The sequence below is a fragment of the Rhodococcus sp. RS1C4 genome (assembly GCF_002258225.1).
Classification (GTDB): Bacteria; Actinomycetota; Actinomycetes; order Mycobacteriales; family Mycobacteriaceae; genus Rhodococcoides; species Rhodococcoides fascians_E.
Map to the genome: position 1 here is coordinate 115,343 of NZ_NOXZ01000022.1, position 57,671 is coordinate 173,013.

At 65.2% G+C, this 57,671-nt stretch carries 54 protein-coding genes (2 of these 54 running past the window's edge); 27 read left to right on the forward strand and 27 right to left on the reverse strand.

Annotated elements, in window-relative coordinates; genetic code table 11:
* The 4 genes in view from CH289_RS10415 to CH289_RS10430 are tightly spaced (at most 18 nt apart) and all read right to left on the reverse strand, a layout consistent with a single transcriptional unit that may run on beyond the window.
* Window positions 1-426: the 5' portion of an MCE family protein gene (locus tag CH289_RS10415; RefSeq protein ID WP_020111843.1), read on the reverse strand. It extends 780 nt beyond the left edge of the window; only the first 426 of its 1,206 coding nucleotides appear in the window; its start codon is at window positions 424-426; its stop codon lies off the left edge, out of view.
* A 1-nt stretch (window position 427) separates the two neighbouring features.
* Complete coding sequence (locus CH289_RS10420; RefSeq protein WP_094727869.1) at window positions 428-1,258, reverse strand: MlaE family ABC transporter permease; 831 nt, start codon at window positions 1,256-1,258, stop codon at window positions 428-430.
* Between the two features lie 18 nt (window positions 1,259-1,276).
* Entirely contained in the window at window positions 1,277-2,062 is a 786-nt protein-coding gene (locus CH289_RS10425) for an MlaE family ABC transporter permease (protein WP_020111845.1), read from the reverse strand.
* A complete protein-coding gene (locus CH289_RS10430; RefSeq protein WP_020111846.1) occupies window positions 2,059-3,909 on the reverse strand; it encodes a multicopper oxidase domain-containing protein in 1,851 nt (616 codons plus the stop codon). The genes CH289_RS10425 and CH289_RS10430 overlap by 4 nt, the downstream gene beginning before the upstream one ends.
* A gap of 139 nt (window positions 3,910-4,048) precedes the next feature.
* Between CH289_RS10430 and CH289_RS10435 the strand changes: the two genes are divergently transcribed.
* Window positions 4,049-4,840 (forward strand): esterase/lipase family protein, encoded by a 792-nt coding sequence (locus CH289_RS10435; protein WP_020111847.1) that lies wholly within the window; start codon window positions 4,049-4,051, stop codon window positions 4,838-4,840.
* Window positions 4,841-4,900: 60 nt separating this feature from the next.
* Complete coding sequence (locus CH289_RS10440; RefSeq protein WP_020111848.1) at window positions 4,901-5,530, forward strand: TetR/AcrR family transcriptional regulator; 630 nt, start codon at window positions 4,901-4,903, stop codon at window positions 5,528-5,530.
* Window positions 5,531-5,724: 194 nt separating this feature from the next.
* Here the strand turns inward: CH289_RS10440 and CH289_RS10445 are convergent, their stop codons facing one another.
* Both CH289_RS10445 and CH289_RS10450 read right to left on the reverse strand, forming a co-directional pair.
* Window positions 5,725-6,429 carry a helix-turn-helix domain-containing protein gene (locus CH289_RS10445; protein ID WP_020111849.1) on the reverse strand — a complete coding sequence of 235 codons (705 nt, stop codon included), beginning with the start codon at window positions 6,427-6,429 and terminating at the stop codon, window positions 5,725-5,727.
* A gap of 11 nt (window positions 6,430-6,440) precedes the next feature.
* Window positions 6,441-8,015: an alpha/beta hydrolase gene (locus CH289_RS10450; RefSeq protein ID WP_020111850.1), complete on the reverse strand. Its 1,575-nt coding sequence runs from the start codon at window positions 8,013-8,015 to the stop codon at window positions 6,441-6,443.
* Window positions 8,016-8,277: 262 nt separating this feature from the next.
* Between CH289_RS10450 and CH289_RS10455 the strand changes: the two genes are divergently transcribed.
* Window positions 8,278-8,520: a hypothetical protein gene (locus CH289_RS10455; RefSeq protein WP_230620979.1), complete on the forward strand. Its 243-nt coding sequence runs from the start codon at window positions 8,278-8,280 to the stop codon at window positions 8,518-8,520.
* Between the two features lie 817 nt (window positions 8,521-9,337).
* Here the strand turns inward: CH289_RS10455 and CH289_RS10465 are convergent.
* Window positions 9,338-11,170, reverse strand: coding sequence for an HNH endonuclease signature motif containing protein (locus tag CH289_RS10465; protein WP_094727870.1), 1,833 nt, complete (start codon window positions 11,168-11,170; stop codon window positions 9,338-9,340).
* Window positions 11,171-11,295: 125 nt separating this feature from the next.
* On the opposite strand from CH289_RS10465, the gene CH289_RS10470 reads away from it, so the two are divergent.
* Entirely contained in the window at window positions 11,296-11,652 is a 357-nt protein-coding gene (locus CH289_RS10470; protein WP_230594276.1) for a DUF1801 domain-containing protein, read from the forward strand.
* A 4-nt stretch (window positions 11,653-11,656) separates the two neighbouring features.
* On the opposite strand, the gene CH289_RS10475 is transcribed toward CH289_RS10470, so the two are convergent.
* On the reverse strand, window positions 11,657-12,319 hold the full coding sequence (locus tag CH289_RS10475; RefSeq protein ID WP_026347531.1) for a response regulator: 663 nt from the start codon (window positions 12,317-12,319) through the stop codon (window positions 11,657-11,659).
* A 2-nt stretch (window positions 12,320-12,321) separates the two neighbouring features.
* Entirely contained in the window at window positions 12,322-13,866 is a 1,545-nt protein-coding gene (locus tag CH289_RS10480; protein WP_094727871.1) for a sensor histidine kinase, read from the reverse strand.
* Window positions 13,867-13,985: 119 nt separating this feature from the next.
* Between CH289_RS10480 and CH289_RS10485 the strand changes: the two genes are divergently transcribed.
* The 5 genes from CH289_RS10485 (at window position 13,986) to CH289_RS10505 (ending at window position 19,313) form a co-directional block, all read left to right on the forward strand.
* The gene (locus CH289_RS10485) at window positions 13,986-14,981 is read left to right on the forward strand and encodes a Bug family tripartite tricarboxylate transporter substrate binding protein (RefSeq protein WP_230594274.1); all 996 of its coding nucleotides are present in this window, start codon (window positions 13,986-13,988) and stop codon (window positions 14,979-14,981) included.
* 55 nt (window positions 14,982-15,036) lie between these two features.
* Window positions 15,037-16,434, forward strand: coding sequence for a CitMHS family transporter (locus CH289_RS10490; protein WP_019663669.1), 1,398 nt, complete (start codon window positions 15,037-15,039; stop codon window positions 16,432-16,434).
* A 26-nt stretch (window positions 16,435-16,460) separates the two neighbouring features.
* Window positions 16,461-16,844, forward strand: a complete 384-nt coding sequence (locus CH289_RS10495; RefSeq protein ID WP_019663670.1) for a universal stress protein — start codon at window positions 16,461-16,463, stop codon at window positions 16,842-16,844.
* 188 nt (window positions 16,845-17,032) lie between these two features.
* On the forward strand, window positions 17,033-17,665 hold the full coding sequence (locus tag CH289_RS10500; RefSeq protein ID WP_019663671.1) for an ANTAR domain-containing protein: 633 nt from the start codon (window positions 17,033-17,035) through the stop codon (window positions 17,663-17,665).
* Window positions 17,666-17,726: 61 nt separating this feature from the next.
* Entirely contained in the window at window positions 17,727-19,313 is a 1,587-nt protein-coding gene (locus CH289_RS10505; RefSeq protein WP_179276786.1) for a phytoene desaturase family protein, read from the forward strand.
* A gap of 33 nt (window positions 19,314-19,346) precedes the next feature.
* Here CH289_RS10505 and CH289_RS10510 read toward each other — a convergent pair whose 3' ends face one another.
* Window positions 19,347-19,748, reverse strand: coding sequence for an STAS domain-containing protein (locus tag CH289_RS10510; protein ID WP_256977120.1), 402 nt, complete (start codon window positions 19,746-19,748; stop codon window positions 19,347-19,349).
* Window positions 19,749-19,991: 243 nt separating this feature from the next.
* Here CH289_RS10510 and CH289_RS10515 point away from each other — a divergent pair, with 243 nt between their 5' ends.
* Window positions 19,992-21,173, forward strand: coding sequence for a zinc-dependent alcohol dehydrogenase (locus CH289_RS10515; protein WP_026347533.1), 1,182 nt, complete (start codon window positions 19,992-19,994; stop codon window positions 21,171-21,173).
* Here the strand turns inward: CH289_RS10515 and CH289_RS10520 are convergent.
* Window positions 21,170-21,688 (reverse strand): MarR family winged helix-turn-helix transcriptional regulator, encoded by a 519-nt coding sequence (locus CH289_RS10520; RefSeq protein ID WP_170945164.1) that lies wholly within the window; start codon window positions 21,686-21,688, stop codon window positions 21,170-21,172. The two genes, CH289_RS10515 and CH289_RS10520, sit on opposite strands and share 4 nt — an antisense overlap.
* A 169-nt stretch (window positions 21,689-21,857) precedes the next feature.
* Between CH289_RS10520 and CH289_RS10525 the strand changes: the two genes are divergently transcribed.
* Window positions 21,858-23,852: an MMPL family transporter gene (locus CH289_RS10525; RefSeq protein WP_019663676.1), complete on the forward strand. Its 1,995-nt coding sequence runs from the start codon at window positions 21,858-21,860 to the stop codon at window positions 23,850-23,852.
* 5 nt (window positions 23,853-23,857) lie between these two features.
* On the forward strand, window positions 23,858-24,469 hold the full coding sequence (locus tag CH289_RS10530; protein WP_026347535.1) for a lipocalin family protein: 612 nt from the start codon (window positions 23,858-23,860) through the stop codon (window positions 24,467-24,469).
* Between the two features lie 91 nt (window positions 24,470-24,560).
* Here the strand turns inward: CH289_RS10530 and CH289_RS10535 are convergent, their stop codons facing one another.
* Complete coding sequence (locus tag CH289_RS10535) at window positions 24,561-25,070, reverse strand: MarR family winged helix-turn-helix transcriptional regulator (RefSeq protein WP_019663678.1); 510 nt, start codon at window positions 25,068-25,070, stop codon at window positions 24,561-24,563.
* 74 nt (window positions 25,071-25,144) lie between these two features.
* Between CH289_RS10535 and CH289_RS10540 the strand changes: the two genes are divergently transcribed.
* Entirely contained in the window at window positions 25,145-26,515 is a 1,371-nt protein-coding gene (locus CH289_RS10540) for an FUSC family protein (RefSeq protein ID WP_037184718.1), read from the forward strand.
* 31 nt (window positions 26,516-26,546) lie between these two features.
* Here CH289_RS10540 and CH289_RS10545 read toward each other — a convergent pair whose 3' ends face one another.
* Window positions 26,547-27,392, reverse strand: a complete 846-nt coding sequence (locus tag CH289_RS10545; protein ID WP_026347536.1) for an SDR family oxidoreductase — start codon at window positions 27,390-27,392, stop codon at window positions 26,547-26,549.
* 110 nt (window positions 27,393-27,502) lie between these two features.
* Here CH289_RS10545 and CH289_RS10550 point away from each other — a divergent pair, with 110 nt between their 5' ends.
* The 3 genes from CH289_RS10550 to CH289_RS10560 all read left to right on the forward strand — a co-directional run bounded on the left by CH289_RS10550 (window position 27,503) and on the right by CH289_RS10560 (window position 30,951).
* Window positions 27,503-27,877: a winged helix-turn-helix transcriptional regulator gene (locus CH289_RS10550; RefSeq protein ID WP_019663681.1), complete on the forward strand. Its 375-nt coding sequence runs from the start codon at window positions 27,503-27,505 to the stop codon at window positions 27,875-27,877.
* A gap of 45 nt (window positions 27,878-27,922) precedes the next feature.
* Window positions 27,923-29,941 carry a neutral/alkaline non-lysosomal ceramidase N-terminal domain-containing protein gene (locus CH289_RS10555; protein ID WP_306427520.1) on the forward strand — a complete coding sequence of 673 codons (2,019 nt, stop codon included), beginning with the start codon at window positions 27,923-27,925 and terminating at the stop codon, window positions 29,939-29,941.
* A gap of 74 nt (window positions 29,942-30,015) precedes the next feature.
* Window positions 30,016-30,951, forward strand: a complete 936-nt coding sequence (locus tag CH289_RS10560) for an ABC transporter substrate-binding protein (protein WP_051104815.1) — start codon at window positions 30,016-30,018, stop codon at window positions 30,949-30,951.
* 18 nt (window positions 30,952-30,969) lie between these two features.
* Here CH289_RS10560 and CH289_RS10565 read toward each other — a convergent pair whose 3' ends face one another.
* The 3 genes from CH289_RS10565 to CH289_RS10575 are packed head-to-tail and all read right to left on the reverse strand — an operon-like array spanning window position 30,970 to window position 34,152.
* Complete coding sequence (locus CH289_RS10565; RefSeq protein WP_026347538.1) at window positions 30,970-31,530, reverse strand: TetR/AcrR family transcriptional regulator; 561 nt, start codon at window positions 31,528-31,530, stop codon at window positions 30,970-30,972.
* Window positions 31,520-32,989: an MFS transporter gene (locus CH289_RS10570; protein ID WP_255182838.1), complete on the reverse strand. Its 1,470-nt coding sequence runs from the start codon at window positions 32,987-32,989 to the stop codon at window positions 31,520-31,522. The genes CH289_RS10565 and CH289_RS10570 overlap by 11 nt, the downstream gene beginning before the upstream one ends.
* A 53-nt stretch (window positions 32,990-33,042) precedes the next feature.
* Entirely contained in the window at window positions 33,043-34,152 is a 1,110-nt protein-coding gene (locus CH289_RS10575; RefSeq protein WP_026347539.1) for an AbrB family transcriptional regulator, read from the reverse strand.
* Between the two features lie 93 nt (window positions 34,153-34,245).
* Between CH289_RS10575 and CH289_RS10580 the strand changes: the two genes are divergently transcribed.
* Complete coding sequence (locus tag CH289_RS10580) at window positions 34,246-34,734, forward strand: MarR family winged helix-turn-helix transcriptional regulator (protein WP_019663687.1); 489 nt, start codon at window positions 34,246-34,248, stop codon at window positions 34,732-34,734.
* Window positions 34,735-35,063: 329 nt separating this feature from the next.
* On the opposite strand, the gene CH289_RS10585 is transcribed toward CH289_RS10580, so the two are convergent.
* From CH289_RS10585 to CH289_RS10595, 3 genes are all read right to left on the reverse strand, one after another.
* Window positions 35,064-36,086, reverse strand: coding sequence for a hemolysin family protein (locus CH289_RS10585; protein WP_026347541.1), 1,023 nt, complete (start codon window positions 36,084-36,086; stop codon window positions 35,064-35,066).
* Entirely contained in the window at window positions 36,083-37,486 is a 1,404-nt protein-coding gene (locus CH289_RS10590; protein WP_019663690.1) for a hemolysin family protein, read from the reverse strand. The genes CH289_RS10585 and CH289_RS10590 overlap by 4 nt, the downstream gene beginning before the upstream one ends.
* A gap of 188 nt (window positions 37,487-37,674) precedes the next feature.
* Window positions 37,675-38,094 carry a universal stress protein gene (locus tag CH289_RS10595; protein ID WP_019663691.1) on the reverse strand — a complete coding sequence of 140 codons (420 nt, stop codon included), beginning with the start codon at window positions 38,092-38,094 and terminating at the stop codon, window positions 37,675-37,677.
* A 106-nt stretch (window positions 38,095-38,200) separates the two neighbouring features.
* Here CH289_RS10595 and CH289_RS10600 point away from each other — a divergent pair, with 106 nt between their 5' ends.
* The 3 genes from CH289_RS10600 to CH289_RS10610 are packed head-to-tail and all read left to right on the forward strand — an operon-like array spanning window position 38,201 to window position 41,239.
* A complete protein-coding gene (locus CH289_RS10600; RefSeq protein ID WP_019663692.1) occupies window positions 38,201-39,190 on the forward strand; it encodes a Bug family tripartite tricarboxylate transporter substrate binding protein in 990 nt (329 codons plus the stop codon).
* Window positions 39,187-39,717: a tripartite tricarboxylate transporter TctB family protein gene (locus CH289_RS10605; protein ID WP_019663693.1), complete on the forward strand. Its 531-nt coding sequence runs from the start codon at window positions 39,187-39,189 to the stop codon at window positions 39,715-39,717. The genes CH289_RS10600 and CH289_RS10605 overlap by 4 nt, the downstream gene beginning before the upstream one ends.
* Window positions 39,718-39,733: 16 nt before the next feature.
* Window positions 39,734-41,239, forward strand: coding sequence for a tripartite tricarboxylate transporter permease (locus CH289_RS10610; RefSeq protein WP_019663694.1), 1,506 nt, complete (start codon window positions 39,734-39,736; stop codon window positions 41,237-41,239).
* A 97-nt stretch (window positions 41,240-41,336) separates the two neighbouring features.
* Here CH289_RS10610 and CH289_RS10615 read toward each other — a convergent pair whose 3' ends face one another.
* On the reverse strand, window positions 41,337-43,514 hold the full coding sequence (locus tag CH289_RS10615; protein ID WP_020111869.1) for a glutamine synthetase III family protein: 2,178 nt from the start codon (window positions 43,512-43,514) through the stop codon (window positions 41,337-41,339).
* A gap of 301 nt (window positions 43,515-43,815) precedes the next feature.
* Between CH289_RS10615 and CH289_RS10620 the strand changes: the two genes are divergently transcribed.
* The 5 genes from CH289_RS10620 to CH289_RS10640 are packed head-to-tail and all read left to right on the forward strand — an operon-like array spanning window position 43,816 to window position 46,560.
* Window positions 43,816-45,084, forward strand: a complete 1,269-nt coding sequence (locus tag CH289_RS10620; protein WP_019663696.1) for an alkane 1-monooxygenase — start codon at window positions 43,816-43,818, stop codon at window positions 45,082-45,084.
* Window positions 45,084-45,251 (forward strand): rubredoxin, encoded by a 168-nt coding sequence (locus tag CH289_RS10625; protein ID WP_019663697.1) that lies wholly within the window; start codon window positions 45,084-45,086, stop codon window positions 45,249-45,251. Before CH289_RS10620 ends, CH289_RS10625 begins: the two co-directional genes overlap by 1 nt.
* Window positions 45,252-45,254: 3 nt before the next feature.
* A complete protein-coding gene (locus CH289_RS10630; RefSeq protein ID WP_019663698.1) occupies window positions 45,255-45,440 on the forward strand; it encodes a rubredoxin in 186 nt (61 codons plus the stop codon).
* A gap of 20 nt (window positions 45,441-45,460) precedes the next feature.
* Window positions 45,461-46,129 (forward strand): TetR/AcrR family transcriptional regulator, encoded by a 669-nt coding sequence (locus tag CH289_RS10635; RefSeq protein WP_094727875.1) that lies wholly within the window; start codon window positions 45,461-45,463, stop codon window positions 46,127-46,129.
* Window positions 46,126-46,560 (forward strand): GNAT family N-acetyltransferase, encoded by a 435-nt coding sequence (locus CH289_RS10640; RefSeq protein ID WP_094727876.1) that lies wholly within the window; start codon window positions 46,126-46,128, stop codon window positions 46,558-46,560. The genes CH289_RS10635 and CH289_RS10640 overlap by 4 nt, the downstream gene beginning before the upstream one ends.
* Here CH289_RS10640 and CH289_RS10645 read toward each other — a convergent pair.
* From CH289_RS10645 to CH289_RS10655, 3 genes are all read right to left on the reverse strand, one after another.
* Window positions 46,557-48,689, reverse strand: a complete 2,133-nt coding sequence (locus tag CH289_RS10645; RefSeq protein ID WP_094628356.1) for a thiamine pyrophosphate-dependent enzyme — start codon at window positions 48,687-48,689, stop codon at window positions 46,557-46,559. The genes CH289_RS10640 and CH289_RS10645 overlap by 4 nt on opposite strands.
* Window positions 48,690-48,730: 41 nt before the next feature.
* The gene (locus CH289_RS10650; protein ID WP_033189247.1) at window positions 48,731-50,302 is read right to left on the reverse strand and encodes an MFS transporter; all 1,572 of its coding nucleotides are present in this window, start codon (window positions 50,300-50,302) and stop codon (window positions 48,731-48,733) included.
* Window positions 50,303-50,466: 164 nt separating this feature from the next.
* Window positions 50,467-51,042, reverse strand: coding sequence for a TetR/AcrR family transcriptional regulator (locus tag CH289_RS10655; RefSeq protein ID WP_249277112.1), 576 nt, complete (start codon window positions 51,040-51,042; stop codon window positions 50,467-50,469).
* A gap of 90 nt (window positions 51,043-51,132) precedes the next feature.
* On the opposite strand from CH289_RS10655, the gene CH289_RS10660 reads away from it, so the two are divergent.
* Both CH289_RS10660 and CH289_RS10665 read left to right on the forward strand, forming a co-directional pair.
* On the forward strand, window positions 51,133-52,392 hold the full coding sequence (locus CH289_RS10660) for an NADH:flavin oxidoreductase/NADH oxidase family protein (protein ID WP_033189246.1): 1,260 nt from the start codon (window positions 51,133-51,135) through the stop codon (window positions 52,390-52,392).
* A 69-nt stretch (window positions 52,393-52,461) separates the two neighbouring features.
* A complete protein-coding gene (locus CH289_RS10665) occupies window positions 52,462-53,346 on the forward strand; it encodes a DUF5996 family protein (protein WP_033189547.1) in 885 nt (294 codons plus the stop codon).
* Here CH289_RS10665 and CH289_RS10670 read toward each other — a convergent pair.
* The 4 genes in view from CH289_RS10670 to CH289_RS10685 are tightly spaced (at most 53 nt apart) and all read right to left on the reverse strand, a layout consistent with a single transcriptional unit that may run on beyond the window.
* Window positions 53,313-54,929, reverse strand: coding sequence for an MFS transporter (locus CH289_RS10670; protein ID WP_254924981.1), 1,617 nt, complete (start codon window positions 54,927-54,929; stop codon window positions 53,313-53,315). The two genes, CH289_RS10665 and CH289_RS10670, sit on opposite strands and share 34 nt — an antisense overlap.
* 41 nt (window positions 54,930-54,970) lie before the next feature.
* The gene (locus CH289_RS10675) at window positions 54,971-55,804 is read right to left on the reverse strand and encodes an NmrA/HSCARG family protein (protein WP_033189545.1); all 834 of its coding nucleotides are present in this window, start codon (window positions 55,802-55,804) and stop codon (window positions 54,971-54,973) included.
* A 53-nt stretch (window positions 55,805-55,857) separates the two neighbouring features.
* Window positions 55,858-57,396, reverse strand: coding sequence for a MadC family VWA domain-containing protein (gene madC / locus CH289_RS10680; RefSeq protein ID WP_019663707.1), 1,539 nt, complete (start codon window positions 57,394-57,396; stop codon window positions 55,858-55,860).
* Window positions 57,393-57,671 carry the end of a MadB family AAA-type ATPase gene (locus CH289_RS10685; RefSeq protein WP_019663708.1) on the reverse strand. It continues 789 nt past the right edge of the window, so only the last 279 of its 1,068 coding nucleotides appear in the window; the start codon falls outside the window, past its right edge; it ends in the stop codon at window positions 57,393-57,395. The genes madC and CH289_RS10685 overlap by 4 nt, the downstream gene beginning before the upstream one ends.

The window sequence follows — 57,671 nt, forward strand, 5'->3', positions numbered from 1 at the left end:
CACCGAGGATGAGTCGATGACAGCGCCGGAGGCAATCGGCGTCGTCGACGGATCGGCCGGTTCGGTGAGTGTGACGAACTTCGAACCGAAGATCGTGGTTGCGGCGATATTCGCTTCCACGTTCTCGGGTATCGATTGTGCTGCATCGCTGTTCAATCGCAGTTGGACGACGGCACCGTCTGCGTCCCGATCGACGACGTCGACGGTCCCCACTTCCACCCCGTGCATCTTCACCAGGGCACCTGCTTGCATGACGAGACCGCTACGGTCGGATCTCAGTGTCACCCGCGTCGGTGGATCGACGGCGTCCTGCGCGGCACCGGTGAAGGCGAGGTAGGTGGCGGCGACTGCGACGGCGATCGTGGTCGCCAGAACCACAGCCGCCAGGCGGGGTGCGCCGGATCCGGTGCTGTTCACGTCGGACATCTCATCCCGCCAGGTGCACTGATCGGGAATTGCCGTAGAGGGCAAGTGAAATCATCAACGTGACCATGACGACGGTGATGAGCGAGAGTCGAACAGCGCGACCGGTTGCGGTCCCGACTCCCGCCGGCCCACCGGATGCGGTGTAGCCGTAGGAGGTGTGAATCAGCATCACCGCGGTGGCCATCACGAACACTTGAAGGAAGGACCACAGCACGTCCGAGGGGACGAGGAACGTGGAGAAGTAGTGATCGTAGACGCCACCCGATTGGCCGAGAACGACCACGGTGGCTATGCGGCTCGCCAGAAAGGAGGTGATGAGAGACAGGGAGTACAGGGGCAGGACTGCGATCATGCCGGCGAGCACACGAGTTCCGACCAGGTACGGAACCGATTTGATAGCCATCACTTCGAGCGCGTCGATCTCTTCGCTGATACGCATCGCGCCCAACTGGGCGGTGGTACCCGCGCCGATCGTTGCGGCAAGGCCGACGCCTGCCGTGATCGGAGCCACGACTCGCACGTTGACGTATGCGGCGAGGAATCCGGTGAGCGCGTCGACTCCGATGTTTCCCAGTGAATCGAATCCCTGGACGGCAACGGTGGCACCGGCGAAGAGAGTGAGGAATCCCAGTACGACGATGCTTCCGCCGACTGCCGCGAGAGCCCCTGTGCCGAGACTGATCTCGGCAAGTACACGGAGTGTCTCGGCGCGGTAGTCGCGCGCGGCCTTGCCCGTCGACGCGAGGGCGCGTCCGAAGAACAGTGCCAACTCGCCGACGTCGTCGATCCCGCGAACGACACTGCGCACACGGTTACTCACTCGGATCGACATATCGAAGCCCATCGCTTGTCACCGGTCACTCAGAGCGAGGCCGACGGATGTCAGTGCGAGATTGACGAGAAACAGTGCGACGAAGGAGAACACGACGGTTTCGTTGACCGCCTCGCCGACACTCCTCGGCCCACCGACGACCGACAATCCGCGGTAGCAAGCGATCAGCGCGGCCAACAAGCCGAACAGGGCTGCCTTGATCTCGGACAGGACCAGTTCCGGGAGACCGACGAGCAGGGTGATGCCGGATACGTACGCACCGGGCGTGACGTCCTGTAGGTACACCGAGAAGAAGAAGCCCCCGACGAGGCCGATGGTGCAGACGGCACCGTTCAGCAATGTTGCGATCAGAGTGCAGGCAACGACGCGGGGGACCACGAGCCGATGAACGGGGTCGATACCGAGAACTTCCATCGCCGCGACTTCCTCGCGGATGGTGCGTGAACCGAGGTCGGCGGCGATCGCGGTCGCCGCAGCGCCCGCGACGACCAGGACGGTCACCAGGGGTCCGATCTGGGTCACCGCGCCCAGGCCCGCTCCCGCACCGCTGAGGTCGCTTGCCCCGAGTTCGGAGAGCAACGAGTTGAGGGTGAACACGACCAGGACTGTGAACGGAATGGACATCAGGATCGTGGGCAGTAGTGACACCCGAGCGATGAACCAGCTCTGGTCCACGAATTCTCGCCACTGAAAGTCTCTGCGGCCCAGAGCTACTGCGGTGTCCAGGGCCAAGCCGTAGAACTCGCCGACCGAGGACGTCGCAGCGACGGTAGCGCGGGCAGCGCTCCGAAGAGCCTGCGTCACGGCACTATCCGGTACTTGAGCATCATGTCGTGGTCCTCGTGGTCGAGGAGATGACAGTGCCAGACGTAGCCTTGAAGGTCACCGGCGGATTCCCCGGAATGGTCGATTCCGTTGTGGACCTCGTGCATGGGGTCGTGATGGTTGTCGTGATCGGTGCTCGGCTGTGCGGCAGCGGCCGGTCGGAGGAAGGTGGCGTCGGGGTCGAAACCCAGTTCCTCGGCCGTCGGGAAACGTACGACGATGCGCGTGACCGTCCCGCCGTCGACTCTCACCGTGTCCTTCCAACCGGCCTCCCACGGTGCAGGCGGGGTCATCGGTCCGCCGAGGAAGCCTTCCGGATCAGGGGTCCACTTGATTCCGATGGCAGGCTGCGGATTCGCGATCTGGTAATCGACGGTGCGCAGTGGGGTGCGACCCACGATCCGGAAGGTGACGAGGTGGATGTGAATCGGGTGCGGATCGGGCGTGATGTTGACGATGTTCCACTGCTCGACGGTGCCGGGTCGCGGCATTTCGATGTCCGGGTCGCTGTAGCGAAGATTGTTCAGCGACATGATGGCCGGTGGATTGCGTAGTGCGTAGGGCTGGCTGACGGTGACGGTACGAATCTTCGTCGGCTGCTGGATGGGTCCGATCGGTGCAGGCCCTCGACCGCCGCGCAGCGACGTCGGTATCCCACCGGTGAATCCGCGTGCAGTACCGACACGGAAACGACAGAACAGCGGCATGGTGACTGCCCCGATGACGGCCGCCTGGAAGGGCGGAGCCTCGTCGTTTCTCAATTCGACCGTCTGGCCCGCGTCGTAATCGGAGAAGTCGACGAGCACGTCGTATCTCTCGCCTGGAGCGACCCTGATCGACGTCACGGGCACGGGAGCGTCGAGCAATCCGCCGTCGTTGCCGATGACCCAGAACTTCATGTGGTTCTCGAAGTGGAGGTTCCACACGCTGTACGAGGCGGCGTTGATCATCCGAAAGCGGTACAGCCCTCGGGCAACGGTGAGTTCCGGCCAGATCATGCCGTTGACGAGCCCGACGTCTCCGACGGCTCCACCTTCCCACGAACCCTCCGGCACGATGCGAGTCGATCGGATGCTCAGGTGGCTGTCTTCGCGAAAGATCTTCTCCTGCATGACGAGTGGCATCTCGAACTCACCGGCGGGGAGTCCGAGGGCATTGTCGGTACGACCGGTGTCGAACCGATCTCGGAGCAAGTACATCCCGGCCAGGCCCGCGTAGACGTTGACACGGGTGATTGCCATCGCGTGATCGTGATACCAGAGTGTTGCCGCTTCCTGCCTGTTGGGGAAGTGATGAACGATGCTTCCTCCGGGGACCGTGAGCTGCTCCGGATTGCCGTCGCTGTCCGGTGGCGTCACGCCGCCGTGAAGGTGCAGCGACATCGGGGTCGAGGTACGGAAACTCTCGGTCACACCGTGCAGCGAGGTGTCCATGTCCTGAGCCATGGGGTGCAGGGTCATGGTGTTGGAGAATCGAAGGGTCAGCGGATCGTCGGCGTGCGCTTCGATGATGGGCCCGAGGTAGCCGGGTCGCGCGTTCGGTCCGCAGTGATATGCCAGCGCGGGGACCTCGGGCATGTCGGCATGAAATCTGTGCATGGCAGACACCGCGTCGACCGAGAGAGTGGATCCCGACACCGTAGGCAGCGTCGGTAGCGTATCTCGGAACGGAGTCACGTCGGGCGAGTGGAACAGCAGCGGACTCTCGAACGTGTCGCCGGCGGGTGAGGTGAACGCGCGGGAGGCGCTGACGCCGCCGAGAGCCACTGCTGCGGTGCCCACACCCAGCGCTCGGAACAGGGTGCGGCGGGTCATGTCCTGCGCCATGTGTGAGGAGCCTTTCGCACGGTCCGATGATGTGACACGCACCATACCGCACTGTATGGTGTGGTCAGTCGATTTCGACGAATCCGCAGATCGGAGGCCAATGAGGCTGCGTGAGAACGCCTGTCGAGCACTACGTGGAATGGTTGCGATCTCGATCGCTGTCGCCGCAGTCCTGAACGTCGAGGCTGCGACGGCATCCGCCTCTCCGGCGGCGTGCGAGACGCCCACCGTCCTCGTGCACGATCTCGCGTCCTCGGAGCGCGAGTGGGACGGGTGGCTCGACGACCTGGACAGGCGTGGGTTGTGTGCGTTCTCGTTCACCTACGGCAGTTCGGATGCATCGGTTCTGTTGCAGCAGGCTGGGCTCGCGGTGGCCGGTCTGACCAGCATCGAGGACTCGGCACTCGAGTTCGGCGCATTCGTCGCCTCCATCCGTGAAAGAACCGGGGCCGACCGAGTGCAGGTTCTCGCCCGCGGTGCCGGCGGGTTGGTGGCTCAGCAGTGGATTGCGCACTCCGGTGCGCAGGACGTGCGCGCACTGGTAACGGTGGGGCCGCTGTGGAACGGGACCGATCTCGCCGGGCTCGGCAGTCTGGCTGCGTTCAATCGGAGCATCGGGATCTACGACGCTCTCGCCGCCCTGGAGAAGCCTCTGCTCGAACCGATCTGCGCCGCATGCGGTCAGATCGTCGCCGATTCCGGCTACATGCACGACGCTGCTCGTACTGGATGGGTGTCGCCGGGAGTGCGGTACGTCAACGTGATCTCGCTGTCGGACGGGCTCATGACCGATCCGCTCGTGGCCGCAGTGCCCGGCAGCGAGAATCTCGTCGTCCAGGATGTGGACCCGGCGGACCGGACCGATCACCTGCACATGACGAACGGTCCACTCGTACGTCGGTTGGCCCTCGGCGGCCTCACCGCCGGATGACGGCGCCGGATCGTACGATCGAAGGGCGTACGCCGCCCCGACAGCGAGGAGTTCACTCTGATGGCAGGCACACCCAGGTCGGCTTCAGCGCGCCGAGCACCCGCAAAGAAGGCAGCGGGTGCAAAGACCGGGACCAAGCCGACGCGTCGGACAACACGCCTGTCGGTCGACGACTGGATCGACGCCTCGTTCGAACTGATGGCGACCGACGGCGTGTCCGGTGTGAAGATCACCAAGCTGTGCGAACGCCTCGAGGTCACCAAAGGGAGCTTCTACTGGCATTTCGCCGACATAGACAAGCTGATGGAAGCGATCGCGGACAAGTGGTGCGACACCCAGAACGACACGGTGCGCGGATTGAAGGGGCTCGAGACCGTCGAGGTCGAACAGCGCTTGCAGATCATGGCCGAACTGTTGATCGACCAACGCACGTGGGCAGTGGAGTCGGCCGTCCGGGATTGGGCTCGCAACTACGGCAAGATCGCCGACGCCGTGCGCGAACTGGACAATCGAATCTTCGAGGTCGTACAGCGCTCCTTGCTCGATCTCGAATTCGACCCGGACGAAGCGCGGTTACGGGCAGGCATTCTCGTGTACTCGGGCATCGGCTTCGTTCACGCTCGGGGCTCCCTGCCCACCCCGACAGCTGCCGAAGTACATGCAATGTTCGAGCTGCTCACACGGCACTGAAACCGGCTCATCCCACTCGACGGAGGCACCTCTGCTCGGAGAATATTCGCCTGACGACTCGAATACGCTGCCAATGGATGGTTTTCGAGTTCTGGAGCTGGGTAACTACATCGCCGGGCCCACAGCCGCGCATGCTCGCGGATTTCGGTGCCCAAGTGATCAAGGTGGAGCGCGTCGTCGACCGGGGCATGGGCTCACCGGTCATGCGTGAGGTGGACGACCCGCACGAGCACGTCGAGTTGTGCGGGACGGTAGAGATCTGCAACCGATGGATAAACGGCGCTGTCCACTACGTCCGGTGCAGCGGTGATGTGTGACTCTCGGTTGAGGAGCCAGGGGTAGTCCTCCAGGTGCCGACTGAGTAGCACCGCCATTCTCTCGGCGAGATCCTGGCGGACGCTGTCGCTCGAGCTTTCCGGTAGTTGCTCGTATTCGCGGTCCACATCGGTCTGTGCGACTTCGATCATTGCGCGAATGTCGTCCAACGCATCGTCGTCGAAGTACTGCGCCACTATCGTCAGCAGGGCTCGGTCCGGAGCAGGCAATCGGTCGGCGACAGAACCGAATCCGGCGGGAACGTCGGACTTAGCACCCTCACTCAGGGTGGCCGCCAGTCGTTCGCGAGCGCGCTGTAATTGCTCGATGGCGGCCACCAATTCTTCGTCGAGAGTCTGGAGCGCGCTGTCGGGCCCATCGATCGAATCGATCTGTGTGAGGGGAACACCGAGCTCGCGGTAGCGTCGGATCCGAAGAACACGCACGAGGTGCCCAGCGCGGTATTGCTTGTATCCGTTGCTCGACCGCTGGGGTTCCGAGAGCAAACCCAGGCGGTGGTAGTGACGGATGGTGTTGACGGTCGTGCTTGCGAGCTCCGCGAGTTCACGTGTACTCCAAGCCATATCGACCCTCCTCACGTGATGCAGCGCGCATCCTCGTCGGGTACCTGCAGGTTGATCAGGTAATCGGACACTATGCCATCGACACACGCATTCGTGCCCTGCCCGACGATGCCATGCGCGCCACCCTCGACGGTGAGCAGAGAACTTCCCAGTGAATCGGCGAGGCTGACGCCACCGGAGTGCGGGGTCGAGGGGTCGCGCGTCGTGGATACGACCAGGGTGGGAGGTAGTCCGTCGACGTCCTGCGCGTAGGGAAAGCCGAGCGTCGGCTCCGCGGGCCAGTGCTCACACGCATCGCGGGCACCGTCGGCGACATCGACACCGGGATCCATGAACGGCGCCAGGTCGTACGTCCGGCGTCGTAGTTCGGCGCTTCGAGTTGGCGTCAGACGATCGAGATCCATGCAGTTGATCGCGTAGTTCGCTTCCGTGAAGTTGGTCCACTGGCCCGCTGCGCTGCGACCCCCGAAGGTGTAGAGCAGCTGCATCAGACCGTCGCCCCGCCCTCGGGCGAGTTCTGCGAGACCGTCGACGATAAGCGGCCACGTATCCGGCGCGTAGAGCCCCGAGATGACGCTTCCGATTGCATCGTCGAAGCTCAACGTCGTGTCCAGAGCAGGAACAGGCTCGGTACGCAGTGGCCTTACCAGCTGCTGAAACCTCAGGGTCGCCCGTGCTGGATCGTTACCCAGGGGGCACTCGAAACGGGCCGCGCATTCGGTGGCCAAGCCGTCGAACGCTTGTTGAAACCCTCCGTAACTACTGAGCACTGCTTCGTGGCCGTCAAGGCGAGGATCGACAGCTGCGTCGAACAGCAGTGCGCGCACGCGGTCGGGAAATTGTTCGGCGTAGACCGCTCCCAATCTCGAGCCATAACTCTGACCGAAGTAGGTCAACTTGTCCTGGCCGAGTGCTGCTCGCAGAACATCCATGTCCCGCGCCGTGTCTCGGGTCCCGACGTGCGCGAGGGCATCGACACCGCCCGACCTCTCGGCGCATTTGTTCATGATCGCTTGCGTGTCATCGCTGGTGAATTCTACTGTCGTACCCAGCGATCCGAGCGGAACAGAACCTGCATCCGCTTCTTCGTCGCTGTAGCAATCCACGGCCGGTTGTGAGGCACCGACACCGCGCGGATCGAATCCGACGATATCGAAATTCTCGGTGATCGGGCTTTCGACAAGCCCTAAGGCGGTCAAGATCGCCCCGACGACGCCTGACCCGCCCGGCCCGCCTGGATTGATCACCAGCGGCGTACTGGGTCCGTCACCTCGGGACGGCACGCGCGATACCGCGATCTCGGCGATATCGTTCTCTGGATCGTCGTAGTCGAGTGGCACCTCGAGACGCGCACACTCGAGCCCGGGAACGATGTCCATGGCTTTGGTCTCCTCGTCGGTGCTCGCGTAGTCGGTTCCGCAGGCGCCCCAGGCCAACTGCTGCTGGTAGAAGCGATCCAGCGCAGCGTCGTCTACGACCTGCTCCCCTTCGGGTCTCGTGTTCGATGTGCATGCCACGAGCACTGCCACTGCCAGAGCCGCCGATCCCGCAGCTTTCACTGCACGTTGTTGTTTCGTTCCGAGCATCAATGGTCCTTATCGTCGACGGCGGTGCGAAAGCGACACCGCGGTCCATCCGACACTGTGTTCTCGGAACAGGCTCAAGTGATCGGTTTCGAAGAGTAGGCAAACAAATGGTCCGGCACCTAGCATTCAACGTCGTACGGGTTGCTGCTCGCCTTCTCCTCTAGTGAATCGGACAATGCCCAACCACACGAATGAACGACGATTCGCTCTCGACTTCGGACAACTAGTGCTCCGGGACCTTGTGTCCGGGAACGATCCCGTCGTGACGGCTTGGACTGTCCTTCAGGTGCCGGAGGGGTGGCAGATCGATGTGTTCCTGCATTCACCGCTTCGCCACCATGGGTTGATCGTTGCACTGTCCGCAACAGTCCCGGCGTTCGATGCCGATCTCGGAATGGACATCGAGACCTACGCGATCATTACCAGCGCGGGGATTCTCGAGTCATTCGACTGCGATACCCCTCGGACGAATCCTCGAATGCAGTACCGCGCCCCGGCGGGTTGAATAATCAACGCGTCATTGCTTCGCCGAAGCGTGCGCAGTCAACTACCGAACGTGCGCGCAGGCGTCGGAGAGGGAATGGGTTTTCATGCGGTTGAGATGGCGGATGTGCGTCGTGCTGTCTCTTGCATGCATAGCGCTGGCTTCCTGTGCTTCTCCTGAGCCCGGTGAGCAGCTGGCGGTCGATGAGGATCAAATTAGAAACTATCTGGAAGCAGATGGATTCACTGTTCCGAGGGGATTCGAATTCGCAGAGGCATTCGTGTTCTGGGAGTTCGTCGGTGCGCCCGCGTGGTCTGCTCGATACGAGGCGGACGCGGCGTTCGGTGATGCATCGACCGTAACGGCGGCGAATCCGAATTTTCCCCCGATGGAGCCGGTCGGGTGCGGGATTCGTATGCCGGTCTGGAGCTCTGTCCACACGGTATCCCGCCTCCGGCGGCATGGATTCGATGACCATTGTGCTGACGCAGGACGATGAAAGTGCGCAGCTCTACATGTACAGCGCGGGCCACTGACTGCTGGACTACGAGTTCACCGCCGAGCCAGGATGGACACCCACGCAACGATGGTCAACGACAAGCACGCCAACACAATTGCAGCCCAGAGTAAATCGATGCCGAGGGGCAATGTGGGGTTGATGTCTGCGCTCCTCACATCCCGACACTTTAGTCGCACGAGCCCCGTTCGCACACAGTGTCGGCAACGTCGGCCGGCGGTCCATCGCGTCCCGTGCTCGCAGCCCCCGACGGTTGATGTCCTCCTGCGACGTCAATTGCATGTGGCGGCCTTCCGCAGGTCACCCTAACGTCCTCGGACGTCAGAAGGGTGGTGGTTTCTTTCGTTCGCGGAGGTGTTGGATGGTTTTGTGTTGTCGTAGTTTTCGGCGGAGGAGTCGGATTCGGGTGCGGGCGGTGTCGGTGGGTGCGTGTCGGAGGTCTGCGGTGGTGGGTTCGGGTGTGGCGGGGGACATGTGTTGTTCCCACCAGGTGGGTGTGGTGGTGTCGGGTTCGGGGACGGGTCGCCCGCGTCGGTGTCGGCGGGTGCGTGCGGTGGTGGGGCATCCGAGTTCGGGGAAGGTGAGGGTGCGGGTGCCGGTGGTGTGGGTCCAGAGGATGATGCCGCCGGCGAGGTAGGCGACGGTGGCTGCGTTGGCGGTTTTGTGTTTGTGGTGGGCGGTGCAGACGGGGTGGAGGTTGGTCTCGATGGTCCATCCGCCGCGGTGGGTGGCGTGGTGGTCGTAGGGGACGATGTGGTCGAGTTCGCAGTCGGCGGAGGGGACGTCGCATCCGGGGTGGGTGCAGGTGCGGTATGTCATGCGTACGCGGGCGGCGAGGTCGGTGGTGGGTCGGTAGGTCAGGGCGCCGGGTGGTGGTTCGGTGTCGCCTCCGTGGCCGTCGGGGTGGGGTCCTGCAGCGAGGGTGGGGTCGGCGGTGATCGCTGCCAAGAGCGTCGCAGTGATCTGCGCGCGAACGGTGTCACTGAGCAGACCAGTGTTATTGGGCAGACCGGTGTGGTTGGGCATGCCTCTGCCGTTGGTGGGTGTGCTGGTGGGTGTGGGTACGGTTCCTGCTCGGCGGATCCGGCCGCGGTGGATCAGGCGCGGCACCCGAATCCGTAGGGACGAGAGCATTTTTCTCGGTACTTGTCGTTGATTCGTCGCGGCAGCGGTCTTGTCCGCGTCCTGTGTCTGTGTTTCGGTTGGGCTGGGTTGGTGGGTGTGTGGTGTTCGGGCGGTGAGGACGTCGTGGAGTTCGGTGAGCAGGCCTTGCCAGTGGGCGTCGGTGGCGATGAGCCGGGCCAGTTCCGGGTCGAGTGGGGTTCCGTCGGCCAGTACGGCGGGGTTCTGGCGTAAGCCGAGCAGTGTTTCGGCGTCGAGGAGGATCTGCACCAGCGGACCCCGCCGAGGATCGGGTCGGTCTGCTGCACCGTCCAGCGGGCATCGTTCACCGCGGCCGCAGTGGCATTCGAGGGCGTGTTCGCCGTGGATCAACGCCATCAACCCATCGACGCGTAGCGCTGTGCTCGATCTGGGGTCTTGCTGGCAGACCGTTGCGGCGATCTCGGTCACCAATGCGTCGACTTCGGCGCCTTCGAGGTCGGTGACGATCGCTTCGAGCACCGATGCCCCGCCGCAGTCGCGGCGCACCCGCATCCCCCGGCTACTGCGCACCGTGCTCTCCTGCGCGGCCGCGGCTTCGTCCCGGTCGTGGGCGAACCACAGTCGCCACAACCACAGTCGCAGTGACCGCGGCGTCAACCGTTCCGCCGCAGCGACAGCCTCGAATTCCAGAGCCGCGATGGTGGCATCGGATGCCTTCCCCAACACGGCAGTCAACACCTGGATCCGCGGCCAGTCGACGCCGCCGAAGACGAACCGCAGCGCCGTGAGCGGCATCCGCGACAGCTCTTGCCCGACGGTCAGCAACGGTCTCGTGGCGCTCTGCGACAGGCCCAGCGTCACCGCCACCTCGGTGACCACCTGCGCCAGAACGGTCAACGGATCACCACCAGTGTTGTCGGCGGCGGTGGTGGTGGTGTCGGCGTCGGTGAGGCGGATGTCGGCGATCTCGCACACCGCTTCCACCGTTCTGGCGCGGGCGATGTTCTCCCGTACCCGGCACACTGCGGCGTAGCCTGCCAATCCGGCCACGCACGCCGTACTCGACCCCGCAGTACTCGATCCCGCCGAAACCCCCGAATCGAACATACTTTCGAATATACCGAGAGGGTCCGACACGGACGAAAAAACTACCGAAGTGGGGAATGATGACGTGCATGCCGGCCAAGAAATCGACACAGGACCCCACCGCTGCAGTACTGGAGAAGATTGCCTCGTACCCCGCGCCGTACGACTCCGTGGGGCGCAGGCTGCACGAGGTGATTCTGGCTGCGGCACCGGAGCTGCAACCTCGATTGTTCTACGGAATGCCGGGATACGCGAAGGGAAAGGGCCCGATTCTGTGCCACTTCATCGCAGAGAAGTACATTGCATTCGGGTTGTCGGAGAAGGCGAACGTGTCCGCGCCGGACGATGCAGACGACCTGTTGATGCCGTCGGGATGGTTTCTGACGGAGCTCGACGACGCGACGGAGAAGAAGATCGCAGCCATTGTCCGACGGGCAGTCGAGTGATGGACTACTTACGCAGATAGAGCCTTTCGGGCCGCCCGACGTTCCCGTAGTCCAGGGATACCTCGACGCGTCCGATGCCCGCGAGGTACTCGAGGTATCGCCGGGCGCTGGATCGGGAGATCCCCGACCGCTCGGACATCTCGGTGGCCGACACCGGCCGTTCGACGTCACGAAGTCTGAGTTCGACCAGATCCAGCGTGACGCGGCTCAGACCCTTGGGAAGGTCCTGGCCGGAACCGGTTATGCCGAACGCTTTGTCGACGGCGGCCTGTTCCGCCTCCGCCGAGGACCCGAGGGTTTGCCGCGTGGTTCGGTACTGCTCCAGCCGCGCCTGCAGCACGGAGAACTTGAACGGCTTGATCAGGTAATGCACGACGCCGCTCCGGAGCGCTTTCTGCACGGACGCGACTTCTCGTTCGCTGGTGATGACGAGAATGTCGAGGTCCGGCACCAACTCTCGGAACGTCCCGATGAGGTCCAGACCGCTGGCACCGGGCAGGTGCACGTCGAGCAGCACGAGGTCCGGCCGGAGAGCGGACACTGCGTCGATCGCGGACTCGGACGTGTGGGCGACGCCGCAGACCTCGAAGCCGTCGACCTTCCCGACGAACCCCGAATGCACCTTGGCGACCATGAAGTCGTCGTCGACGACAAGAACCCGAATCACACTCACTCCTTCATCATCGCGCGGAACACCGTCCACTCGCCGTCCTTTCCGACGGTCACGTCGCCGCCCCGACGCCTGCACGCGAGCCGGACCAGCGCGAGACCGAAGCCATGACCGGTCGATGCCGCCCCTTTGGTGCTCCAGCCCTGTTCGAAGATATTCGTGGTGTCCGACGCGTCGACGCCCGGTCCGTCGTCGAATACCTCGGCGACGATGTCACCGTTGTTCTCGTGCAACGCGATCCGTACCCGTCCACTCGATGCCGCCACGGCATTGTCGACGAGATTGCCGAGGACAGTGCAGAGATCTCGGGACAACGCTCCCCCGTGCGATCGAAGAGCGGACCCCTCGACGATGTCGACGGTCACCGAACGATGCGCGGCAGCACCGATTTTCGCGATCAGGAGCGCAGCGACACTGACGTCGGCGACGGAATCGGTGACCACCGACGTCGCATCCTCGCGGCGCGCGGTGAGGCCGTCCACGTAGCGCACCACCTCGTCGTATTCGTGCAGTTGAACCAGTCCGGAAATGGTGTGCAGCTGGTTGTCGAATTCGTGGATGTGTTCACGCAGCGCCGTCGAACTGGTCTTGGTGACTCCGAGTTCCTCCTCGACGTCGGTCAGTTCGGTGCGGTCACGGAAGGTCGTGACCGTTCCCACCGCTTTGCCGTCGGCGACGACGGGGACTGTGTTCAGGACCAGGACTCGATCGCCGACCAGCACGATCTCGTCGGAGGTCTCCACGGTTCCGAGAAGGACGTCGCGAAGCCGACCGGTGACCCCGAGCTCGTCGACGGTTGCGCCCTTGCTTCCGTATTCGATGTGCAGCAACTCGTGCGCACTTTCGCTCATCAGCACGACGCGGCCGTTCGGGTCGAGGGCGATGACGCCTTCCTTGAGCCCCCGCAGCATCGCCTCACGCTGCCCGACGAGGTCGAGGATCTCGCTGGCCTCCATGCCGAGGGTCTGACGCTTGACTCTCCGCGCGAGCAGTACCGAACCCAGCCCGCCCAGCACCGACGCGACCGCCAGGTAGACGATCAGATTGGGTGCCGATTGCAGGAACCGGTCCACGGCCGAGGGATATCGGTCGCCGACGACGGCCGTTCCCACCAGTGTTCCCGAGTCGTCGAGCACCGGCACCCGCGCTTCGACCGCTTTGCCTGCCGCCGTGTCGGTGAGCCCGACCCTCGATCCGTCCGCACCGGTCTGCACGGTCGTCCCGACTTGCTCGGGAACGGTGGACAGCACCACCACACCGTCGACGCCCGAGAGTGCCGCGTAGTCGAGGCCGGAGACCGCGCGTACGGATTCGACTGCGCTCTGCAGACCGGTTCGGATGCGAGGCTGGGCCGACGGCAACAGCTGACGGACGACGGGGTTCGCCGCGAGAGTTTCCGCCGCCGACTGTGCGCGGCGGCCTGCGTCCCGTTGGAACGCGGCGGACGACTGGGCGAGCGACAACCCGCCGATGGCGACCAGAACGACCACGACGATCAGCAGCTGCAACCTCAGCAACTGGGCCGCCAGCGTGGTTCTGCGCACCAAAAGACCCTACTGCGCGGCCAGGAGCGTGGAGCGCAGTTCGGCGCGACCACAATGGACACAAAAGAAACTGTGATCGCAAGGGTGACCGCAGTCACAAAGTGTTGTTCACTTCCATGGTGCCTACTACGAGAGTTCGATCAGCAACCAGCGCCGTGTGCGTCGCGGTTGCCGTTCTCGTGGGCGCATGCAGTTCCGAGCCTGCGGTGTTCGCCGGCGCAGACGGCACTCCTCGGGTCCAACTGGTCGTGCCGTCCGACGCCGGCGGCGGATACGACCTGACGGCCCGGAACCTCACCCAAGCTCTGGGTAGCGGAACACCCGGCAGCACCGACCCCGATTACGACGTCGTGGTGCTGCCCGGATCGGGTGGGATCGTCGGCCTGGGTCGGTTGGCTCTCGAGCGCGGTAACCCCGATCTCGCGATGGTCATGGGCCTCGGTCTGATCGGCGCGCTGGAGACGACGGAGTCCGACAATTCGTTGTCCGAGGCCACGCCCGTCGCCAAGTTGCTGGAGGAACCGGAAGTAGTTCTGGTTCCGGCGAACTCGCCGCTTCGAACGATGAACGATCTGGTCGACGCGTGGCGCGCCGATCCGTCGGCGCTCAGTTTTGCCGGTGGTTCCGCCGAGGGTGGGCCCGACGGTCTGTTCCGGATCCTTCTTGCTCGGGCCATCGGCGTCGACCCGTCGGCGTCGCAGTATCGACAGTACGAAGGTGGCGGACAACTGCTTCCGGCTCTGCTGACCGGTGACGTCGACGTCGCGACGACCGGCGTCAGCGAGTATCTCGACCAGATTTCCGCCGGAACCGTGCGGGCACTTGCCATCAGCACCGACGAACGGGTGCCAGTGGTGGACGCGCCGACCGCACGTGAGGCCGGCGTCGACGTCGTCTTCGCCAACTGGCGAGGCCTGCTCGCGCCGCCGGGCATCACACCGGACCAGGCGACGACGTGGACCGACCGCATCCGCGATCTCGACACGTCCGGCCGATGGCAGGACATCCTCACCCGAAACGGCTGGCGCAGTTCGATACTGACCGGCTCCGACTTCGCCGAGTTCCTGGGCGAACAAGCTCGATTCGTCCACGAGACGCTGACCGTCACCCCTTGACGTTCGGATTCACCCGACACCACGTTTCACCCTGCTCGCACAAAGGAGTACACCCATGCTCGTGATACTGGGCTTCCTCATGGTTGCCGTCTTCATGTATCTGATCCTGACCAAGCGCGCGACCCCGGTCGTGGCGCTGACGTTGGTGCCGGTTGCGTTCGGCCTCATGGCCGGTGCGGGACTCGGGATCGGCGACATGATCACCGACGGCATCAAGTCGCTCGCCCCGACGGCTGCCCTGCTGTTCTTCGCGATCATCTTCTTCGGGATCATGATCGACGTCGGCCTGTTCGATCCACTGGTGAAGGGCATTCTGAAGCTCGTCAGGAACGACCCGATGAAACTCGTCGTCGGTACTGCCGTTCTGGCGATGGTCGTGTCCCTCGACGGTGACGGGTCGACGACATTCATCATCGTCACCTCCGCGATGCTGCCTCTGTACCTGAAACTCGGTGTGAGCCCGGTGATCCTGACCGTCGTTGCCGGTCTGGCCAACGGAACAATGAACATCATCCCGTGGGGCGGCCCCACGGTCCGGGCAGCGTCTGCGCTCGGCATCTCGCCGTCCGAGGTCTTCGTGCCGATGGTGCCCTCGCTGATCGCCGGATTGGTCATCGTGCTGCTGTTCTCGGTGCACCTCGGGCTGATGGAGCGCAAGCGAATCGGCAAGTTGGTCTACGAATCCGAGCTCGTTCACGCAGGCGGCTCGACCGGCACCGGCTCCACTGGCACCGGTGGCTCCAAGAACACCGGCGGCTCGGCCGGAACGGGCAGTGATCACGACGGCGGAGCCGGTCAGTTCATCGACGGCCTCGATCCCAATCGCGATACTCTGCGTCCGAAGTTGTTGTGGTTCAACGCTGCCCTGACCGTGGCATTGCTGGTTGTCCTGGTCATGGACATCCTCCCCATCCCGGTGCTCTTCATGATCGCAGCGTCGATCGCGCTCGCCGTGAATTTCCCGAAGGTCAAGGAGCAGGGCGAGGCCATCGCGCGGCACTCGTCGTCGATCGTGTCCGTCGTCGCCATGGTTCTCGCTGCAGCGATCCTCACCGGCGTGTTCCAAGGAACGGGCATGGTCGAGGCCATGGCCGAGTGGCTGCTCAACGTCATTCCGGCGGGTATGGGTCCGTACCTCGCCGTCATCACCGGCGTTCTGTCCCTTCCGTTCACGTTCTTCATGACCAACGACGCGTTCTACTTCGGCATTCTGCCGGTTCTCAGTGAAACCGCTGCGCAGTACGGAATCGAGCCCGTCGAGATGGCGCGTGCGTCGATCACCGGTCAGGCATTCCACCTGCAGAGCCCCCTCGTCCCCGCCATCCTGCTACTCGTGACCCTCGCCGGTGTGTCGCTCGCCGACCATCACCGCAAGGTTCTGTGGCGCGCAGCGGTCATCTCCCTGACCATGCTCGTCGTCGGTGTTGCCCTCGGCCAAATCCCGTTCGGCTGATCCCCACGTACCGAAAGGTCAAGCACATGTCCGTCGTAGTAGTTCACAATCAGTCCGACGAGGGAAGAAGCGCACTCGCCGCAGGTGTCCGCGAGTCGCAGTCCAGAGGAACCGAACTCGTTGTGATCCACGCACTGTCGGGTTCACCGGATCCACGCGCCCAAGCGCAGGAGGTTGCCGCGGTCGAAACCGCGGTGCACGCCCTGGCACCGGGTGCACGGGTCGAGGTAGGAGTTCCCGATCCCGATTCGACGTCCACGTTGCTCGCACTGGTCGACAAGGTCGACGCGGAGCTCGTGGTCATCGGGTCACGTCACCGCAGCGCCGTCGGGAAGTTCCTGATGGGGCAGACGGTCCAGCGGTTGCTGCTGGAGATACCGGTGGAGATCCTGTTGGTCAAATCCCGGTAACACGCTCAGCACCGAAGGGGCGGATCCGACACGCGGGTCCGCCCTTTCGCGTGCGATCCGACGGCGCTCCGGTGACCTGGTGCGTGAAGTCGGACAGGTGTTGTCGTAATATTTCCAGTCTCATTCGGTGAAGTCATCGCCGGCAATCCAAGGGCACGGCAAGTGCACTCGAAGAGTGTGGTGATGACATGAAAGAGACGCCGCGAGTCTGCGACCCGCGCGACGGTGAGCTGCGCGCGGACGAGGACGGAGCCCTCGAGCCGGGGCTCGAATCGTTCCGCAACCTTCTGTTGTCGCACGCTCAGGTCGAGACGCTGCTGCACAGTGTGTGCACCCAGGTCGTCGACACCGTGCTGGGTGCCGACATGGCGGGTGTCACGCTCGTGGACGAGTCGACCGGAACTCCGAAGACGGTTGCGTACACGGACCCTCGTGTTCTCGAGTTCGATGCGCCGGGCTGCCTCTCGGCGCCGATTTCTGTCGACACGACGCAGATCGGTGCGCTCGAGGTCTACAGCTTCACCGACCACACGTTCACCGAGACGGACGAGATCCTGATCAAGGTGTTCGTCACCGCGGTCGAGAGCGCCATCTGGAACTCGCGACGTGCGAGCGAGGCGCAGCGCGAACTCACGGGACTTCGTGAGGCGATGCGGACACGAGCGACGATCGAGCAGGCCAAGGGGATCGTGATGGCGATCCGGGGCATCGCTGCGGACGACGCCTTCGAGGTACTGTCGCTGCAATCGCAGAACGAGAACGTCAAGCTGCACACCCTGGCTCACCGGATCGTCGAATCGGTCGGCCGCGACCAGTCCTGATTGACTCTCACCCGTGCGGGGCATGCACCCGGCAGCACACTCGCGAAAGGTCGCCTCCCGCATGAGCACCACCACTGCCGACGCCGTTGTCATCGGCGCAGGCCACAACGGCCTCGTCGCTGCTGCCGCACTTGCCGACGCGGGATGGGACGTGGTGATCGTCGAGGCGGCGCCTGCTCCCGGCGGCGCGGTACGCAGCGCCGAACTGGTTCCCGGGTTCACCAGTGACCTGTTCAGCGCGTTCTATCCCCTCGGCGCGTCGTCTCCGGCGATGACGGCGCTGGGGTTGGAGGACCACGGATTGAGGTGGTCACGGTCCCCGGCGGCGTACGGCCACGCGCGGTCGTCCGCCGACGAGGATGCGCCGACGGTTCTGCGGGACGTCGCAGATACCGCTGCCGCGTTGAGCGAACACGACCGGCGTGACGGCGATGCCTGGCTCGCTCTGTTCGAGCAATGGCAGAAGATCAAGAAACCGCTGCTCGACGCCTTCTTCACGCCGTTTCCGCCCGTCAAGGCCGGTGTGTCGCTGTCCCGAAAGCTCGGTGCCGCGGAGACGCTGCGGTTCGCGCGGTTCATGGCGCTGCCTGCACGTGCGATGGCGCACGAGACGTTCCGCAGCTCCGCGGCCCGATGTCTGCTGCTGGGGAACGCGATGCACGGCGACGCACCCCTGGATGCGTCGGTCAGCGGCGCGATGGGTTATCTGCTGACGATGATGGCTCAGGACGTCGGCTACCCCGTTCCGGTCGGCGGAGCCGGCGAGCTGACAGCCGCCCTGGTTCGTCGGGCCGGGTCCGCCGAGCTCCGGTGCGGCACCCCCGTGGTGTCGGTGATCACGTCGAACGGGCGGGCCACCGGGGTTCGCACCGCGTCGGGCGACGTAGTCCTGGCCCGTAAGGCGATCGTCGCCGACGTCTCGGCGCCGATGCTCTACCAGGACCTGCTTCCACACGACGCCATTCCGCAGCGCATGCACGACGACCTGGCGAAGTTCGAATGGGACACCCCGGTGGTGAAGGTCAACTACGCGCTCGACCGTCCGATTCCGTGGCGATCGAAGAGCCTGTCCGACGCGGGGACCGTCCACTTGGGTGCGGACGAGGACGGGCTGCTGCGGTGGACCACGGACCTGTCGATCAACGTGTTGCCCAAGCGTCCGTTCATGCTGTTCGGCCAGATGACCACCGCGGATCCTTCTCGGTCACCGGCGGGGACCGAGAGCGCATGGGCGTACACGCACCTTCCCCGCGGAGTCACCGACGACGCGTCGGCCGACACCATCGCGGCTCGGGTGCGGACGGTTCTGGAGGAACACGCACCCGGTTTCAGCGGATCGATCGTCGGCGAGGTCGTTCAACGCCCGTCCGATCTGGCGGCCGAGAACACCAACCTGTTCGGCGGTGCGGTCAACGGCGGGACCGCGCAACTGCAACAGCAACTGATCTTCCGGCCGACGCCGGGTCTGGGGCGGGCGGAGACGCCCGTCGAAGGGCTGTTCCTGGGAAGTTCGTCCGCTCATCCCGGTGGCGGGGTGCACGGCGCAGCCGGGATGAACGCAGCTCGCGCTGCCCTTGGACAGACGGGCCTGCTCGGCCCTGTACGCAAAAAAGTGACCAGCTCCCTGTTGGAGCTGGTCACCAGATGAAGTGCGTGCCTACATGAATCTGCTAGCGGGCGGTCAGTGGACCGCGTTCTCGACCGAGTCGAACCTCTGGGCCGTGGGAACGACGGCTGCTGCCTGCAGCAACCTGTGCACCGCGTACCCCTCGACCAGGCACCAGTCCAGGTGTGCCTCGTCCAGTGCTGTGAAGATCGTCAATCCGGCGATTGCGAAGAAGTCCACATCCGACAGATCGAGAATCATCCTGACGTCGGGGGTGACCCGACTGAGAACGAAATCCGTCAGAATCGGTGCGCTACGCATATCGATGTCGCCGTGAACTTTGACGACGAGAGAGTTGGATCCGGCCGCGGAGGCGCTGAAAATGGCACCTGTCGCGGCAACCGAGACCGAAGTTTCGGTGGCAGCATGCGGCCGGGTAGTTCCTTCGTCGTTCAAACCGTGTGGAGTAACAGTCATAGCCATCCCATCGTTGATCGATCGGGAGGAAACTGAGCGAGCTGATGCGGGTGACCGGAGCCGGCCACAAATCCGAACAAGCCGCCGGGCTATCCCGTGGAGTCTCCTCCGACAACGGCTGTTATCTCAACCGCGTCCAACCCTACGGCACCGGGGGCTTCCCGTACACCCGCGTTTCGGCTCGTCCTACCCAGGGCACCCGAGACATGAGCTCGACCGTCTCCGACCCAGCGAGGAACGACCATGAAAGCTGTTACATACCAAGGAAAGCGCAAGGTAAGCGTCGACACCGTGCCTGATCCGAGGATCGAGGAACCCACCGATGCGATCATCAAGGTGACCACCACGAACATCTGCGGATCGGACCTTCACCTGTACGAAGTGCTCGGTGCGTTCATGTCCGAGGGCGACATCCTGGGGCACGAACCCATGGGGATCGTCGAGGAGGTGGGGCCGGATGTCGGCGATCTGAAGGTCGGCGACCGGGTGGTCGTTCCGTTCCAGATCTCGTGCGGTCACTGCTACATGTGCAATTCGAGTCTGTACACCCAGTGCGAGACCACGCAGGTCCGCGACCAGGGAATGGGTGCCGCCTTGTTCGGATACTCGAGCCTGTACGGCCAAGTTCCCGGTGGTCAAGCCGAGTATCTTCGGATTCCGCAAGCGCAGAACACGCACATCAAGGTTCCCGTCGGACCGGACGACTCACGGTTCGTCTACCTCTCCGACGTGCTCCCCACAGCGTGGCAGGCGGTGGAATACGCCGACATTCCCGACGGAGGTTCGGTCACGGTGCTCGGACTCGGCCCCATCGGCGACATGGCAGCCCGCATCGCGCATCACCGAGGCCACCGAGTCATCGGCGTCGACCGAGTCCCTGAGCGACTCCAGCGTGCCGCGGACCGCGGAATCGAGGTATTGAACTTCGACGATCTGGGCGGCGATCTTGCCGACGCCATCCGCGACCTCACCGACGGTCGCGGTACCGACTCCGTCGTCGACGCGGTCGGCATGGAGGCACACGGGTCTCCCGTGGCGAAGTTGGCCCAGAGTGTGACGTCTCTGCTCCCCGACGCGATCGCCGGACCGATGATGCAGAAGGCGGGCGTGGACCGTCTCGGCGCGTTCTACAGTGCCATCGACATCGTCCGACGGGGCGGCACCATCTCGCTGAGCGGCGTGTACGGCGGTATGGCGGACCCGCTGCCGATGCTCACATTGTTCGACAAGCAGATTCGGCTGCACATGGGCCAAGCGAACGTGCTGCGGTGGGTCGACGACATCCTGCCGCTCCTGACCGACGACGATCCCCTGGGCGTCGACGATTTCGCCACCCACACATTGCCCCTCGACCAGGCGCCGCACGCCTACGAGATCTTCCAGAAGAAGCAGGACGGAGCCGTGAAGGTGCTGCTGAAGCCCTAGTTCTGCCCGGCGTGTAGTTCGTCGTGGTGATCGCGCATGGCGTCGATCAGCACGGCGAACACCCGGTGCGCGGCAGCCAGATCTCCGTCGGGAAGGTCGGCCAGGGCTGCCGACGTCTTGATCCCCAGTGGTCCGAAGAATCCGCGCGCGACTTCCATGCCGTGCTCGTCGTACCGGAGGATCACCTTGCGGCGGTCGTGCGCATCTTTTTCCCGCCGGATGTGTCCCGACGAGATCATGCGTTCGACGAGATACGTCATGGCCGCAGAAGACAATCCGAGCCGGCCGCCGAGCTCGCCCGCGGTGAGCGGCTGACCCTCGACATCGGCGACCATGATGAGCAGCAGCGCACGAAAGTCATTGGGCCGCAGCTCGTGTTGCGCCCCGAACGCTCGGCCGATCTCCTCGGACACCGACGACAGGGCGCGAACGTCCGACGAGATCATCGACTCCAGTTCCGCGCGTCGTTCGGATGCACGTCGCTCGGATGTACTGCGGTCGGGCACGGGGTTCACTTTCTTCGGTTTCGTTCCATCGGGTCCTGGGCAACACTATCGCGCTGAAGACGCGCGAGTTCTCTCAGTTGCTTAATTGTTAAGTTAGTGAGATTGTTGCCCGGTGGACTTCTGGACTCGATTTGCCCGAATAGTCAGCTCACGACGCTCGTGGGCCCTGTCGCTTGCCGTGATCGTTCTCTCCGTCGCCTTCATGGGCCTCGTGGGCGAGAACGACTCAGCCGGGCAAGCCCCTTCCTCGGTGCCACCCGAAGCGGATTCCGCGCAGGTCACCGAACTACTCGACCAATTCCCGGGGTCGGAGACCGCGCCGGTCATCCTCGTGGTGAGCCGCATCGACGACGGTGTCCTGACCCCGGCCGACACCGATGCCGCCGCTCAGGCCCTCGCACGCCTGTCGGACACCGCGTCACCGCTGGTACCTGCGCCGGACGGCAAAGCCACCCTCGGCATCGTGCAGGTGGACAGCTCCCTGTCCGGCTTCGACCTGAACGACACCGTCACCTCGCTCCGCGACAAGGCGGTCGACGGCCTCCCCTCGGACCTCGAGGCGCAGCTCACCGGCGGGCCCGCATTCGGCGCGGACATCGCGAACTCCTTCTCCGGCGCGAACTTCACCCTGTTGGCCGTCACCGCACTCGTCGTCGCGATCCTGCTCATCGTGACCTACCGCTCCCCCATCCTGTGGCTCGTTCCACTGCTGGTCATCGGGCTCGGGGACCGCGTCGCCACGTCGGTGGGCACGGCACTGGCGGAACTGACCGGCCTGTCGTTCGACGGGTCGACGTCCGGCATCACCAGCGTGCTCGTCTTCGGCGCGGGTACCAACTATGCGCTCCTTCTCATCTCGCGCTATCGAGAGGAGCTGCGCACCCGCGACGACCACCGCGACGCACTGCGTCATGCCGTTCGCCACGCCGGGCCCGCCATTCTCGCCAGCAACGCCACCGTCGTCCTCGCGCTTCTGACGTTGTTGCTCGCAATCCTGCCCAGTACCCGCAGCCTCGGTGCCCTCGCCGCCGCGGGCCTCGTGGTCGCAGCCGTGTTCGTCCTCGTCGTTCTACCGCCACTGCTCGCACTGTGCGGACCGAAATTGTTCTGGCCGTTCATCCCCAAGGGTGAGGACAAGGACACCGCGACGACGGGTGCCTGGCACTCGGTCGCTGCCGCGGTCTCACGCCACCCGACGCGCACTGCATCCATCACACTCGTCGCGCTGATCGCTTGTGCTGCAGCACTGTTCGGCACCGGAATCGGCCTGTCCCAGACCGAGCAGTTCCGCGTCACCGCCGAATCCGTCGAGGGTTTCGACACACTCTCGGAACACTTCCCGGCCGGACTGGCCGATCCGACGACCGTCGTCGCACCCACCGACTCCGCCGAGCGCATCGAAACCGCGCTGGACGGAGCCACCTCCGTCGACTCGTTCACGCGCGGAGCGGATTCCGGGACCGGCCTGACTCAGTGGTCCGTTGTCACCGACGCCGCCCCTGCCTCGGACGACGCGTTCGCCGCCGTCGAGGAACTGCGTGCCGCGTTCGCGGACATCCCCGACGCCCTGGTGGGCGGCAGCGACGCACAGGCCCTCGACACATCCGACGCCGCCGCACGCGACCGCCTGGTCGTCGTCCCGGCGATCCTGATCGTCGTACTCGTCGTGCTGATCGCACTGCTGCGCTCGTTGATCGCGCCGTTGATACTCGTCGGCACGACGGTGCTCAGCGCCCTGGCCGCGCTCGGCGTCGGAAGCTGGTTCAGCAGCAGCGTGTTCGGATTCCCGGCGCTCGACGACAACGTTCCGCTGTACGCGTTCCTGTTCCTCGTCGCGCTCGGTGTGGACTACACGATCTTCCTCGTCACCCGCACGCGCGAGGAAGTTCCCGGTCACGGCACACGCTCGGCCATCGTTCGAGCCGTCGGCGCGACAGGTGGAGTCATCACCAGCGCCGGCATCGTGTTGGCCGCCGTGTTCTGCGTCCTCGGCGTGCTACCGCTGATCACGCTGACGCAGTTGGGCATCATCGTCGGGTTCGGCATTCTTCTCGACACGTTCGTCGTGCGCACGCTGGTCATACCGGCACTGTTCACCCTTGTCGGCCCGGGGATATGGTGGCCGAACCGAATCGATTCCAGCAGAACCGAACTGGTGGGAACAAAGGAGTGAGATTCATGAAGGTACGTGTTTCGATCGCGGCAGCAGCCTGCGTCGCAGGACTCGCCCTCGTCGGCAGCCCGGCCCAGGCCGCACCCGACACAGGATCGGCGGGATGGCAGCCACTGACCCCGATTCCGTCGCTGGACGTCGAGCGCTATCTCGGAACCTGGAACCAGGTCGCCGCGGTTCCGCAGCCGTTCAACCTCGAGTGCGCGCGCGACACCCAGGCCAACTACCAGTTGATCGATCCGGCCAACATCCGCGTCGAGAACACCTGCACCACGTGGACGGGTGAGCAGAACCGCATCGTCGGTAATGCACGGGTGAACGACACGGTGACCAATGCACAACTGCACGTGAGCTTCCCGGGCGTGCCCACGCAGGAGAACCCGGAAGGGCCGACCAACTACATCGTCGCCTACATCGCGGACGACTACTCGTGGGCGCTCGTCGGCGACCCGCTGCGTACGTCGGGCTTCATCCTCTCGCGTTCTCCCGAGGTCAGTACCGAGAAGTTCCGTGAGATCCGGGCAGTGGTCGAGTCCAAGGGATACAACTCGACGTTCATCCTGACCTCGCCCACCGCGGGCGGAGCGACGGACATCCGCCCCCTCTCCACGGTCTGACCCCCTCGGTCCGACCCCTAGGTGAGTGGAAATAAAGGCCCTGGGCCAGGAGCAGAGCCAGCGGAGCGACCAGAAGACGCTGCATTTCCACTCACACAGGTTTGTCGGCATTCAGAGCGACCTTGCGCAGTAGCGCTGCGAGAGTGCGCAGTTCGTCCTCGTCGAGCCCGTCGAGGAGTTCCTCGTCTCGCTGCAGCCGGACGGGAAATACCCGGTCCACCAGATCGGTTCCCCGGTCGGTCAATTCGAGAAGAACCACTCGGGCATCTCGCTCGAATCGTCGGCGTTCGACCAGGCCCTCCTTGACCAATCGCTCGGAGATCTTCGTCGTCGACGCCCCGCTGAGAAGCGTGACCGATGTGACCTCGCTGGCGCGGAGCGGCCGTCCAGCCCGTCGCAACGCGCTCATCACGTCGAATTCGGCGCGCGAGACCCCGACGGGAGCAAGTGTGGCGTCGAGCAGGTGGCTGGCCCGCGAGGCGATCCGACCCACACGAGCGAGAACCTCGATCGCGGAGGTGTCGACGTCGGGGAAAGTGGCCGTCCACTCTCGCCTGACCTCGTCGACGAAGTCCCCACCTGATCGCTGCGCCGGAATCATGACTTCACCCTACGGCGAGGATCACACCGACACGCGGTTTATTTTACTAGTGAAATATCTGTAGGCTCGACTCCGTGCTTCTCGACCGAATCGACCACACTCGTTCCGCCCTCGCCCATGCCGTGGCGGTCAGCACCTGGCGCCAGGCACTGACCGTCGGGAAGGCCGACGCGACCGTCGCGCCCGCCGTGCGCGTCGGGCTCGCCGTGGCGATCGTCCTGCTGGGAGGCGGCATCCTCGGACGCCACGACCTCGCGGGATTCGCTGCGCTCGGAGCGCTGTGCTCGGCCTTCGGCCGGTACGAGCCGTATCCACGCCGGGCCGGAAAGATCGCGCTCGTCGGGGCGCTCATCGTCGTGTACGCGACGCTGGGCGCCGCACTCGGAGCAGCAACGACGTCGGCGATCATCCAGGTGCTGGCCATCTCCGTCGCGGCCGGTGTGGCGGCTTTGCTGCTCACGGCGTTCGCGATCACCGGTCCCGGTGCGGTCGTTCTCATCTTCGCCGCGACCGCAGCCGTCGGCTTCTCGCACGCGGTCGGTGACCTCGGGACTGTCTTCGTGTCCGTCGCCATCGGCGCTGTCGTCGGGTGGACGCTGTCGATGGCCCCGGCGATCCTGCATCCGACGGGTCCCTCGCAGCTCGCCGTCGCCCGAGCCCTCGCCGCACTCGACCGTCGGGATGCACCCGGCGCGCGAGCCGCGATCGCCCGCGCCCGGACCGTCGTCGCGCTCGATCCCGGAGACCGCGAGCATCGGCACGGTCTGACCACACTTCTCGACGACGCCGACGCGGTGCTCGACGCGTGGAGCCGCGGTGAGGATCCGTCGCACGCCGCCGAGGTTCTGGCCCACGAACGGCACCTGCGCAGAATGCGTCGCTACCGCGTTCCGACGGCAGGCGAGTTCTCCGCCGAGTCGCCGACGCACCCGACACCACGGAATTTTTTCGCCGAGGGCGTGACCCAGGCGGCGTCGACACCGATCGTGCGGAGCGCCGTGCGCATCACCGTCGCCGCCGCGCTGGCTGCCCTGTGCGCGACTGCGCTCGGGTTCGAGCACCCACTGTGGGCCACCATGGGTGCGATGGCCGCCATGCACGGGATCGATTACCGCACCACGGTTCAGCGCGGGATCCAGCGGTTGTTGGGGAACGTCGGCGGTGCCGTGATCGCCGCGGTGCTCATCGCGTCGTCACTCGGGTACTGGGAGACCGTGGTGGTGATCGTCGTGATGCAGGTCGCCGCCGAACTTCTGGTGATGAAGAACTACGCGCTGACCTCGCTGGCGATCACTCCGATGGCGTTGCTCATGACCGGTCTGGCCGGGCACCTGAGCCCCTCGGTGTCCGTGAGCCGGATCGGGGACACGCTCGTCGGGGTGGTCATCGGGATCTGCGTTGCAGCCCTGACGGTGGAACGGGCGGACCGCCACCACCTGGTCTGACGGTCCGCCCGGCTTCCCTTCCGTCCTACCGTCAGCCGAGAACGGACGCGACGGGAGTCGACGCACGGCCGATCAGCTTCTGGAGGTCGCCCGAGTCCGTGTCGAGCTCGCCGCGCGCGATTCCCGCGTCGGCACTCGACAGCATCTCGGCGACGAAGCCGGGCAGGCCCGCTCCTTCGAGGACGCCCTTGTACTCGTCCTCCGACACGTTCTTGTACTCGACCGGCTTGCCGGACACCTGCGTGAACACGGCGGCGAGCTCGGCGTAGGTGAGCCGCTCGTCTCCGCCCAGTTCGTAGACCTTGCCGCCCTGATCCGCGGCGAGGAGCACCTCCACCGCAGCGGCTGCGAAGTCCGCGCGCGACGCGGCCGCGAGCTTGCCCTCGCCCGCTGCGCCCAGCAGTACACCGCTGTCGGCTGCCTGCTGCAGTGCGCCGAGGTAGTTCTCCCAGTACCAGCCGTTGCGCAGCACGACGGTGGGGATCGAGGACTCGGCCAGGCGGTTCTCGGTCGCGAGGTGTTCGGGTGCGAGGCTCAGTCCGGACGTGTCCGCCTTCAGCAACGAGGTGTACGCGATGAGCGACACGCCTGCAGCCTCGGCTGCGCCGATGACGTTCTCGTGCTGCGCGATGCGCCGGCCGACGTCCGACCCCGAAACCAGCAGAAGCTTGTCGACGCCCGCGAGCGCTGCCTTCAGCGCGTCGGTGTCGGCGTAATCGGCGACGCGCACCTGGACTCCCCGGTCTGCGAGCGACTGCGCCTTGGCTGCATCGCGGACGACGGCGACGATGTCGCCCGCGGCCGTGCCACGTTCGATCAGGCCGTCGACGACGAGTGCGCCGAGGTGTCCGGTTGCGCCGGTAACTGCTGTGGTCATGATTTGTTCCTCCGGTTGTCGGTGTTCGTCGACCACTATGCACTTACTTTTTCGACAGTGCAACATTTTTATGCAGCGCTAATCCATCTGCATGCGCTACCCTGGACTACATGAGCGAACAGGACCCGACCCTCGAGGCCGATGTCTTCGCGCGGGGCTGCCACTCACGTGAAGCACTGCAGAACGTCACCAGCCGCTGGGGCATCCTCGCGCTCGCCGCTCTGTCCGAAGGCGACTACAGGTTCAACGCCCTTCGGCGACGGGTCGACGGAGTCAGCGAGCGCATGCTGTCCCAGACGCTGCAGACCCTCGAACGCGACGGATTCGTCCTGCGTACGGTCCTGGAATCGATCCCGCCGAAGGTCGAATACAGCCTCACCCCACTCGGCCGCTCCGTCGCGGATCGACTGGTCGGCCTGATCGAGTTGGTCGAATCCAATCTCCCCGCCGTTCTCGACGCTCGCGCGCAGCACGACGCTCGCTGAGCGATTTGCGCGCCTGAAAGAAGCAGCGGCTATAGCGTGTCACCGGTGACCTCGCATCCGTCAAGAAGAACATTCCTTGCTGCAGCCGGCGTGGCAACTCTGGCGACTGCAACGCGCGAATCGACATCCGCATGGGCGTCGCCCGCCGGACTGCATGTCGGTCGCGGAATCGGCGACATGACGGGTGAGCCCTTCGGCGCAGGCATGAACGGCTATGCGGTACTGGAACAATCGAGCGCAGGCCTTCATCTACGGCAGCGCGCGCGGGCATTCGTCTTCGTCGACCCGGCGTCGGACACTCGCCTGGTACACGTGACGTGCGAGGTCGGGTTGATGTTCGAGAGCATCCTCGAAGCGGTGCTCACTCGGCTCGACGCTCGGTACGGGCACCTCTACCATCGCGGGAACGTCCTGCTGTCGGCCACCCACACCCACGCTGCACCCGGCGGTACCGACGGGCACCTCCTCGTGGACATCACCACACTCGGATTCCGTCCGATCACGTTCGAGGCCAACGTCTCCGGCATCGTCGACGCGATCACGCGGGCACACGCCGACATTCAGCCCTCGGATGTCGTCGTCACCGCATCCTCCCTGACCGATGCCGGAGTGAACCGTTCGCCGCAGGCGTTCGACAGGAACCCCGACGCCGCCGAACTGCCGGGGCGGATCGATCCACGCTCGGTGACGCTGCAGGTGTCCAGACGCGGTGAGCTCGCGGGCGTCGTCAATTGGTTTGCCACACACGGTACGTCGATGAAGGCGACCAATCTGCTGGTGAGCACCGACAACAAAGGTTACGCGGCGTGGCACTGGGAGCGTGAGGTCGCGGGCGTCGACTACCGCGATCCGTCGTTCGTCGCGGCGTTCTGCCAGAGCACACCGGGCGATGTGACACCGAACCTCGACAAGCAGCCCGGGTCCGGTCCGACGGCCGACGAGTTCGAGAACACCCGCATCATCGGCGAACGCCAATTCGATTCGGCGAGTGCGCAGATCGGCGCACCGGGCACCGCACTGCAGTCCGGCATCGAGATGCGCGGAACGTACGTCGACTTCGCGTCCGTCACGGTACGACCGGAGTTCACCGGCGACGGCCGCACCCACACCACCAGCCCCGCGGCCCTCGGTGCCGCCTTCGCCGCGTCCAGCCAGGAGGACGGTGGCGGCCTGCCGGAGCTCGGACTGCAGGAGGGCGAGCGCGGCGGCAATCCTGCTCTGGCAGCGATCGGTTCGGTTGTCGTGCCTCAGTGGTTGCGCGACGCACACGCACCCAAGGACGTGATACTCCCCGTCGGGTTGATCCCTGGTGTCGTACAGCAGGTCCTGCCGTTTCATCTGGCACGACTGGGCGCATTCCACCTCTTCTCCTGCCCGTTCGAGCCGACGGTGATGGCCGGGTCGCGCCTGCGGACCGCGCTGGCGGACACCTTGGGAGTCGACCGCGAACTCGTCGTCGTCCAGGGCTACACCAACGGCTACGGCCACTACGTCACCACTCCGGAAGAGTACGACCAGCAGGACTACGAGGGCGGCGCCACCGCATTCGGGCGCTGGCAACTGCCCGCCACCGTGCAGATCGCGACCGAACTCGCCGTCGCTCTCCGCGACGGAACACCCGTACCGAGCGGAGAACCCCAGCGAGACCTCACCGGATCGATTCCCAACTCCCCCGGCGGACTGTCCTTCGTCGACGTGGCCGCACCCGGAACCACGTTCGGCGACGTCCTGACCCAACCGGCCGCGGCATACGGCGTCGGGCAGCGGGTGTCGGTTCGTTTTTCCGGTTCCAACCCGAACTCCGATCTACGCCGCGACGACACCTATCTCGCGATCGAGCGAGACCGAGCGGGTACGTGGACTCGCGAATACGACGACGGCGATTGGTACACGAAGATCTTCTTCGACGCCGCCGGGCCGATCACCACGACGACCGTCGAGTGGGACATACCGGCAGATCAGCCTGCGGGCTCGTATCGGGTGGTGCTCTACGGGAGCTCGCGCGATCTCGCTGGGCGTCCGACACCGTTCACCGGGGTCTCGTCGCCGTTCGAAGTCGGTTGAAGCTTGAAGTGAGACGTGTCACGTCAGCCGCGCCGAGTTGTGTCCGAGTGGAGTCACTCTCTAGTTTCTAAGCCATGCCTAATGTTGTCTACAAAAGTACGTTCGCGGCATCCCTCGTGTGCGTGGCAGTCCTGGCCGGGTGCAGCTCTCCGCAGGAAGACGAGACCTCGTCCGCCGATACTCGAACCGTGACCCACCTGTACGGCACCACGGACATTCCGGTGGACCCGCAGCGTGTCGTGGTGCTCGACGCCGGGAACGTGCTCGAGTCGGTCCTCGCTCTCGGCGTCGAACCCGTCGCGACGGTCGTTCCGAAGACGACCGGCACCTGGCCGGACTTCATCGCCGAGAAGCTTCCCGAGAACGCCGCGTCGGTGGGCGATTCCGAGGCCAACGTGGACGTGGAGAAGGTCATCGGCGCGAACCCCGACCTGATCATCGTCACCAGTGAGGACGAGTCCCAGCGGGAGTTCTACGACAACGTCTCCGGCATCGCCCCGACCGTCGCCGTCGGGGATGTCGCGAACGAGTGGAAGGAAACCCTCCGGCTGCTCGGCGATCACCTCGGCAAACAGGACGAGGCCGCCACGCTGCTGTCGGACTACGAGGCCCGCGTCGACGCGGTGCGGCAGGAACTCGGTCCCGACCCGGGCACGGCCAGCTTCGTCCGCGTGCGTTCGGACAAGTTGAACTACATGGGATACGAGGGCTCGTTCATCTGGACCACACCGAAGGCAGTCGGCTTCCGCTCGCCCGAGTACCAGGACGTCGGCACAGCGGAGGATTCGTTCTTCGAGGTCAGCCTCGAGCAGACGAATCTGCTCGACGCCGACCGTATCTTCGTCGTCACCGACGGTGCTGCGGCCGAGCCCGGCCAGTTCCTCGACACCGTCAAGTCCAACCCGCTGTTCGGCCTCCTTCAGGGACGAATCGAGTACCTGCCGTCCAACGCCTACCTGTTCGGCAGCATCATGAAAGCGAACAAGATGCTCGACGTACTGGAGTCCTGAAGCATCTCTGGACGTAATTCACGGCTCGAGCAGGGATCCGAGTATCCGTGCGGTCAGGGCGACGACGTCGTCCTGATCCGCGGTCGCCAGTTCGTCGAGCGTGCCGGCGGCCCGGCCGAGCGCGATGCCGGAGAGCGCCGCGACCGCCACCTGTGCACGTAGCCGCGGATTACCGGCACCGGCTGCGCGCAGCCGGTTCTCGAGCCCTACCGTCAGTCGTTTGTCCACCCGCTCGGCTGCGGTCGCCTGCACGTCCGGGTCGTCGTGCTTGCCTACGACGGCATGCAGAACCGGTCCGGGTCCGAGGCGAGCGACCCTCCTGATCGTGTCCTCGATGCGCGACGGATCGGCGATGTCGGCGAGGTCCGGGCCTGTGTCGTCGGTGGGGAGGGTCGCGAGGTACAGCGCCGCCTTGTTGCCGAAGTATCGTGCAACGAGCGCCGGGTCGACGCCTGCACGATCGCCGATGTCACGCAGGGTCGTTTTCTGAAATCCCCTCTGCCCGAACAGCTCGGCCGCGGCAGCCAGCAAATCCGCCCTGGTACGCGCCGAATTCCTGCTTCGCCCCTCAGATCCCATGACGTACCTCGAGATCACCGCGTGGGCTGCCGTTCGCCTTCGGTGTTCGAGACGCTCGCCGACGGGCGTAGGGCAGCACCGTTGCCAACAGTGCCGTGACGAGCCACAGGACGGCTCCGACGACGATGATGGCCTCGTATCCGTCGGCCGTCGGGTACAGGGTGTCCGGCACCGTGTACGCCGCCAGAACCGTTGCACTGACCGCACTTCCGATGGCACCGCCCACCGTGCGCGTGACCTGGTTGACGCCGAGGGCGCTGCCGGTCTCGTGCTGTGGAACGGCACTGACGATGAGTGCAGGCATGGCGGCGAACGTGAAGCCGACACCCAGACCGGCGATGCCCATCACCGCGAACACGATCCACAGTTCCGAGCGACCGACGAGGAAGACGACGAGCGCGGCGACGAATGCCAGTGCACCGATGGGCATGATCAGGTTCTTCGGCAGGACCCTGCTCGCTGCGGGCAGCAGACGGTTGGCGGCGACACTGGCCAGCGAGAACGGCACCAGGACGAGTCCGGCGACCATGGCCGACCGACCGAGGCCGTACCCGGTGTCGGTGGGGGTCTGCACCAGCCGGATGACCGTCGAGGACAGCACGAACATGCCGATGCCTGCCAGCAGCCCGGTGACGTCGGCGGTGAGTACGGACCGGTTCCGCAGCAGTCGAAGCTGGACGATGGGGTGCGGCGTGCGCAGTTCGTGGCGAGCCCACAGGGCGAGGGTGCCGGCGGCGGCTGCGAACGAACCGACGAGCAGCGGTGAGCCCCAACCCCACTGCCCACCGAGGCTGATCGCGAGGAGCAGGAACGTCAGGCCTGCGCCCAGCACGAGGGCGCCCGTCACGTCGAGCCGGTGCCGCGTCAGGTGCCCGCTGCTCGGTACGACGACGACGGCCGACACGAGAACCAGCGCCGACGCCAGTGCGGCCACGACGAAGCACGCGTGAAATCCCCAGACATGGGCGATGACGCCGGTCAACGGATATCCGAGGCCGATACCGGCGACGGCGGTCACCGACAGTGCCGCGACACACGAGCGGGCCCGCGGCGGGTCCAGGTGGTCGCGGGCGATGGCCATGGCCAGAGGCATCAGGCCGAGCCCGATTCCTTGTAGACCACGCCCGACGATCAGTAGGGCGAAGTTACCGGGGACGGCCGCGAAGATGCATCCCAGCAGGACCACGGCCAGGGCACCGATCAGCACTTCCCGACGCCTGGGCCCGTCGCCGAGCCGTCCGAGTACGGGAACCGTCACGGCGCCGGTGAGCATGGTGATGGTCAACGACCACTGGGCTCCGGTGAAGGACACGCCGTACGTCTCGGCCACCGTCGGGATGAGCGGTGCACCGACACTGCTGACGACAGCCACGATGGTGCAGATCGCGATCAGGACAGGTACGAGCAGTCGGCTGCGCGTACCGACTGGGGCATCGCGTATGTCACCGGTCGATGTCATCGGCTGATGATAAGCGACTTCCTCTTTCATCACCCAATCGACAGAAGTGACGGTCAGCCCACGAGGGCGTCGTCTCGCTGCTTCTTGCGCTCGGACCGCGCCCTGACCGCCAGGTACGCCTTGGCCCCGAACGGCGCGGCGAACAGCATGATGACCAACCGAATCACCTGCACCGCCGCCACGAACGTGACGTTGGCGCCACTGGCAGCGGACACGGCCAGTACCGCCGACAGACCACCCGGCGTCGTCGCGAGGTATCCCTCGAGCAGACTGATCCCGGTCAGGTGGGACAGCAGGAGGCCCAGCAGCGCGCAGACGACGCCGAGGATCACGATGAGCAGGATCGCCCACGGCAACACCCGGCCGACCGCCCGCACACTCTCACCGGTGAAAGCGAGGCCCGCCTGCCAACCGATCAGCACGAACGCGATCGGCAGCAGGACCATCGGCGCGGACACCGAGTCGATCCACCCCGACAACTCCAGCGCGCCCGACGCCACCAGCGGCCCGAGCGTGGCAGGCGCGGGCAACCTGATCAGGCGGGCACCCCCGATTCCGACGACGATGCACCCGAGCACCACCAGAAGGTCCACGTAGAGCGGGCTACCGTCACCCGAACCCAGCGCGCCGCCCGACGAGCCGGCACCGAACACGAGCGTCGCAACCAACGGCATGGTGACGATGATCAGACCGACGCGGACGTACTGCACGACGGCGACGATCCGCTCGTCACCACCGAGTTCTCGGGCGATCGCGACGAGGCCCTGAGCACCCCCGGCGATCATCGACAGTGCGCCGGTCAGCACGTCGACGTCGCGGTGGGCGCCGAGTAGCACTCCGGCGCCGACACTGACGATCAACGTGGCAAGACATACGGCAAGCGCCGGAAGCCAGTTCGCCCCGAGCGCGGACAGCGTCTCCGTGTCGATCATGAATCCGATGCTGACCGCCAGAATGCCCTGCGCTGCCATACCCGCAGGCCTCGGCACTTTACTGGGTCCGTACCCCCTCACCGCGAACACGGCCGCGACGACGAGCGAGGCGAACAACGGTGCTGCCGACAGCTTGGCCACGGCCAGAACCGCCCACACCACCCCGGTGGCGAGTACGAGGCCCACCCACAGCCTCACAGCTCGCTGCAGCGTGTACCCAAGTTTTCGCACACGCTAAGCCTACTCTTATCATTGGGACGCACATAATCGATTCGAAGGCTGTTAAAGGTACGTACACCCTTACCAAGAACGGGGTCGGAACGCATGAGCATCGACAACATCGCCATCAAACCTGCCGGCGCGGAGGTGAGTCCGCCGCACGCGACCGAGCTGCGCGAGGCGATGCTCGCCCTGACACGCAGGCTCCGACGCCAACGCCCCCGGCACTACCTCACGCCGAGCCAGATGCAGGTGCTCGGCGACGTGGAACGCAGCGGAGGGTCCAGCGCACCCGTCGACCTCGCCGCGATGCAAGGCGTGCGGATCCAATCCCTCACCAGCAACCTGAATGCACTCGAGGCCGAAGGGTTCATCACCCGAAGCCCCGATCCCGGCGACCGTCGGCGCCTGCTGATTCGCATCACCGACTCCGGCACCGAACTCGTCGCAGCGGACCGCGAACAGCGCGACAGTTGGCTCGCCGACGCTATGAGCGAGGAACTGACCCAACTGGAACGCGATGTCCTGCACCTCGCCGCCCCGATCCTGTGGAAGCTGGCCAGAAGTCCCGAGCCCCTCGTCCGACAACCCTGACCGGATCTCGGGGACGTTCCGCGGGCTCCACGTCGCACGTTGACCACGGGCCCGGCGTGGGGAAACATGAACGTCGATGCCCGCCACCGTGCGCCGCGTGCGGCGCAGCGACGAACAAGGAGTTCGCCCCTCATGTCCTACCTGCTGTACGACGCCCTGCTCCCCCAGCTCGGACACGATATCGCCACCTACTGGGCCACCCTCCTGGTGATCAACCCAGCCTGATCACTGCGACGGCACCACACACGACGAGGGCCGCACAGGAGTGGAGCCTGCGGGAACGACCCGACGGGCTGTGATTCTCGGTGCGGCCCTCGTGTTTCCTGCGGCTAGCCTGCCGGTACGGGTGTCGGCAGCAGACGGGAGAGAACGTCCGACAGCGTCACGACGCCCACCGTCGTATCGGCTCCGTCCGCGGAGCTGTTCACGACGAGTGCGAGATGACTGCTCGTCTCACGCATCGACGCGAGAGCGACATAGACCGGCGTCGACGCCTCCAACGTGAAGACCGGCCGAGTGACCTCGGCGAGCGTCACGTCCCCGGCGAGGGTGTCACGCACGTGCACGACACCGCTGATCGTGTCACCGTCACGTACCAGGATGCGCAGATGACCGGATTCCAGGGCCACTGCACGCACGTCCTCGACCGTCGCGTCCGTCGGGACCGAGATCGGGACACCCTGCGCACGAACGAGATCGCCGACCTGCAGGTTCTGCAACTCGAGCGCACCCGCGATCTGGACCGAGTAACTCGCATCGAGCGCACCGACGTTCACCGAATGCTCCACCAGTTGCCTCAGGTCGTCCGGATTCTGGCCCGACGCCACCTGCGCCGCCGGCTCGACGCCGACCTTGCGGAGCAACCAGTTGGCCATTTCGTTCATCGCGACGATGACGGGCCGGGTCAGGAACATGAAACCGCGCATCGGCAGTGCCAGCATCGTCGCCGACTTCTCGGGGTGAGCGATGGCCCAGGACTTGGGTGCCATCTCACCGACGACGAGGTGCAGGAAGGTGACGATGATCAACGCGAGAACGAAGCCCGCGACGTCGGCGACCCAGTACGGGATGCCCCAGGACTCGAACATCGGAGTCAGTGCGTAGTGCACCGCGGGCTTGGTCGTTGCACCGAGCGCCAACGTGCACAGCGTGATTCCGAGCTGCGAGCCTGCCAGCAGAACCGTCAGCTCGCTCGAACTACGGAGTGCGGCCCTCGCCGACCTGCTGTTCGGAGCCGCGTCCTCGAGCCGGTGACGCTTGGCCGCCAGCAACGCGAACTCCACTGCGACGAAGAACGCACTGGCTGCGATGAGCCCGATGGTGACCACGAGAACTACCCAGGGATTACTCATCGGTGATCATCCATTTCCGCCTCGGCCGAATCGGCCTCGACCTTGTCCCGCTGCCCCAGTTCGAGGCGCACGGACGATGGGACGTAGTTGTCGATTTCGAGCACCTCGACGGACACGAAACGCTCGGGGAGTTCGTCGTCGTCGGCGATGAGGTCTTCCGACTCGGCCGGCAGATCCACCTCGATGCGTGTGCCGACGGTCGGTAGCGAACCGTGATGCGCGATGACGAAACCGGCGATGGTCTCGTAATCACCGTCCGGAAGGTCGTGGTCGATCGACCGCTCGACCTCGTCGACGTGTACCTCACCCGCCATGGTCCAGGAGCCGTCCTCACCCGCGATCGGGGTCTGATCGACTTCGTCCTCGTCGTGCTCGTCGGTGATCTCGCCGACGAGTTCCTCGGCGAGATCCTCGATCGTGACAACGCCCGTCAGCCCGCCGTATTCGTCGATGACGCAGGCGAGTTGGTTCTTCGACGACCGCAGCTCGACGACGGCGTCGGGCAGGGCTTGAACCTCGGGCAGGATCAACGCGGGGCGGACGAACTCGGACACCTGAGCATCCGGTCGATCGGTCACCGCGAGGATGTCCTGCAGGTGCACGACGCCGACGATTCCGTCGTCGTCGTCGAGGACGGGGTACCGGGAGTGCTCCTGCCCCATCAGCGTTTTGACCTCGGCGAGAGTGTCCGTCGCGCGGACGGTCGCCGCCCGCGAACGAGGAATCATCGCGTGTTCCACCGTGCGGGTCGGGAAGTCGAGGATGCGATCGAGCAGATCCGACAGCTCGTCGGGCAGATCTCCGGAGTCCTTGGACTCGGCGACGATGTGCTCGAGGTCCCGAGGGGTGGCCGAATGTTCGACGTCGTGCACCGGTTCGATCTTCAGTGCCTTCAGCAACAGGTTCGACGCGTGATCGAAAATGGTGATGAGCCAACCGAAGAGCTTGAGATAGATGGTGGTCGACAGCGACAGCCACCGGGCCACCGGCTCGGGACGAGCGATCGCGAAGTTCTTGGGGAACAGCTCGCCGAACAGCATCTGAATGAACGTCGAGAACAGCAGCGCGAGCACTGCGCCGATGCCGACTCCCACGGCGGTCGGGATTCCGACACCGCCGAGGATGGTGCCGAGCGACTGACCGATGAGTGGTTCGGCGACGTAACCGACGAGCAGTCCGGTCACGGTGATTCCCAGTTGGGCACCGGACAGCATGAAGGACGTGCGTTTGGTTACCTGAAGAGTTCGACGGGCACCCGCGTCACCGGCTTCGGCGCGAGCCTTCAGCCGTGAGCGATCCACCGTCATGTACGCGAATTCCTGGGCCACGAAGTAGCCGGTACCGACCGTGATCAGGAATACGACGAGGAAGCCGAGCAAGAGAGTGAGAATCACGCTCATTCGCCGGACACCGCCTCGCACGTCGTGGAAATAGTGCGGGGGGCCGTGTCCGGCCCGGGTTTATCGCTGTCCATGAATCCTCTGTTTGATGGGTTGGGCAGTGCACGACCCTGGTTTGTTCGACACCGTGGTTTCGGGTGCTGCAACACCGTGGTTTCGGGTGTTGCTTCGGACCGTGATGTCCGATTCTAGCGGGCTCGCTCGACTTCGGGTGCTTTCACCACGAGAACCGGGACCGGACTGTCCAGAAGCACACGCTGCACGGTGCTTCCCATCAAGAATTTCCCGACGGCAGAGCGCCGCTTCGACCCGATGACGAGAAGTTCGGCACCGGTGTCGGCGACCAGGTCGACGATCGCTCCGGCGGGATCTCCCCCGTCCGGTTCGACGCGCACCGAGAAGGTCGCGTCAGCGACACCGCGGCTGGTGAGAATCTGCTCCGTCGCGAGAGTCGTTGCTTCCCTGTCCTCCTCGGACACGGAGTTGGTGTCCACGACAGCCAGGGCGACGAGCTCCAGGCCCCGGAGGTTCGCTTCCGACACAGCCCGGACGAGGGCCTCCCGACCCTCGGGCGAATCGCTCGCCACTACCGCTACAGACATGGGCATTTCACTTCCTCTGAATTGTGCTCATTGTGGTCACGTCGAATGATTGGACTATTCGGACAAAGCGTATCTACTGTGTCGCTGTGACACATCACACGAAAGGTTTTTGATGGCGGTCTCGCCCACATTGTCCAAGTCGATTCTTGCCGTCGCCGTCGTGGCTGCCGTGAGCGTCGCAGGTATCGATGCGAGCCGCAGCGAAAGCGGCTCCGACGCCAGGTCCAAGCTCACGATGATCGCGCCTGCCGCGGCGGGTGGCGGCTGGGATCTCGTCGCCCGCGAAGCGCAGCAAGCCCTGCGCAGCGACGGCATCGTCAACAACGCGCAGGTGGTCAACGTGCCGGGTGCGGGTGGAACGATCGGCCTCAGCCAGCTCGACAATCTGTCCGGTCAGGCGACGACGGTGATGATCACCGGCACCGTCATGCTCGGCGGCATCGCGATCAACAATTCCGAGACGACACTGGCCGACACCGTTCCCATCGCGAAGCTCGCCGAGGACTTCGAGGTCTTCGTCGTGCCGAAGGAATCGCCGTACCAGAATCTCGAGGACATGATCGCGGCGTGGCGTGCCAACCCCGGCGGCCTCCCCATCGGCGGCGGATCGCTCGGCGGCATCGACCACATCGTGGCAGGCCAGCTCGCGCAGGAAGCCGACATCGATCCCGCCGCGATCAACTACATCGCGTACTCCGGAGGCGGCGAAGTCCTCACCTCGCTGCTGTCCAACACGGTCGGGGTCGCCGTCAGCGGATACAACGACTTCCGCGACCAGATCGAGGCAGGCAACGTCCGTGCACTCGCGGTCGCCGCACCCGAACCCGTCGACGGCATCGACGTCGACACCTTCACCGAGCTCGGATACAACGTCGACCTGGTGAACTGGCGCGGCATCGTCGCGCCACCCGGTATCTCGGACGAGGACCGTGACACGTTGATCGCGATCGCCACCGAAATGCACGAGACGGAGCAGTGGCAGGGGGCCGTCGAACGTAATCGGTGGAAGGAATCGTTCTCGACGGGGGACGAATTCGCCGAGTTCCTCGATGTGGAACAGACCCGCATCACCGACATTCTCCGAGAGCTGGGACTCGTATGACCGACACGACTACGAAATCCGAGACCTCGCGCTCGTTCTGGGTCGGCCGTAGCGGACTGATCGTTCCGGCGCTGCTCGTCGCGCTCGGCATCTTCCTCGTCTACGGAACGATCACCATGGATGTTCCGGCGACCGCGACGTCCCCCGGGCCGCAGGTGTTCCCCTCCATCGTGGCGGGAGGCTGCTTCGTCGTAGCCGTACTGGTCACCATTCAGTTGTTGGTCAGGCCCGACGAGATCGATCGGGGCGTCGACGACGACGGACGCGCGTTGACCGGCACGGTCAGCAATTGGCGCACCCTGGCGATCACCGTCGGATCGGTCGCGCTGTTCATCGTGTTGCTCAACCCGCTCGGCTGGGTCCTCGCCGGTGCACTGCTGTTCTGGGGTGTGTCGATCGGCCTCGGCGGACGCCGCTACGTGTTCGACGCGGCCGTGGCGCTACTGGTCTCCTCGGCGGTGCAGTTGGCGTTCTCCGCCGGCCTCGGCTTGACCTTGCCCGGCGGCGTTCTCGCCCAGATCTTCTGATGGAGCTGACGTTCTCATGGATTCACTGAACAATCTCTTCGAGGGCTTCGGCACGGCGCTGACGCCGATGAACCTCGTGTGGGTGTTCGTCGGCGCGCTCCTGGGCACCGCTGTCGGTGTCCTCCCCGGCCTCGGTTCGGCCATGGCTGTGGCCCTGCTGCTCCCGGTGACGTTCACCCTCGATCCCACCGCTGCCCTCATCATGTTCGCGGGTGTGTACTTCGGCGGACTGTTCGGCGATTCGATCTCCGGCATCCTCATGAACACCCCCGGCAACAGCACCGCCATCGCCGGCACCTTCGAAGGCCATCGCATGGCCAAGAACGGTCGTGCGCCCCAGGCTTTGGCGACCTCGGCCATCGCGTCGTTCATCGGCGGCATGATCGCGACGACACTCGTCGTGTTCTTCGCCCCGACCCTCGCCTCGCTGGCGACCAACTTCGGGCCCGCCGAATACTTCGCTCTCGCGGTGTTCGCGTTCATCGCGACGTCCGCGGTGGTATCGGATTCCGCCTTGAAGGGTCTGACGGCTCTGTTGATCGGCCTGACCTTGGCGGTCATCGGCATCGACGGGCCGTCCGGGGCGTCGCGCTTCACCTTCGACGTACCCGCGATGTTCGACGGCATCCACATCGTCGTCATCACCGTCGCGATGCTCGCGCTCGGCGAGGTCATTCACATCGCATCGAGAATCGGCCGCCCCGAGGACAATTCGTTGATCAACTCGGGCGGTCGGCCGTGGCTGAGCAAGTCCGAGTTCCGGGAGGCGCTGCCGGCCTGGCTGCGCGGCACCGCATTCGGAGTTCCGTTCGGCGTCATCCCCGCCGGCGGCGCCGAGGTCCCGAGCTTCCTCGCGTACGGCACCGAGCGCAGGCTCGACCGTCGGCGCAAGAACCCGATGTTCGGCAAGGGCGCTATCCGCGGCGTCGCCGGGCCGGAAGCTGCGGGCAACTCCACGGCCGGTACCGCGATGGGCGCACTGCTCGCTCTGGGGCTGCCGACGTCCGCCACTGCGGCGATCCTTCTCGCGGCGTTCCAGCAGTACGGAATGCAGCCGGGGCCGTTGCTGTTCGAACGCAGCGGTGACATCGTCTGGGCCCTCATCGCCAGCTTGTTCCTCGCGATGATCGTGCTGCTGATCCTCAACCTGCCGTTCGCCCCGCTGTGGGCGCAGCTGCTGAAGATCCCCAAGAACTACCTGTACGCAGGCATCTCGGTGTTCGCGGCCCTCGGTGTCTACGCATCCAGTGCGTCGATCGTCGATCTGATGTTCATGCTCGGCCTCGGAATCCTCGGATTCATGATGCGCCGCTACGGTATTCCGCTGGCCCCGGTCCTCATCGCGGTGATCCTCGGACCCCTCGCCGAGGATTCGCTACGGCGCGCGCTCGCCGTCAGCGAAGGCGATCCGACCATTCTCGTCGGCAGCGCCATCACCGTGGTGCTGTACTCCCTGATGGCTCTGGCCATCGTCTTCACGATCGTGAGCAAGATTCGCGCTCGGGCGAAGGTCGACTTCTGACCCCTGTGTGAGTGGAAATGTAGGCCCTGGACAGGAGCGGAGCCTGCGGAGCGACCCGATGGCACTGTCATTTCCACTCACATTGGGCTCACGTGAGTCAGAGGATGTACAGCATTTCCTGGTAGGTCGGAAGCGGCCAGAGATCGTCCGCCACCATGCCCTCGAGAGTGTCCGCTGCTGTCCGGACTGCGGCCATGGCAGGAAGCAGAGCGTCCTTCGCGTGGGTCGCCTCGGCGAGAGCGTCGCCGCCGGGGTCGCTGTCCAGTGCAGCCTCGAGAGTCGCCAGAGCCGAACGCAACGCGGACAGCGGCTCGGACACCGACTGCAGTTCGGCGGTGTCGGCTTCGACGCCTGCAGCCTTCAGCGCTGCGACGTTCTGTGCCAGCTCGGTCTGGTACCGCACGGCTGCGGGAAGCACCGATGTCCGGCCCATCTCGACGGTGAGGCGCGCTTCGACGAACACCGTCAGTGCGTACTGCTCCAAGCCGATCTCGTACCGCGAGTGCATCTCTCGGTGGTTGAAGACGTTGTACTTCTCGAACAGCTCCATCGCGGAATCGGTGATGAGTTCCGGTAGGGCGTCGAGCGTCGTACGCAGGTTCGGCAACCCGCGGGACTCGGCCTCGATCTGCCAGTTGTCGGAGTAACCGTCACCGTTGAACACCACGGCACCGTGCTCGGTGATGATCTCGGTGAGCAGATTCTGGACGGCCGTGTCGAATTCGGTGCCGTTCGCAACCGCGGTTTCCAGGTTGGTGGCCATGTAGTCGAGCGACTCGGCCATGATGGTGTTGATCGTGACCATCGGCCCGCTCACCGTCTGCATCGAGCCCGGTGCGCGGAACTCGAACCTGTTGCCGGTGAACGCGAACGGGCTCGTCCGGTTGCGGTCGCCCGGATCGGTCGGGAGCACCGGCAGCGTGTCGGCCCCGATCATCATGGTTCCCTTGCCCTTCGACGACGTCGCCGCGCCCTTGGCGATCTGATCGAAGACGTCGGCGAGCTGGTCGCCGAGGAAGATCGAGATGATGGCCGGCGGGGCTTCGTTGGCGCCGAGCCGGTGATCGTTGGTCGCCGACGCCACCGAGGCGCGCAGCAGGCCGCCGTACTTGTGCACCGCTCGGATGACCGCAGCGCAGAAGACGAGGAACTGGGCGTTGTCGTGCGGGTTGTCTCCCGGCACCAGCAGTGACCCGAGCTCGGAGTTGCCGAGCGAGAAGTTGACGTGTTTGCCGGATCCGTTGACGCCGTCGAACGGCTTCTCGTGGAACAGGCATTCCATGCCGTGCTTCTTGGCGATCGTCTTGAACGTCGTCATCAACAGCTGTTGGTGGTCCGCTGCGATGTTGCCGCGCTCGAACATCGGCGCGATCTCGAACTGCCCCGGCGCGACCTCGTTGTGCCGTGTCTTCGCTGGAATACCGAGCTTGAACAGCTCGCGTTCGGTGTCCATCATGAAGCCGAGGACACGCTCCGGGATGGCGCCGAAGTAGTGATCGTCGAATTCCTGCCCTTTGGGGGGCTTCGAGCCGAACAGCGTACGGCCTGCGTTGAGCAGGTCCGGGCGTGCGAGGAAGAAGTGACGGTCGACCAGGAAGTACTCCTGCTCCGGGCCGCAGAAGGACACGATGTTCTCGATGTCCTCGTGTCCGAAGAGCGTCAGGATGCGTTCGGCGTGACCACCCATCGCCTGCTGCGAACGGAGCAGCGGCGTCTTGTGGTCGAGCGCCTCGCCGGTCATGGACACGAACACCGTGGGGATACACAGCGTGTTGCCGTTCGGGTTCTCGAGCACGTACGCCGGGCTGGTGACGTCCCAACCCGTGTAGCCGCGGGCTTCGAACGTGTTGCGCAGACCGCCGTTGGGGAAGCTCGACGCGTCGGGCTCGCCTTGGATGAGGGTCTTGCCGGCGAACTCGGCGAGCGCACTGCCGTCACCGACGGGGTCGAAGAAGCTGTCGTGCTTCTCCGCCGTCAATCCCGTCAGGGGGTAGAAGACGTGCGCGTAGTGGGTGGCGCCTTTCTCGAGCGCCCAATCCTTCATCGCCGACGCCACGGCGTCGGCGACCATGGGATCGAGGGCCATGCCTTTCTCGATCGTCGCGATGACCGACTTGTAGACCGACTTGGGCAGGCGCTTCTGCATGACCACTTTGCTGAAGACGTTCTCGCCGAAGATCTCGCCGGGCTTCTCTTCCCCGACGAAGCTGACCGCAGGCGGGACGTACGCCTCGACGTCCTTGATCGCCTGCAGGCGGACGGTATTTCCACTCATGAGCTACCCCTTGACAAGGTGCGCTCCGCAATTGGATTTCGCGGAGTCCGACCTGGCGACACTACGAAGCTCCCGTGGCGGCAATGTTTCGCCGCTGTGACCACTGCAATTCGACGTCGACGCTCGAACGGGACCGGCACCCGATCACAACGCTCGGATATGGACTGAGTCACAACCCGATGGACAAATTTTCAATTTTGTCTATCCAAGTTTACATTTACGCGGTATTGTCATCCGCACAGTGATCGACACCACTAGGCGTTCGAGAGGGCTCGATCGCCTGAAGACGAGGAGTTCAGTCGTGGCAACCCAGACGAGTCCACAGTCGAATACGCCGGTCGACGAGTGGCGGGACAAGAAGCGGTATCTGTGGCTGTTCGGCCTGGTGCCGCCGACCGCGATCTTCATGGCGCTGGGTCTGGTGTGGGCGTTCAACCAGCTCGGCTGGAATGCCGTCTCACCGATCTGGTGGTGGATCGGGCCGATTCTGGTGTACGGGCTGTTGCCGATCCTCGACCTGTTCTTCGGGCCCGACGGCCAGAATCCGCCGGACGAGGTCATGGAAGCGTTGGAGAACGACAAGTACTACCGATACTGCACCTACATCTACATTCCGTTCCAACTCGCGAGTCTGGTGATCGCCTGCTACCTGTGGACGGCGGACAACCTGAGCTGGCTCGGCATCGACGGTGGCCTCGGGCTGGCCTCGAAGATCGGGTTGGCAATCAGCATCGGCGTCATGGGCGGCGTCGGAATCAACACCGCGCACGAGATGGGTCACAAGAAGGACAGCTTGGAGCGCTGGCTGTCCAAAGTCACTCTGGCGCAGACGTTCTACGGCCACTTCTACATCGAGCACAATCGTGGGCACCACGTTCGCGTCGCGACCCCCGAGGATCCCGCCAGCTCGAAGTTCGGCGAAAGCTTCTGGCGGTTCCTTCCTCGCAGCGTGTGGGGCAGTCTGAAATCGTCCTGGAAGCTCGAGCAGACGCGCATGCAGCGACTGGGCAAGTCCACGTGGAACATTCGCAACGACGTACTCAACGCTTGGCTCATGTCCGTCGTGCTGTTCGGCGTTCTGACGGCAGCGTTCGGTGTCGGCATCCTGCCGTTCCTTCTCATCCAGGCGGTGTACGGGTTCTCGCTGCTCGAGACGGTGAACTACCTCGAGCACTACGGATTGCTGCGGGCGACCACCAAGTCAGGACGCTACGAGCGGTGCGCACCTGCCCACAGCTGGAACTCCGACCACATCGTCACCAACATCTTCCTGTACCACCTGCAGCGCCACAGCGATCACCACGCCAACCCCACCAGGCGATACCAGACCCTGCGCAGCATGGAAGGTGCACCCAACCTTCCCAGCGGGTACGCCAGCATGATCACCGTCGCCTACTTCCCGCCGATCTGGCGAAAGGTGATGGACCACAGGGTTCTCGAGCACTACCGCGGTGACATCACCGCGGTCAACATCGAGCCGAGCAAGCGCGCGAAGATCCTTGCACGCCACGGCGCCCGGTCCGGTAGCCGATCGGATGCAGCTACGGATGCACCGAAGGACGCGAAGTGATGACGGCGTACGAGTGCCCGGTGTGCAACTACGTCTACGACGAGGCCGCCGGGGCGCCGCGTGAAGGTTTCCCGGCAGGAACGCCGTGGTCCGAGATCGCCGACGATTGGCCGTGCCCGGATTGCGGTGTCCGGGAGAAGATCGACTTCGAACAGAAAGCAGGATGAGAGATGGCCACGGATTTCAAGCTCTACCAGTGCATTCAATGCGGTTTCGAGTACGACGAGGAACTGGGCTGGCCGGAGGACGGGATCGAGCCGGGCACTCGGTGGGAGGACATCCCCGAGGATTGGAGCTGCCCGGATTGCGGCGCTGCGAAGGCCGACTTCTTCATGGTCGAGATCAGCAGGCCATGACTCTCGGGGCGCCCGATAGAGTGGGGGTCGTGTCAACGCAACCGGTCGACCCGAGCCTCTATCAGGACGCACCGATCAAGCACGCACCGATCAAGCACGCACCCCTCAAGGGTGCCGTGTCGAGTCCGATGCGGACGACGATTCTCGACGGGCTGCACGATCTCCTGCTCGAGCGCACGTGGTCGACGGTCAACATGGCGGACGTCGCCAAGGCTGCGGGCATCTCGCGGCAGACGCTGTACAAGGAGTTCGGTACCCGTAAAGGGTTGGCACAGGGGTACGCACTGCGGTTGACGGATTCGTTCGTCTCGGCGGTGGACGATGCGGTGTATGCCAACGAGGGTGACAGTCTGCGCACCCTCTACGTCGCGTTCACCGAGTTCTTCGGTCGCAGTGCATCGGACCCGCTGGTGCTGTCGATGCTGACGGACGATCCTCCGCCGGACCTGCTGCGGCTGGTCACCACCGAGAGCGGTGCCCTGATCGAGCATGCGTCGCTGCGGCTGGCGTCGACGTTCGAGCGTAGTTGGCTTCGCGCGTCGGCGCACAACGCGGACGTGCTGGGGCGCACCGTGGTTCGGCTGGCGCTCAGTTACATCTCGATGCCGCCGGAGAACTCGTCCGACGTGGCTGCGGACCTGGCGTCGCTGCTCACTCCGTTCGTCGACGCAATCAAGGGCACCGCATGAGCGAGCTACACCGCGCGCACTTCGCCGAGCTGTCCGGTCACCAGGTCTACGCTCTGTGCAAATTGCGGGTCGACGTGTTCGTCGTGGAGCAGAACTGCGCGTACCCGGAGCTCGACGGCGCCGACGAGGATCCGTCGACGGTGCATTTCTGGCACACGGACAACGGACGGATCGTGTCCACGCTGCGGTTGCTGTACACCGACGGGGAAACCAGAATCGGACGGGTGTGTACGGCGGTGGACGCTCGCGGCCGTGGCCTGAGTGCCGAATTGCTGCGCGCGGCAATCGATCACGCACACGGTGACACCATCGTCATCGGCGCACAGGCTCAACTGGAGCAGTGGTACGGCCGGTTCGGTTTCGTTCGCAGCGGTGAGAACTACGACGAGGACGGGATCCCCCACCTTCCCATGACCAGGAAGGGCGATTAGGCGGTCATCTGCCGTGCTGCTTCGAGGACGGTGGCTTCGGACAGCAGGACGTGCAGTGCTGCATCGCCCAGTGGGATGAAACTGTCCTCGCTGCAGACGCGTCGCACCTTGCCCGAGTATCCGGCGTCGACCACTGCGGTGACGATGCCTTCGCTCACACCACCGGACTTCCGCGTCTCGTCCACCACCAGCACGCGGCCGGTGGCCTCTGCATGTTCGACGATGTCCGCCAACGGAAGTGGTGCGATCCACCGGATGTCGACGACGCGCACGCCCACGCCGTCGTCGGCGAGTGTCCGCGCGACCCGCAGGCTCATCCTGACGCCGTTGCCGAAGGTGACGATGGTGAGATCGACTCCGTCGCCGTGGATTCGAGCGCGTCCGATCCAGGCAGGCGACACTGCTCCCCCGGCAAGCCACAGTCCGTCGCCGTCCAGGTACAGATCCCTGGTGTGGTACAGCGCAATGGGTTCCAGGACGACGCACACGGCGCCGTGTTCCACGGCGGCGTGGGCGCAGGCGAGAAGCATGGCGGCTGCGTCGTCCGGCATCGACGGCGAGGCGATGATCATGCCGGGAATGTCGCGCAGGGCGGCGACAGCGTTGTCGTTGTGGAAGTGCCCGCCGAAGCCCTTCTGGTAGCCGTATCCCGCTATCCGGACGATCATCGGATTTCGATACTGTCCGTTCGAGAAGAACTGCAGGGTCGCCGCTTCCCCGCGAAGTTGGTCTGCCGCATTGTGCAGGTAGGCGAGGTACTGAATCTCGGCGATCGGGAGCAGACCGGACACTCCGGCTCCCAGGGCCAGCCCGAGGATCGTCTGTTCGTCGAGCACGGTGTCGAACACCCGGGCCGCTCCGGCGTGCGCCTGCAGACCTCGGGTGACGCCGTACACTCCACCTTTGCGCGCCACGTCCTCGCCGAACAGGATCGATTGGGGACGGGTGGACAGAATGTGCTGCAGCGCAGCGTTCACGGCCTTCGCCAGGGTGGTGCCCGCCGGTAACTCCAGGCCGCCTTCCCCGGTCGATTCCTTGGCCGTGTCGGCTACCCGCGTCAGGGGTTCCATGACTGCTGCCGCGCTGTTCAACTGCGGTAGCTCGGCTACGTCCCGCGCCACACGCAGCACGTGTGCGCGCTTGTTCTCGTAGAGCTCCACCACGTCGTCGACACCGATCACGCCCGCGTCGACGAGGTGCCGTGCAGTGCAGAGAACGGGATCGCGGGCGAGATCGGCGGTGATCTCCGCAGCCGACCGATAGGACGACTCCACGTCGGATCCTGCGTGGCCCATCAACCGGACCGACTCGATGTGCAGGAAGGCCGGACGACGCCGTGTTCGAACCCAGGTCGCGGCCGCGATCGACGCGGCGTGGACGGCCTCGAGGTCTCGGCCGTCCGCGTGAAAGTATTCCAGGCCCGCTCTGGTGGAGAAGTTCGACGCGATCCAGCCCGCGGGGGTGCGCACGCTGATACCGATTCCGTTGTCCTCGCAGACGAACAGCAGCGGCATCGGAACGCCCTGATACGCAGTGTTGATCGCGGAGTTGATCGCCCCTACCGCGGTGGAGTGCCCGGCGGATGCGTCACCGAAGCTGCACACGGTCACCGCGTCGGACGGCCACGGGGAGTCCGCCCCGAGCTTGCGGGCCCGCGCCACGGAGAACGCGACTCCCACCGCGCGCGGCAGATGCGATGCGATGGTCGAGGTCTGCGGGAGGACCGCGAGGTCAGCTCGTCCGAACACCTTGTGCCTGCCACCTGAGATGGGGTCCTCGGTGGCGGCGACGACCCCGAGCAGGACGTCGCGAATGGGATCGCTTCCCCCTACCTGTCTGGCGCGTTCCAGGAAGAACGCGCCGGACCGATAGTGCAGAAGAGCCGGGTCCGTCGGCCGGAATGCACCGGCGACGGCCGCGTTGAACTCGTGCCCGGACGATCCGATCGTGTAGAAGCCCGTGCCGTGGGACCGCAACCATCGTGCCGCCAGGTCGAGGTGGCGGCTGCCGAGTTGAGCGTCGAACAACTCCAGTGCTCTCGTCGGGGTGAGAGTCGGCCCGAGTTCTTCTCGGCTTGCTCCCGCAGCTCGGATCGACTGCAGGAAGTACTCGTCGATCGGCTCGGCCATGCGGTCAGGATATGCGCGTGCGGCACCGCACGCGGGCGAAGTCAGCGCGAGTCGGTGTTTCGCCAGGCCAAGAGCACACCGGTTCCGGACTGACGCGCCCACGGGAGGAACACGGCCACGGCGAGGGCGCAGGCCAGTGCCGACCCGACGGTGACGTACGACGCGAGCTGAAATCCTTCCAGCGAGGCGGCTTTCATCGCGTACACCAAGTCCGCCTTCTGCGTGGCGAAGACGGAATTGGTCGGCGCCTTGACGATCTCGATGACGCTGACGACGGTCTCCCGGGCGAACGCCTTCTGGTAGGGCTCCATGAGGGCGTCGGGGATCGCGTCGATTCGAGGTCCCACCTTCGTGGTGTAGATGGACGCGACGATCGACCCCAGCACCGCGACTCCGAGCGTTCCGCCGACTTCGCGGGTGGTGTCGTTGACGGCCGAGCCTGCCCCTGCCTCGTCGAGCGAGACCGAGGACATGATGGATTCCGTTGCCGGCCCCTGAACGATGGCCAGTCCCAATCCCATCAGCACCATCGAGATCAACACCGGTCCGAGGTAGGGGGTTTCGACCTTCACCTGTCCCGCGATGAACATGCCGACGCTCATCACGACGAGTCCGAAGACGATCACCGCCGTGGTACCGACGCGCTGTGCGATCAAGGTGGCCAGTGGCGCGCCGATGGCGATGGACACCGCGAACGGTAGCGAGTGGATGCCGAATTGGAGTGGGCTGAGTTCCATCACACCCTGGAAGTACTGGGTGATCATGAACAGGAACCCGAACATCGAGAAGTAGGCGACGGCGATGGCCAAGGCAGGCAGCGAGAATCGGCGGATCCGGAACAGCGCCATGTCGAGTACGGGCGAGGGGGTGCGTAGTTCCCACCACACGAAGACCGCGAGGCAGACGACACCGAGCAGGTAGGCCGCAACACTGATTCCGGACAACCAACCCTGATGCGGGGCTTCGATGATGGCCCACACCAGTACGGTGATGCCGACCAGGGACAGAGCGATGCCGACCGGATCGAACCGACCGATGTGCGACGCCTTGGACTCCGGCACGAATCTCCATGCCGCAGCCAGCACCACCGCGGCCACGGGCACGTTGATCCAGAACACGGAGTGCCACGAGAAGTGTTCCAGCAGAAAGCCTCCCGCGGTGGGTCCGATCGCGATGGCGAAACCTGCCATCGCGGTCCACGCAGCGATGGCGAGTGCGCGTTCCCTGGCGTCGGAGAAGATGTTGATGATCAGCGCGAGGGTTGCCGGAAACACGGCTGCGGCACAGATTCCCATCAGCGCGCGGGCTGCGATCACCTGCCCGAGGTTCGCTGCAAGCGCGCCGCCGATCGACATCACTGCGATTCCGGCGAGGCCGACGATCATGACTTTCTTCCGCCCGTAGCGATCCCCCAGATGGCCGAACGCGAGCAGGAGTCCGGCGAAGGTCAGCGTGTAGGCGTCGACGACCCATTGCAGGCCGCTGATGCTGGACCTCAGTTGCAGGCCCATCGACGGGAGCGCGACGTTGACGACGGTGTTGTCGAGTACGACGAGCAGTTCGGCGGTACAGATGACGACAAGCGCGATCCAGCGTTGCCTGGCTGTCGACATCGAAACAGGGGATGCGAGCGATCGGTGCTGAGATGTTCGAACCACGGGCGGATCCTTCCCGACTGGTCATGCCGCGGGCTACCGAACGTGCCTCGGCTATGACGCGCTACATAGCGACCATCGGAAGGTAACTGTAACTCGGAGTAATAGCAACAGTGTCGGCGTCAGGACGCGTCGAGCGCAGCCTCCAGCCAGGCGAGAAGTTCGACCTCGACCCGGTCCAGTGCAGCGGTGCTGCGCTGGGCTTTCGCGATGATCAAGGCACCCTCGAACGACGCGATCGCCATCGTGGCGAGACCGCGCGAACGCTCCTGCGACAGACCGCGCTGCCACAGCGACGCGGCTATCGTGTCCTCCCAGGACGCGAACGACTCGCCTGCGGCGACGAGGGCTGCGGGAGAGTTCATACCCTCCAGGGCAGCCGGCGCCACCGGACATCCGGCGGTGTAGTCGGTGGCCTCCAACTGCTGCCGGAAGCCGCCGATGATGGCTCTGAGCGTCGCGGCGGGCCCCTCGGCCGCGAGGCCACGCGAGATCATCGACCCCATCAGCGCACCCGCGGTCCGCGTCGCCTCCTCGACCAGCTGCGGCTTTCCCCGGGGGAAGTGGTGGTAGATGGACCCGCGGGGCGCGCCTGCATGCTCGATGACGTCCGCGAGCGACGTTGCCTCGACGCCGCGTTCCCTGAACAGCAAGGCCGCGCTGCGCAACATGTCCTCACGGGCTGTACTCCGACTCACGCGACCTACCCCTCTTGACGTTACCGATCGTCACACATACGGTGACGTCGGGTATGCACCACAGCATAACGTCGACGACGAGAGGCCACCATGACCACCGAGGTCGATCCTGTCACCACGCTCGCGGCACCGCTGACGTTGGCGTGCGGCCAGGTGCTGCCGAACCGCCTCATGAAAGCCGCGTTGAGCGAGGGCCTCGGCACCAGGACCCACAGCCCCGACGTTCGCCTCGAACGCCTGTACACGCGCTGGGGCGCGGGCGGTTACGGTCTCGTTCTCACCGGCAACGTCATGGTCGACCGTCACCACATCGGTGAACCCGGGAACGTGGTGATCGAGGACGACCGCGACCTCGACGGCCTGACCCGGTGGGCCAAGTCCGCCCGCGACGGCGGCTCCCCGATCTGGATGCAACTCAATCACCCCGGCCGCCAGGCCAATCCGATGGCAACCCGGTCCAAGCCGATCGCCCCGTCGGCGATCGCCCCCGGCATCCCCGGCATCCCGGCGCCGCGCGCCATGACGGAGTACGAGATTCGTGGCATCGTCGAGCGATTCGCGACCGCAGCACTCGTCGCCGAGTCCGCCGGATTCGACGGCGTCCAGATCCACGGGGCACACGGCTACCTCGTCTCGCAGTTCCTCTCACCGTCGGCCAACCGACGTGACGACCGATGGGGTGGCAGTCTCGACAACCGCATGCGGTTCGTACTCGAGGTGGTCCGCGCCATCCGCACAGCCGTGTCCCCCGGCTTCGCCGTCGGCATCAAGCTCAACTCGGCGGACTTCCAGCGGGGCGGATTCGGTGAGGAAGAGTCACGTCTCGTCGTCGAACATCTGGCCGACGAACACATCGATCTGATCGAGATCAGCGGTGGAACCTACGAGTCGCCCGCGATGATGGGCCGGTCGGTGGCCGAGAGTACGCGTCGGCGTGAGGCGTATTTCCTGGATTACGCTCGCGAGGTCCGCGCTGCCGCGGGCGACGTTCCGCTTGCGGTCACCGGCGGTTTCCGCACGCGGTCGGCGATGGGCGCTGCCGTGGCGTCGGGAGAATGCGACGTCGTCGGTCTCGGGCGGCCCGCCGCTGTCACACCCGACGCAGGCAACGCGCTGCTCCGAGACGGCGCCGACAGCGTTGTGTCGCCGGCAATCGGCCTCGGGTTGCCGCGCAAGTACGCCAAACCACTCGACGGCGCCCTGGACCTGCAATGGCACACCGACCAGCTGCACCTGATCGGCGCAGGATCCGAACCGGATCCGAACCGATCCGTGTGGCGCACCGCGGTGCGGACTCTGCAGCGCAACGGGCTCGACGCCTTCCGCAGCAGGCGCAGCGGAAGCCGGTAGCGGGGTGAATCGCGAGTAGTCAGTCGACGTACTGATGTTTGTCGCGTCGAAGTGCAGGACGATATGGCCATGCAACCCGAATACGACGCATGGCCGTCACTTCCGGTGGACTCGTGGATCGAGACCCGCGACACCGTTCAGCTCTGGACCCAGATCGTCGGTAAGACGCGGATGGCGCTCGGCCCGGCCGTCAATCATTGGTGGGGTGTGCCCCTGTACGTCGACGCCCGCGGCCTGACGACGTCGCTGATGCCCGTCGGCGATCGAGGGCTCGAGATCAGGTTCGACTTCCTCGCTCACGACCTGATCTTCGAGGTCACCGACGGCCGCACGCGCCGCATGAAGCTGGAACCGCGCACCGTCGCGGACTTCTACTCCGAGTACACCGCGCACCTCGACGCGTTGAGCATCGACGTCGACATCGTCGGAACGCCGGTGGAGTTGCCCGACGCGACGCCGTTCGCCGAGGACACCGTGCACGGTTCCTACGACGCGGAGGCGGTGTCGGCGTTCTGGCGTTCGCTCGTCAGCGCGCACTCGGTGTTCTCCGCGTTCCGGGCCGATTTCCGCGGCAAGTCGAGCCCAGTTCATTTCTTCTGGGGTGCGTTCGACCTGGCGGTCACGCGATTCTCCGGCCGACCAGCGCCCACTCATCCCGGCGGTATCCCCAACTGCCCGGACTGGGTGATGCACGAGGCGTACAGCGACGAGGTCTCCAGCGCCGGGTACTGGCCGGGTGGGGCGGAGGAAGGCGTCTTCTACGCCTACGCCTACCCCCATCCCGACGGGTACGACACCCACCCTGCCGTCGAGGCGCCGGCGCACTGGGACTCCGCACTCGGGGAGTACGTCCTGCCGTACCACCTCGTTCGCCAGTCGGACGACCCCGCGGCCACGGTGCGCCGGTTCCTCGAGCAGACTCATTGCGCTGCCGTGGAGACCGCCGGTTGGTGACGGGGTGAAAGGCAGACCGCGTGGGTTTCGCCTGCCGGTGCTCCGCCGAGAACGTGGGTGAGCGCCGCCGCGATGACCTCGTGGTCGGAGCCGGTCCAGCGTTCGTCGCGCTGGCGTCGGTACTGCGACCACGACGGCACGCGGAACTGTTCGAGAATCAGCTCCGGGTTGTCGAGGCTGCGATACAAGCGCCAGGAGAACGCTCCGGTGCGTCGACGTGAACGCCCGACTCCTGCCATGGCTGCGGTGAACGCGTCCCGTTCGGAGTCCTCGACCGTGTAGGACACCGTGATCTGCACTGGTCCGTCGTCCGGTTCCGGTTCGAACACCACCGTCGGTGTCGGCCAGGCGCTGGACACGGTCCGATCGAGGGTTCCGGTGTCCGGCAGCAGCGGCAGCAGGGCCACGCTGGCGGCGACGATCACGAGCAGTGCCGTCGCCACCAGCGCGGCGTCGACGAGACCGATGGTCGACGCCACCCACCCCCAGACCAGGGATCCGGCGGCCTGCGATCCCATGAACACCAACAGATAGACCGACATCGCCCGAGCGCGGACCCAATGCGCGACCGACAGCTGGATGGCCGCGTTCAGTGCGGTCAGCGTCGTGATCCACGCGATACCGGCCAGCACGAGACCCGGGATCACCACCCACATCGGCAACCACACGAGGGCGGCGGTTCCCGCGCCGTACGCCAGAGCCGACACGACGAGAAGGGTGTTGGCGGACCACCGGGCTCGCAGCGCAGGTGTCAGGGCGACGCCTGCCACCGCCCCGACGCCCAGCACGCCGAGCAGTGCGCCGTATCCCATTGCGCCCAGGTCCAGAACGGACGCCGCGATGGACGGAAGGAGCGCCCACAGAGCCGACGCGGGAAAGGCGAACAGTGCCGAGCGGACGATGATCCGTCGGATTATCGGGCCGGAGCGGACGTACCGAAGGCCGGTCAGCAGTGACTCTCCGAGTCGCTCCCGGCCGGACGTGTCCGTGCGGGGACGCTTCCACCCGAGCAGCGCTCCGACGACGGCCAGGAACGACAGCGCGTTGAGACCGAAGACGAACGTCGGCCCGGCGAACGCGACGAGAACGCCTGCGACAGCCGGACCGATGGCGCGAGCTGCATTCACGGTGACACTTCCCAGTGCGGACGCGGCTGGAATCTGATCCCGCGGAACCAATTCAGGCTGGATCGCCTGCCACGCCGGAGCCGACAGCGACGTCCAACACCCGAGGACGAAGGTCGACGCCAGCAGACCGATCGGCGTCAGCGCGTCCGTCCAGGCCAGGACCGTGAGAACCCCGGCCGTGACACTCGACGCGACGCCGATCACGAGAAGCAGGATCCGACGATCCAGTGCGTCGGCGAGGACTCCCGCGAACAGCGCCAGCAGCAACGTCGGGGCGAGGCTCGCGGTCTGCACCGAGGCGATCACCGTCGTAGACGCGCTCCGTTCGACGAGGAACCACTGCGCCCCGACGGTCTGCATCCAACCGCCGATGTTGGACACGAGCTGAGCGAGAAACAGCATGCGATACAGAGAATTTCGCAGCGGCGCCCACGCGGAACTCTCGGGTGCGGACACGGCCGTCTCCCCAGTCGCCCCAGTCGCCCCAGTCACCCCAGTCACCCCAGTTCCGCCAACCAGTCCGTGAACCTCTGCCACCCGATCTCCGGGTACTTGCGGCGCAGACCGTCGATGTTCGCGTCGTACCCGGTATCGGTCAGGAACTGGAACATCGCGCGCATGTCCGGCGACGAGATCGCGGCGGCGTCGTACGAGTGCGCGGTGACGGTGGTGCCGAGGGCCGCCCCGAGCGCAGCGGCCATCTGGGCGGGGGTCGGATCGTCGGATGCCAGATCGATTCGGGCGCCGAGGAATCGGGACGGATCGGACAACACGAGCGCGACGAATCGACCGAGATCGCGGCGGGACATCTGCTGCAACGGGGTGTCCACCGGTAGCGGTAAGTCGAGTCGTCCACGTCGAACGTCCTCGATGCCGCCGAGCATGTTGTCGTAGAAGTAGGTGGGGCCGACGATGGTGAACGGCACGGTGGACGCTCGCAGAATCGCTTCCGTCCTGGCCTTCGTCTCGAAGTGCGGTATTCCCGTGGATCGATCCGCGTCGGCAACGGACGAGAACACGACGTGGGGAACGTTCGCGGCCACCAGTGCGTCGACGAGTGCCTGCCCCTGGGCGATCTCCGCCTCCGGTCCGTCCTCGAACGGAGTGGTCATCGCGAACACGCCGGCCACACCGGTGAACGCGTCGGTTGTCGCGGACCGATCGGTGATGTCCGCTTTCCTGATCTCCACACCCCGCTGCTGGAGTGCGTCGGTGCGGGCGGACACTCGCCGTACCAGAGCTCGGACCGGAATGCCCCGTTCCAGAAGGGCGTCCACGACAGCCCCTCCCTGACCTCCGGTTGCTCCCACGACTGCACAAGGCTTGCTCATACTCGTCACACTGCCGTGCCCGTGCAGTTCGGTCATCAGTCGTGCGACTGAACTCAGCGCAGAGCATTACCCAAATCGGGCGCTCTCTCGATCAACTGACGCGCATCCCTGGCCGTCACGACGCCGTTGCACACCTCAGCGTACTCGCTCATGGCGCACGAGGCCTGCGACCAGTACCGCTCGTGCTCGGGTGTCACCCAGGCCAGGCGATGCACCTTCCTGGCCAGTTCCTCCAATTTGTCCACCCGCGGTGGCAGACCGTTGCACCGGCCGTCGCCGACGATCAGGACCGAGGTGCGCGAGGTGACCTTGGAGCCGTGCGTCGTCAGCAGTTCCTCGAGCGTGCGTCCGTAATCGCTGCTCGCCTCCAGATCCAGCTCGGGTGCTGCCAGAACCGATGCGAGCGCGTCGTCACCGGTACTGCGCGCCAGCAGGTCCGTCACGTCGACCGGGTTGTCCACGAAGGCGAGGACCGTGCACCTGCTGGTCCGATGCCGCATCGCCTGCGCGAGCCGCAGAGTGAACGCGGTGATCGGGCGCACCGACAACGAGACGTCGGCGAGAACGAGGAGTCGAACCCGTTCCGGCACAGGCTTGTCCACCATCAGATGGAAAGGAACCCCGTCGGTTCTCATGCTCGCCCGGACCGTCCGACGCATGTTCAGTCGCCCGTTCGTGGCTTCGCGCGGCCGAGGCCGCGGTGTACCGCGCATGCGGCGCAGCACTTCTCGGCATGCATCGTTCACGTCGGCGCGCGACGGGATGTCGGAATCGGGCGAGTCGGACGCCGTCGCCGTATCGCGTGAGGTACCGGCGCGATCCTGGCCGGAGATCGCGTCGACGAACGCTTCCACCGCGTCGACCAACTTCTCGAGTTGCGCCGCGGTCAACGGTTCTCCGTCACCCTGGTCACCGTAGAGCGAGTGGGGGTCGTAGGCGTCGAGCCAACGGAGAATGCCCTCCGGGTCGTCCCATGTCAGCGTCCCCTGCGAGATCATCGCCTGCGCCGACGACAGGTCGCCGACGGTCGCGGAGTCGGCGCGGTCGACGTCCACGGTGAACGACACGCCCCTTCTGCCGCTGTCGTTCTCGGTGTCGACGGCCAGGTTGGAGTCCGCACCGGTGATGGACAGGTCGTCGTCGTCCTTGTGCGGGTTGAATCCTTTGTCCGCCTCGGGAGTGTCGAAGAAGTCACCGACTTCGGCTGCATTCTCGTTGTAGTCCGCGTAGCGGCCGGTGTCCTTGTCGTCGTTCGAGATCTCGAGGGTAGTAGGCGCCCCGTCGGCACCCGAATCACGCGTCGGCCGATGCTCGTCCAGAACGGCAACCGGCCGGGGGTGGAACAGCCGGTCGAAGGCGGCGTCGAATCCGTCCTGCTCGTAACTGTACTTGGCGCACGTCGCACGCAACGCGGACTCGAGGGTCCTCAGGTCACCGGCACCGACGAGACCGAGAACCCGTCGCACTTCGATCACTTCGGCGGGCGACGCCGACACGCCGTGCCGACGCAGCAGGCGGCCGAACACCGCCGCGACGACGTCGAGTACGTACGCCGGTGTACTTCGAGGAGCGAGACCGGACACGGCACTCACTTCTTTCTGATTCCGAACCCACTGCCGGTCGAGCGCGGGTCGCGGCCGCCGGTACCTCGGAAGGCCGCGGTGGTGGTGTTGGGCGGCCGGGAGGCGACGCTCGCGCGCGGCTCGTCGGCTGTCTCGGGTTCCGGTGTCTGCGCTCGACCACGAACCAGCTCGACGTCGCTTCCGTACTTGAGAAGAGCTGCCAGCAGGATCTCTCGCGTGCGTTCGGTGTCGTGATCCTTCAGGATCATCGCGGCGCGGGCTGCATCGATGACCTCGGAGACCGA

Coding starts and splice junctions, on each gene's coding strand:
- CH289_RS10560 (WP_051104815.1), top strand. CDS start 30,016: ATGCCTAATGTTGTCTACAAAAGTACGTTCGCGGCATCCCTCGTGTGC.
- CH289_RS10505 (WP_179276786.1), top strand. CDS start 17,727: ATGAGCACCACCACTGCCGACGCCGTTGTCATCGGCGCAGGCCACAAC.
- CH289_RS10600 (WP_019663692.1), top strand. CDS start 38,201: ATGGCGGTCTCGCCCACATTGTCCAAGTCGATTCTTGCCGTCGCCGTC.
- CH289_RS10615 (WP_020111869.1), bottom strand. CDS start 43,514: ATGAGTGGAAATACCGTCCGCCTGCAGGCGATCAAGGACGTCGAGGCG.
- CH289_RS10450 (WP_020111850.1), bottom strand. CDS start 8,015: ATGCTCGGAACGAAACAACAACGTGCAGTGAAAGCTGCGGGATCGGCG.
- CH289_RS10445 (WP_020111849.1), bottom strand. CDS start 6,429: ATGGCTTGGAGTACACGTGAACTCGCGGAGCTCGCAAGCACGACCGTC.
- CH289_RS10610 (WP_019663694.1), top strand. CDS start 39,734: ATGGATTCACTGAACAATCTCTTCGAGGGCTTCGGCACGGCGCTGACG.
- CH289_RS10535 (WP_019663678.1), bottom strand. CDS start 25,070: ATGATTCCGGCGCAGCGATCAGGTGGGGACTTCGTCGACGAGGTCAGG.
- CH289_RS10420 (WP_094727869.1), bottom strand. CDS start 1,258: ATGTCGATCCGAGTGAGTAACCGTGTGCGCAGTGTCGTTCGCGGGATC.
- CH289_RS10430 (WP_020111846.1), bottom strand. CDS start 3,909: ATGGCGCAGGACATGACCCGCCGCACCCTGTTCCGAGCGCTGGGTGTG.
- CH289_RS10490 (WP_019663669.1), top strand. CDS start 15,037: ATGCTCGTGATACTGGGCTTCCTCATGGTTGCCGTCTTCATGTATCTG.
- CH289_RS10585 (WP_026347541.1), bottom strand. CDS start 36,086: ATGAGTAATCCCTGGGTAGTTCTCGTGGTCACCATCGGGCTCATCGCA.
- CH289_RS10440 (WP_020111848.1), top strand. CDS start 4,901: ATGGCAGGCACACCCAGGTCGGCTTCAGCGCGCCGAGCACCCGCAAAG.
- CH289_RS10500 (WP_019663671.1), top strand. CDS start 17,033: ATGAAAGAGACGCCGCGAGTCTGCGACCCGCGCGACGGTGAGCTGCGC.
- CH289_RS10530 (WP_026347535.1), top strand. CDS start 23,858: ATGAAGGTACGTGTTTCGATCGCGGCAGCAGCCTGCGTCGCAGGACTC.
- CH289_RS10470 (WP_230594276.1), top strand. CDS start 11,296: ATGCCGGCCAAGAAATCGACACAGGACCCCACCGCTGCAGTACTGGAG.
- CH289_RS10545 (WP_026347536.1), bottom strand. CDS start 27,392: ATGACCACAGCAGTTACCGGCGCAACCGGACACCTCGGCGCACTCGTC.
- CH289_RS10495 (WP_019663670.1), top strand. CDS start 16,461: ATGTCCGTCGTAGTAGTTCACAATCAGTCCGACGAGGGAAGAAGCGCA.
- CH289_RS10565 (WP_026347538.1), bottom strand. CDS start 31,530: ATGGGATCTGAGGGGCGAAGCAGGAATTCGGCGCGTACCAGGGCGGAT.
- CH289_RS10570 (WP_255182838.1), bottom strand. CDS start 32,989: ATGACATCGACCGGTGACATACGCGATGCCCCAGTCGGTACGCGCAGC.
- CH289_RS10625 (WP_019663697.1), top strand. CDS start 45,084: ATGACGGCGTACGAGTGCCCGGTGTGCAACTACGTCTACGACGAGGCC.
- CH289_RS10435 (WP_020111847.1), top strand. CDS start 4,049: ATGGTTGCGATCTCGATCGCTGTCGCCGCAGTCCTGAACGTCGAGGCT.
- CH289_RS10640 (WP_094727876.1), top strand. CDS start 46,126: ATGAGCGAGCTACACCGCGCGCACTTCGCCGAGCTGTCCGGTCACCAG.
- CH289_RS10580 (WP_019663687.1), top strand. CDS start 34,246: ATGAGCATCGACAACATCGCCATCAAACCTGCCGGCGCGGAGGTGAGT.
- CH289_RS10510 (WP_256977120.1), bottom strand. CDS start 19,748: ATGACTGTTACTCCACACGGTTTGAACGACGAAGGAACTACCCGGCCG.
- CH289_RS10645 (WP_094628356.1), bottom strand. CDS start 48,689: ATGGCCGAGCCGATCGACGAGTACTTCCTGCAGTCGATCCGAGCTGCG.
- CH289_RS10605 (WP_019663693.1), top strand. CDS start 39,187: ATGACCGACACGACTACGAAATCCGAGACCTCGCGCTCGTTCTGGGTC.
- CH289_RS10660 (WP_033189246.1), top strand. CDS start 51,133: ATGACCACCGAGGTCGATCCTGTCACCACGCTCGCGGCACCGCTGACG.
- CH289_RS10550 (WP_019663681.1), top strand. CDS start 27,503: ATGAGCGAACAGGACCCGACCCTCGAGGCCGATGTCTTCGCGCGGGGC.
- CH289_RS10665 (WP_033189547.1), top strand. CDS start 52,462: ATGCAACCCGAATACGACGCATGGCCGTCACTTCCGGTGGACTCGTGG.
- CH289_RS10650 (WP_033189247.1), bottom strand. CDS start 50,302: ATGTCGACAGCCAGGCAACGCTGGATCGCGCTTGTCGTCATCTGTACC.
- CH289_RS10630 (WP_019663698.1), top strand. CDS start 45,255: ATGGCCACGGATTTCAAGCTCTACCAGTGCATTCAATGCGGTTTCGAG.
- CH289_RS10515 (WP_026347533.1), top strand. CDS start 19,992: ATGAAAGCTGTTACATACCAAGGAAAGCGCAAGGTAAGCGTCGACACC.
- CH289_RS10595 (WP_019663691.1), bottom strand. CDS start 38,094: ATGCCCATGTCTGTAGCGGTAGTGGCGAGCGATTCGCCCGAGGGTCGG.
- CH289_RS10590 (WP_019663690.1), bottom strand. CDS start 37,486: ATGAGCGTGATTCTCACTCTCTTGCTCGGCTTCCTCGTCGTATTCCTG.
- CH289_RS10675 (WP_033189545.1), bottom strand. CDS start 55,804: ATGAGCAAGCCTTGTGCAGTCGTGGGAGCAACCGGAGGTCAGGGAGGG.